Origin of the sequence: Caballeronia zhejiangensis, assembly GCF_000698575.1 — a bacterium.
Lineage (GTDB): Bacteria > Pseudomonadota > Gammaproteobacteria > Burkholderiales > Burkholderiaceae > Caballeronia > Caballeronia zhejiangensis.
On sequence record NZ_JFHD01000008.1, the window covers coordinates 1 to 57,671 of the forward strand.

The following is a 57,671-nucleotide window of genomic DNA, read 5'->3' on the forward strand; positions in this document are numbered from 1 at the left end:
AAGCGTCTGACAGCCGAGCACATGCGCGCGGCCATCGACCGTCACGCGGCATTCGTGACACACGCCCATGCCGCACAGCGCGGCGCGCGGCTCGCCGGTGACAGAGCGCCGCGTGCCACGAATGCCCCGCATCGCGATCGCGGCCGCGACGGTCGCGAACGCGGGCACGTCGAGCGATTCGCCGTCGATGATGACGCGCACGCGCTCAGCCATCGGCGTGCTCCGGCGCGAATCGTTGCGGGCAGAAAGCGTTCATGTCGGGCATATCGAATGCAAGCGGCTCGCCGAGCATCTGCGCGACGAGGAGTTTCGCGGTGCCGAGCGACGTCGTCACGCCGAGCCCTTCGTGACCCGCCGCGAGCCACAGCCGGTCGCCGGGGAAACGCGCCGGTCCGATCAGCGGCAAGCCGTCGGGCGTGGCGGCGCGAAAACCGGTCCACGCCCGAATCGCATTGAGCCCGCCGATTCCCGGCAGATAGCGCGTCGCGCGCGCGAGCATCATCGCGAGCACGTTCATTTCGACGGCGGGATCGAGCGTGCCGAATTGACGCGACGACCCGATCAGCACTTGCCCGGTCGGACGCGGCTGCGCATTGAACGCGACCGACGTGCCGCGCGCGTGATGCGCGCTCTTGATATAGCCGAGCTCCAGCACCTGATGACGAACCGTGCCCGGATAACGATCGGTGATGAGCAGATGCCCCTTCTTCGCTTCGAGCGGCAGGCCCGCGATCAGATCCGGCGCGGCGAGCCCGTTGGCGATGACCACGTGCGCAGCCGTTCGTCGTTCACCATTCGCGAGCGTGACGCGCGCGTGCGCGCCGGCGGCATCGACGGAATGCACCGCGCAGCCGGTCGATACGCGAATGCGCGTCGAACTCGCCAGCAGCCATTGCGCGGCGGCGGGCGCGTAGACGATCGCGTCGTCGTCGATGAGCAGGCCGCCTTGCATCGCGTGGCTCACCGACGGCTCGGATTCGCGCAGCGCGGCGCGGTCGACCATATGCGCGCGCACGCCCGCCGCGGCGAATGCGTCGCGCATCGCGCGCGCGGCGTCGAGTTCCTCGTCGTCTTCCGCGATCCAGAGCGTGCCGCAGCGCGAGAACGCATCGCGCTCGCGCAGTTGCGGGCCGAGCGCGAGCCACAGTTCGCGCGAAGCCCGCGCCAGCGCGAATTCGGCGGGCGAATCGTTCATCACGACGATATGGCCCATGCCCGCCGCCGTCGCGCCGCCGCCGATGCCGCCCGCGTCGAGCACATCGACCGTCATGCCGCGCGCGGCAAGCTCGGCTGCGCACGCCGCCCCGACAATCCCGCCGCCGACGACGATCACGTCCGCCGTCATATGCCTTTGATGAACGGATCGCGCGCGTCGAACACGAGCCGTCCTTCGCACATGACGTGCGCGTAACCGGTGATCGTCGGGATCAGCGCGTCGCCGTCGAGCGCGTAACTGCCCTCGAACACGCTGCCGATGATGCTCTCCTGGCGCCAGATGTCGCCCGGCGCGAGCGCGTCGTCCGCCGCGAGGCACGCGAGCTTGGCGCTCGTTCCGGTTCCGCACGGCGAACGGTCGTAGGCGCTGCCCGGACACAGCACGAAATTGCGGCTGTCGACGCCGGCGACGGGCGAATTCGCGAACAGTTCGATATGGTCGATGAACGCGCCGTCCGCGCCGGTGATGCCCTGCGCATGCAAGGCATCGCGGATCGCCTCGGTGAACGCGGTCAGCTCGGCGATGCGCGCGGGCACCAGTTCGCGACCGTGATCCGCGACGAGAAAGAACCAGTTGCCGCCCCACGCGACGTCGCCGGTGAGCGTGCCGTGGCCGGGCACATCGACCGATACCGCCCGCCGATGCCGATACGCCGGCACGTTGCGCACGCTGACACTGCCGTTTTCGTGCAGCGTCGCATCGACGGGCCCGACGGGCGTATCGATCCGATGCCGCCCCGGCGCGATCCTGCCCGCATGGGCGAGCGACGCGACGAGCCCGATCGTGCCGTGCCCGCACATGCCGAGATAGCCGACGTTGTTGAAGAAGATGACGCCCGCCGCGGCTGCGGGATCGTCCGGTTCGCAGAGCAACGCGCCGACCATCACGTCCGAGCCGCGTGGCTCCGTGACGATGGCGCGGCGCCAGTCATCGAAGCGCGTGCGAAACGCGTCGAGCCGTTGCACGAGTGTGCCGTTGCCCAGATCGGGGCCGCCCGCGATCACGAGGCGCGTCGGTTCGCCGCCCGTATGCGAGTCGATGATGTCGATGGTTTTCATGCCGCTATCGTAGAAACGCTTACGCCGGGCGTCTTGACGCGGCTGGACGGTTTGGATGACGAAATCGGCATAATCGAAGATCGTCCGGTGGGGCTTTTCGCGGTGCGAAACGGCTATGCCGAAATCGGCACGCGGCGCGCGCGAATCACGCAAGACGCCTGATTTTTCGGTGCTTACACTGCGTACCGTCCAATCAATTTCGGAGAGCCGCCGTGACGCATATCTGGGAAGGCGTGATGCCCGCCGTGACCACCAAGTTCAACGCCGATTTCAGCATAGACCGTGCGTGGACCGCGAAGAACATCGACGCGCAGATCGAAGCGGGCGTGGACGGCATCATCGTGTGCGGCTCGCTCGGCGAAGCATCGACGTTATCGCTGGACGAAAAGCTCGACGTGCTCGACATCGCCGTGGACGCCGCACGCGGCCGCGTGCCGGTGCTCCTGACGATCGCCGAGAACAGCACGCTCGACGGCTGCCGCCAGGCCGAGCGCGCCGCGCGCCACGGTGCGGCGGGCTATATGGTGCTGCCGGGTTTGCGTTATCTGTCGGACCGGCGCGAGACGCTCAATCATTTCCGCATGGTCGCCGATGCCAGTCCGCTGCCGCTGATGGTCTACAACAATCCGCTCGCTTATGGCGTCGATGTCACGCCGAAGATGTTCGCCGAACTTGCCGAAGACAAGAAGTTCGCGGCGATCAAGGAATCGAGCGGCGACGTGCGCCGCATCACCGATCTCATCAACGAAACGGGCGACCGCTATGCGATTTTTTGCGGCGTCGACAATCTCGCGATGGAAGCGATGCTGATGGGCGCGCACGGCTGGGTCGCGGGTCTCGTGTGCGCGTTCCCGCGCGAAACGGTCGCGATCAGCAAGCTGATTCGCGCGGGGCGTGTCGAGGAAGCGCGCGCGATCTATCGCTGGTTCGCGCCGCTGCTCGCGCTCGACGTGTCGCACAAGCTCGTGCAGAACATCAAGCTCGCCGAGGCGATCGTCGGTCTGGGCACGGAGCCGGTGCGTCCGCCGCGCCTGCCGCTCGCCGGCGATGAGCGCAAGGAAGTCGAAACGCTGATTCGCCGGAGCATCGAGACGCGCCCCGCATTGCCGGCGCTTTAAGACGCGCGCGAAATGAAAAATGCCGCCGGTTTGTCAACCGGCGGCATTTGCTTTTTGATCGGCTTCAGGCCGCGATCTGCGCAGGCGCGGGATCGGTGAGACCGCCATCCGAATCCGCGCCTTCATCGTAGAGATGCAGCAGACGGTAACCGCTCTTGTACACCGGCTGCAGGCGGAAGTTGTTGACCGGCTCGATTTCCAGCGCGAGACGCAGGCGCGAAACGTGGCTGTCGATCGTGCGGGTCGTTTCGCGGAACTCGCGTCCCCAGACCATCGCGAAAATATGATCGCGCGATAGCACGCGGCCGATGTTCGAGAAGAAAAGCTGCGCGAGACGGAATTGCGTGCCGCTCAACTGCACCGGCTTGCCGCGCACGGTGACGGTTTGCTGGCGTGCGTCGAAACGATACGGCCCGACTTCGAGGCATGCGCTCGACGTCGCGGGATACGCGCGGCGCAAGAGCGCTTCGACGCGCGCGCCGAACTCGCCCGGGCGGATCGGATACACGACGAAATCGTCCGCGCCGGCGGTGAGCGCGCAGACGACGTTGTGTTCGGCGCCGTCCGGCGTCGCGAACATGACCGGCACGCGTTCGCCGAAGCTCGAGCGCACGGATTTCAGCAGATCGAGGCCGCAGAGGCCCGTGGAATTCCAGTCGAGAATCAGCAGATCGACCGTGGAGCGGGACAGCGCCTTCGACAGCACGAGGCCATCGCCGAAAGTCACGCAAGTGTGGCCGAGTCGTTTGACGACATCGCTGATGAGATTTCGATAACTGGGGTCGGTTTGCAAAACGGCGACGCGCATAGTGTCTTACCTGATGAGTCCAAGGGACATGAAGCGGAGGCCGTTTTGCGGCGCCCGCCGGGCGTCTCGTCGCGGGATGAGACGGGGAATTACAAGCTGCGAATTCTGGGCAGCGATGCGACCCTTTCCCATCGGACTCATCCGAATTGTCAACGCATGTGACTGCGTAGCGCCCGGAACGGGCGGCGTCTGATGCGCGCAACCATCTCGAAATTAGAACGGCTTTTCGCTTTTGCGCGCGTTTTCATCCTGTAACATGCCGTGTTTGGCTCAAAAGTTCCCGCTTCCGCCGTTTTACCGAGACGTCGCGTAGCAAGCTGCGCCGCGACTGTCCGTCGCATCGCGCAGCGCGGATGACGGGCAGCGGCTTTCGAATCCGCGCCCGCTGGCTTCCGGCCCGGATCGTTCGCGTTCCGCGCCCGGGCCTTCGCTTCGCGTCCACCCGGCGCGTTTAGTCACTCCCGCAGGGCAAAGCCTCGTTCTACCGCGCGTCATGCGTGGCTTTTCCACTTACGGGTTCTTTTCCGATGCAGGCAACACCTCTGTCCGACGCCCCGCGCGCGGCCGGCCGTGCGCTCACGCGCGGCGATTACAAGACGCTCACGCTCGCCGCGCTCGGCGGCGCGCTCGAGTTCTACGACTTCATCATCTTCGTGTTCTTCGCGCCGGTCATCGGCCAATTGTTCTTTCCGCCGTCGATTCCTGACTGGCTGCGTCAATTGCAGACTTTCGGCATCTTCGCGGCGGGTTATCTCGCGCGCCCGCTCGGCGGGATCATCATGGCGCACTTCGGCGATCTGCTCGGACGCAAGCGCATGTTCACGCTTTCCGTGCTGCTGATGTCCGTGCCGACGCTCCTGATGGGCCTCCTGCCCACGTACGCGTCGATCGGCCTGATGGCGCCCGTCCTGCTGCTCGTGTTCCGCGTGATGCAGGGCGCGGCGGTCGGCGGCGAAGTGCCGGGCGCGTGGGTGTTCGTGTCGGAGCATGTGCCGGGGCGTCATATCGGCTATGCGTGCGGCACGCTCACGGCCGGCCTGACGGCGGGCATTCTGCTCGGCTCGCTGATCGCCACGGGCATCAACAAGGCGTTCGCGCCGGCCGAAGTCGCCGATTTCGCGTGGCGCCTGCCGTTCCTGCTCGGCGGCATCTTCGGTCTGTGCTCGGTGTATCTGCGTCGCTGGCTGCATGAAACGCCGGTGTTCGCCGAGTTGCAGAAGCGCAAGTCGCTCGCCGCGGAACTTCCGCTCAAGGCCGTGCTGCGCGATCACGGCCGCGCCGTCATCGTGTCGATGCTGCTGACGTGGATGCTTTCCGCCGCGATCGTCGTCGTGATCCTGATGACGCCGACGCTGCTGCAGAAGCAGTTCCACATCGCGCCGGCGACGGTGCTCGTCGCGAACTGCGCGGCGACGCTGTGTCTCACGATCGGCTGCGTGCTGGCGGGCGCGATCGCGGGCCGCATCGGCGCGGGCAAGACGATCTTCGTCGGCGGCGTGGCGCTCGCCGTCACGTACTGGATGATGTTCCAGCAGGTCGCGGCCGATGCCTCCGCGCTTTTGCCGTGGTACGCGCTCGCGGGCTTTTTCGTCGGCGTGATCGGCGCGATTCCGTTCGTGATGGTCAAGTCGTTCCCCGCGGCCGTGCGTTTCTCCGGCATCTCGTTTTCGTACAACGTCGCGTATGCGGTGTTCGGCGGACTCACGCCGATCGTCGTCTCGCTGATGATGAAATCGAGCCCGATGGCGCCCGCGATCTACGTCGGCGCGCTGTGCGCGGTCGGCGCGCTGACGACGTTGTTCATCAAGCAGGCGCGCTGATCCGGCGTTAGCGTTCCACACGCGAAGTGGCGCACCGTTCACGCGGTGCGCCATTTTTCATTGCGCTTTCACGTTTCGGCCCACGCCGAAACATCGGCCGCGCCGCGCGCCTACGATGGCCGGCATGAACTCGAATCTTTCTTCATCCGAAACGCGTCTGTCCGCACGGCAGACGCTCACCGTGACGGCGACCAGCGTCGGCTTCGTCGTCTCGCAACTCGATGTCTCGATCGTGAATGTCGCGCTCGCGCGCATCGGCCACGATCTGGGTGCGAGCGTCGCGAGCCTGCAATGGACCATCGACAGCTACGCGCTCGCCTTCGCCGCGCTCATGCTCTCGGCCGGTTCGCTCGGCGACCGCTTCGGCGCGCGGCGCATGTTCGTCGGCGGACTCGCGCTGTTCGCGCTGGCGTCGCTCGCGTGCGCCTTTTCCGGCGACGCGACGCAACTCATCGCCGGGCGGGCCTTGCAGGGCGTCGGCGCGGCGGCGATGCTGCCGAACTCGCTCGCGCTGCTGAACGCGGCGTGCGGCCACGACCGGCGTCTGCGCGCGCGAGCCGTCGGCTTGTGGACGGCGGCGGGCGCGGTGTCGATCGCGGCGGGACCGATCGTCGGCGGCGTGCTGATCGCGGCGTTCGGCTGGCGCAGCATTTTCTGGGTCAATCTGCCGATCTGCGCGGCGGGCATCGTCCCGACGCTCGCGTGGATAGAAAACGCGCGACCCAAAGATGCCGGTCGTGCGCGCGGCATCGACCTGCCCGGCCAGGCGCTGGCGATCGTCGCGCTCGCCTCGTTCGTCGGCGCGGTGATCGAACTGCGCCCGCTCGGACCGATGCATCCGCTCGTCATCGGCGCTTTGCTGCTCGCGCTGGCGGCGGGCGGCGCGTTCATCGCGATCGAGCGCGAAAGCCGCACGCCGATGCTGCCGCTGTCGCTCTTCGCCGAGCGCACGTTCAGCGCGGCCGTGGCCTTCGGTATCGGCGTGAATCTCACCTACTATGGAATGGTCTTCGTGCTGAGCCTGTATTTGCAGCGCGTGCTCGGTCACACGCCCTTGCAGACCGGCCTCGCGTTCCTGCCGCTGACGGGCGGATTCCTGATCTCGAACCTGGCGAGCGGTCCTGTCGTCGCGCGCTTCGGCTCGCGCGGCCCGATGATCTTCGGCGCGCTGCTCGACGCCGCCGGTTTCGCCGCGCTCGCCTTCGTCGATGCGACGACGCCCACGGCCGCGCTGCTCGTGCCGTTCCTGCTGATTCCATCGGGGATGGGACTCGCGGTCCCGGCGATGACGACCGCGCTGCTCGGCACCGTCGGCCAGCCGCGTGCGGGCACGGCGTCGGCGGTGCTCAACACGGCGCGGCAGGCGGCGGGCGCGATCGGCGTCGCGGCGTTCGGCGCGCTCGCGGCTCATGGCGACGGCGCGGCGAGCGCGCACCAGATCGTCGATGCGGTGCGCTGGTCGGCGGCGATCTCCGTCGCGCTTCTGTTGTGCGCCGCGTTGATCGCGCGTCATGTGAACAATCCGGCGAGCGCGAACGCCGAAGAACGTGTTACCTAGAGACGGACGTCGGGAACGGCCGTTGCAACGCCCAGGTAAAGCCGCGAATCTTTTGAGGACAACACCATGTCGACAATGCCCCGCTCCCCCGAGGAGCCGCTCGAACCGGACCCGGACAAGCTGCTCGATCCCGACGCCGCGCCGAACCCCGAAGATCCGGACATGCCTGACGGCCCGGATTCCGCGACGCCGATGGTGCCCGCCGATCCGAAAAACGGCGAACCGCGCATGTAGAACGCCGGGCGGCCATCGCGCGCATAAAGCAATGCCCGCGCGGCCTTGAAAGCGGCGCGGGCATTCTTACTGATGCTCGTGGACGAAGAGCGTTACAGGCTAGTGGTCTGCACCGCGCCGGTTTCCAGCGCACGCTCGATGAGCGCTTCCTGCTGCGCCTTGCGAACGGCATCGGCGACGAGCGTATCGGGCGCTTCCACTTCGGCCTTGATCGCGCCGATGATGCCGTCCGCTTCGACGATCACGAGCGATTCCGCCGAATCCGCACGGCTGATGATGACGCGCAGCGGCCCGCCGCCCTCCGCGATGCTGGCGCAAAACTGCATCGTTTGCCCGCCGATCACTTGTTCGAATGTTTGAATCATCGCTGCCTTCCGCGTTGGTTGGACAAAAGCTGACACAGGCTGCGCGCCAAGCGGCGCGCAGCCTGCTTTCTCATTGATCCGCGCATGTCGACTAGGTTCAATTCTGTAAGCATGCGCGGCGCGACGCAAGCTCAACGTCTTGCGTCGGCGAGTTCGCGAAGGATGGCGGCGGTCGAATCGTCGGCGGGAAAGAAGGCTTCGATCGCAAGCTCCGACAACGTGATGTCGACGGGCGTGCCGAAAACCGTCGTCGTGCTCAAGAACGACAGCACGCCGTGCTGCGTGCGCAAACGCAAGGGCACGACGACGGGATCGGTCTCGCCGCGCGGCTCGTGGGTCGCGTGACGCGGCGCGGGATACGCCTCCAGTTCGGCCAAGAGCGAGACGAGCGTCGCATCGCCGGACACGTCGATTTGCCGGCGCAGGCGCGCGAGCAGATGCGCGCGCCACTCGTGCCAGTTGTCGATGGCATCGGCGAGACCTTGCGGATGCATCGACAGCCGCAGCACGTTGACCGGCGGCACGAGCAATTGCGCATCCGCCGATGCGACGAGCGGCGCGAAAGCCGCGTTGGCCGCGATCATCGTCCAATGACGATCGACCGCGAGCGCGGGATACGGCTCATGCCCTTTGAGCACGAGATCGACAGCACGCCTGGCAGCGGAAAGTTGCGGATCGGCCAGCGCGCGCTCGCGATAAAGCGGCGCATAACCGGCCGCGACGAGCAGCGTGTTGCGCTCGCGCAGCGGCACGTCCAGTTGCTCGGCGAGGCGCATCAGCATGTCCCGGCTCGGCAGCGAGCGGCCCGATTCGACGAAGCTCAGGTGACGCGTGGACACGTCCGCAACGCCTGCGAGATCGAGCTGGCTCATGCGCCTGCGCTGACGCCATTCGCGCAATAGCGCGCCGACGTCCGATCGAACGGCCGGATGTACGAGGGTCGAGTTCATGCAACCGATGTTAGACGAAACATGATCACGCGATCCATTACCTGCGAAGTAAGCGGCGCCACGAACGTAACATTTACGCCGCAAACATATGCGAAGAAAAACTTGCGCGCGACACCCTAAATCTCCGGCACTTTCGCGCCGATAAGTCCAACAACAAGCGAACAATGCGTCGCGAGCCGTGCGCGTCTCAATCCCGAGCACGCACGGCCCGCGGCGCCCGGACTTTTGCGGAGAAATCATGTTTGTCATCATCGGATGGTTGTTGGTCATCGGCTCGGTGATCGGAAGCTTCGTCGGCGTCGGGGGCCACCTCGCGGCCCTCGTGCAACCGTTCGAGCTGCTGTGTATTTTCGGCGCGGCGATCGGCGCGTTCGTCGTGTCGAATCCGACCGCGACGCTCAAGAAAACGTTGCAATCGATTCCGAAGGCGTTCAAGGGCGGCGGCTACACGAAAGAGAAATATCTCGCGCTGATCGCATTGCTCTACGAACTGCTTCAGAAGGCGCGCAAGGAAGGCATGATGGCGCTCGAAGCCGATGTCGATGCGCCCGAGTCCAGCCCGGTCTTTCAGAAGTACGAGCACGTCATGGCCGATCATCATCTGCTCGACTTCATCGTCGACTATCTGCGCATGATGTCGGCGGGCAATGTCAACGCGCTCGAAATGCAGGATCTGATGGACGAAGAGCTCGACACGCACCACACCGAAAGCTCGATCGCCGCGAACGCCATTCAGAAAATGGCCGATGGCCTGCCTGCATTCGGTATCGTCGCCGCGGTGATGGGCGTCGTGCACACGATGGGCTCGGTCGGCGCCGCGCCCGCCGTGCTCGGCGAGATGATCGCGGGTGCGCTCGTCGGCACGTTCCTCGGCATTCTGCTGGCGTACGGCTTCATCGGCCCGCTCGCGGACCTGCTCAACGCGAAGGGCGCGGCCGAAGCGAAGCCGTTCCAGTGCGTGAAGTCCGTGCTGCTCGCATCGATGAACGGTTATGCGCCGACGATCGCGGTCGAGTTCGGCCGCAAGGTGCTCTTCACCGCCGATCGTCCGAGCTTCAAGGAACTCGACGACGCGGTTCGTGCCACCAAGATGCCGAAGGCGGCTTCGTGATGACATCGGGTACGCAAAGGACCAACGCACATGGCTGAGAAACCGTCACGCGATCCGCTGCAGTCCGTGCTTGCGCCGACTGTCGTCGTCAAGCGCAAGAAGAAGGCGCACGGACACGGCCATCATGGCGGCGCATGGAAGATCGCCTACGCCGACTTCGTCACCGCGATGATGGCGTTCTTTCTGTTGATGTGGCTGCTCGGATCGACATCGAAGTACGACAAGGAAGGCATCGAGCAATACTTCAATACGCCGCTTTCCGCATTGTTCGGCAACGATGGCGGCGCGTCGGCGCATACGAGCGTCATCGCGGGCGGCGGCAGGGATCTGTCGAGCACGCGTCCGGGTGAAGGCAACAAGACCCAGACGCAACCGGTGCCGCAATCGATCGCGCGCGCTGCCGTTGCGATGGACGACTTGCGCAAGCTGCAGCAACTCAAGCAGAAGCTGATGGCGCTCATCGAGCAGACGCCTGCGCTGCGCGCGTACAAGGATCAGATTCGCATCGCGATCACGAGTGAAGGCTTGCGTATCGAGATCGTCGATTCGCTCAAGCGGCCGATGTTCGCATCGGGCAGTTCGAGACTCGAAAGCTATGTGACGACGATTCTGACGAACATCGGCGCATCGCTGAACGATGTCGATAACCGCGTGTCGATCGCGGGGCATACGGATGCAGTGCCCTATTCCGGCGGTCAGGCGGGCTATTCGAACTGGGAGCTTTCGAGCGAGCGGGCGAATGCCGCGCGGCGCGCGCTCGTCGCGGGCGGCATGAAGGAAAGCAAGGTGCTGCAAGTGCGTGGACTGTCCGACGTGCTGCCGCTCAACAAGGATGTCGTCGACGAGCCGACGAATCGGCGGATCAGTATTCTCGTGCTGAACAAGGCCGCGGAACAGGCGTTCTTCCGCGATGGCGGCAGAACCACGGTCGATGAAACGCGGCCTGTCGAAGCGGCGCTTCCCGCGCCGGTCTCGGTCAAGTCGGATGCGCCGGCGGCGGTGGTGAAGTAGACAACGCTCGCGGCTTGACGAAGCGCCATGCACATCGAATCGTGCATGGCGCTTTTTCATTTCAGCCGAGCCACTCCGCGACCGTCTGCACCACGAGCCAGACGTTCGCCGCGCTGATGACCACGAACAGCGCCCACGCGACGAGCTTCATGGACGGTTTGTTCGCGAACGCTCCCATGAGGCCGCGATCGCTCGTCATCCGGATCAGCGGATAAAGCGCGAACGGCAGTTGCAGGCTCAGCACGACCTGACTCGCGACGAGCAGCTTGCCGACCGCGCCGTTGCCCATCACGTACACGCCGATCAACGCTGGCACGAGCGCAAGCGCCCGCGTGATGAATCGGCGCTGATAGCACGGGATTTTCAGTTGCAGGAACCCTTCCATGATGACCTGCCCTGCAATGGTCCCGGTGAACGTCGAACTCTGGCCCGATGCAAAGAGCGTCACCGCGAAGAGAATCGCCGCAAGCCCGGTTCCCACGATAGGCGCAAGCAGCTTGTACGCATCTTCGATCTCGGTCACTTGCGTGTGCCCCGTCGCGTGAAATGCCGATGCCGCGAGAATCAGGATCGCCGCATTGATCAGCAGCGCGAGAACGAGCGACACGATCGTATCGAGCCGCGAAAGATTGATCGCCGATGCAAGGCTCTTCGCATCGCGATTCACCACGCGCGTCTGCACGATCGAGGAATGCAGATACAGGTTATGCGGCATCACGGTCGCGCCGAGAATGCCTATCGCGAGATAAAGCGGCTCGCGATCGCTCAACGCGTGAATCGATGGCACGAGCCCGGCAGCAACCGAAGGCCAATGCGGTTTGACGAGCACGAGCTCGACGATATAACCGACGCCGATCGTCGCGATGAGCCCGAGCATGATGGCTTCGAGATCGCGAAAGTTCTTGCCTTTCAGGCCCAGCACGATGAGCGTATCGAATGCGGTGAGCACCACGCCCCACATCAGCGAAACGCCGAACAGCAAATGAAACGCGAGTGCGCCGCCGAGCACTTCCGCGAGATCGCACGCGATGATCGATAACTCCGCGAGCATCCATTGCACGTTCGCGACCGGTTTCGCGTAACGCTCACGCGATAGCTGCGCGAGATCCTTTCCCGTGACGATGCCAAGGCGCATCGAAAGACATTGCAGCACCATCGCCGCAAGACTCGACAACACGACGACAAAGAGCAGGCTATAGCCGTAGCGTGAGCCGGCTTCGATATCCGTCGCCCAGTTGCCCGGGTCCATATAGCCGATGGAAATGAGCAGGCCCGGCCCCGCGAATTGCAGAAGCTTCTTCCATAGCGGCGCGCCCGGCGAAACGGCGACGGAGCCTTTGACTTCCGATGGGCAAAACGGCGCGGTGGCCGTGGTCGGCAGATTGAACGGCAATTTATCGAGTCCTGATGGGATATCGGGGACAACATCCGCGAACGATGTTGTTCAGGTAGCTTACAAGGCGCGTCTCGCGGGCGAGTCTATCACCGGCTGCGCGCATTCACAGACAGCCCCAATCTGACCAAAGCGTCATCTCATCGCCAGCATCTCGTCACGGTACGACAAATAGAATTCAGTGGTGGCTGTAGCGAGCGTGCCGACGCTGCATATCGCGCAACCGCACGTCCCGTTCATTTTTACCCGCATGAGGAGTGCGCCATGAAACTAGTCACACGCATCGCTGTAATCGCCCTTGCTGCCGCGCCGCTCGCCGCGCTCGCACAATCCGAAGGTCTCACGCGCGCGCAGGTGAAAGCGGATCTGCAACGCGTCGAACAAGCCGGCTATAACCCGTCCGAGCGCGATGCGTTCTATCCGAACGACATCCAGGCAGCCGAAGCCAAGGTCAGCGCGCAAAGCGCATATGGCTCGTCCAGCGACGGTTCGTCGTCTTCGGGACGCACGATGTCGACGACGCCGCTCGGTCAAACCCCGCAGTAACGCACGCTCATCGAACGAGACACGCGCGGCCTTCCGCGCCGTCTCGCTCGCGTCCCTTCGAAGCGCGTAACCCGCGCTCGCGCTTCGCTATTCCCCGCTGTCCGATGCGAATGCTCCGCCCTACCATGGGCTTTCGCAAGCTTGCTTTCAAACCGCCTTATCTGACATCGGCGCCATATTCACGTCATATTGTCGTTGGCACCCGGCCACTACCATAACGACACTGATGGCGAACCGCACGCCCCGCTCCGTCATTGCGTCCCGCGCGTTGCATTCGCCTCATTCGCAGCGCCCTCTCCCAGCTTCTTCCGAACGACTCAATGTGGATAGTCAACGTTGCGCTTAAGCGGCCATACACGTTCATCGTGATGGCCATCATGATCCTGCTGGCGACGCCGTTCGTCCTCGTGACGACGCCTGTGGACGTGCTTCCCGAAATCGACATTCCGGTTGTCAGCATCATCTGGAATTACATAGGCCTTTCCGCGCAGGACATGGCCAATCGCATCACGTCGGTCAACGAGCGCAGCCTCACGACCACGGTGAACAATATCGAGCACATCGAGTCGCAATCGCTGCAAGGCATCGCGATCATCAAGCTCTTTCTGCAGCCCACCGCGAACATCCAGACCGCGATCGCGCAAACAGTGGCCGTCGAACAGGCGCAAGTGAAGCAGATGCCGCCGGGCGCGACGCCGCCCCTCGTCATCAGCTATTCGGCGTCGAGCATTCCGGTGATTCAGCTCGGGCTTTCGAGTCCGAAGCAATCCGAGCAGGACCTGAACGATACCGCGCTCAATTTCTTGCGCCCTCAACTCGTGACGATTCCGGGCGCGGCCGTGCCTTATCCGTATGGCGGCAAGACGCGCCTCATCTCCGTCGATCTCGACACGCGCGCGCTGCTCGCAAAAGGACTCACGCCGACCGATGTCGTCCAGGCCGTCAACGCGCAAAACCTGATCCTTCCGACCGGCACCGCAAAGATCGGCCCGCGCGAATATACGGTCGACATGAACGGTTCGCCCGCGACCGTCGCGGGCCTGAACGACATTCCGGTTCGCACGATCAACGGCGCGACGACCTATCTGCGCGAAGTCGCGCACGTCCGCGACGGCTTCTCGCCGCAGACCAACATCGTGCGTCAGGACGGGCATCGCGGCGTGCTGATCTCGGTGCTGAAGAACGGCAACGCGTCGACGCTGTCCATCGTAAATACGTTGCATGATCTCTTGCCGCAAGCGCGGGCGTCGCTGCCTTCCGATCTGAAGATCAGCGCGCTCTTCGATCAGTCGGTGTTCGTGAAGGCCGCCGTGCAAGGCGTCGTGCGCGAAGCGCTCATCGCCGCCGCGCTCACCGCCGCGATGATCCTGCTCTTTCTCGGCAACTGGCGCAGCACCTGCATCATCGCGATCTCGATACCGCTCTCGATTCTCTCGTCGCTGATCGTGCTGCATGCGCTCGGGCAGACGATCAACATCATGACGCTCGGCGGCCTCGCGCTCGCAGTCGGCATTCTCGTCGACGATGCCACCGTCACGATCGAGAACATCGAGCGTCATCTGCACATGGGCACGAATCTGCACGACGCGATCCTCGAAGGCGCAGGTGAAATCGCGGTGCCCGCGCTCGTCTCGACGCTGTGCATCTGCATCGTGTTCGTGCCGATGTTCTTTCTCACCGGCGTCGCCAAGTTCCTGTTCGTGCCGCTTGCGGAAGCCGTCGTGTTCGCAATGCTCGCGTCGTACATCCTTTCGCGCACGCTCGTACCGACGCTCGCGATGCTGTTGATGGGCCACGCGCACGCACCCGATGCGAAGGCAAAGCCGAATCTCTTCGTGCGTCTGCATCAGCGCTTCGATCGCGGCTTCGAGCGCATGCGCGGCGCGTATATCGTGATTCTGTCGAGCCTGCTCGTGAAGCGGCGTCTGTTCGCGACGCTCTTTCTCGGCTTCTGCCTGTTGTCGGCGGGCCTCGTGTTCGTGCTCGGCGAAGACTTCTTCCCGAGCGTCGATGCGGGCGATATTCGCCTGCACATGCGCGCGCCGACCGGCACGCGCATCGAGGAGACCGCGCGACTCGCGGATGAAGTCGAAAAGGTCGTGCGCCAGATCGTGCCGCAAGACGAACTCGCGACGATACTGGATAACCTCGGTCTGCCTTATAGCGGCATCAACCTGTCGTACAGCAATGCCGGAACGATCGGCACGCTCGACGGCGAAATTCAGGTCGCGCTCAACGCGGATCATTCGCCGACGCAAAAGTACATCGACGAATTGCGTGCGCTCCTGCCGCGCCGCTTTCCCGGCGTCGAATTCTTCTTTCAACCTGCGGACATCGTCACGCAGATTCTCAACTTCGGCTTGCCCGCCGCCATCGACGTGCAGATTCAAGGGCAGAACGGCCAGGCGAATTTCGAAGTCGCGAGCAAGCTGATGAAGCAGATCCGCATGATTCCCGGCAATGTCGATACGCACATCCAGCAGAAGCTAGACGAACCGGCCATCGATTTGCAGATGGATCGCACGCGCCTGCAGCAACTCAATCTGTCCGCAAGCAACGTCGCGCAGAACGTGCTGGTTTCGCTTTCGGGAAGCTCGCAAACCGCGCCGGGATTCTGGTTCAACCCGCGCAACGGCGTCGAATACAACCTCGCGGTGCAGACGCCGCAGTATCAGATTTCATCGATCGACGAACTGCTGCGAACGCCCGTGTCCGCATCGCTCAACGGTCCCACGCAACTGCTCGGCAATCTCGTGCGCCTCTCGCCGAAGAATCAGTTCGCGGTGGTCACGCACTACAACATCCGGCCCGTGATCGATCTCTTCGTGAGCGTCGAAGGCCGCGATCTCGGCAGCGTCGCGCGCCAGGTTAATCAACTCGTCGATGAAGCGCAGAAGACGCTTCCGCGCGGCAGCCAGATCGTCGTGCGCGGTCAGGTCGAGACGATGCGGACGTCGTTCGTCGGCCTCGGACTGGGCGTCGCGATGGCGATCGTGCTCGTGTATCTGCTGATCGTCGTGAACTTCCAGTCGTGGATCGATCCGCTCGTCATCGTAAGCGCATTGCCCGCCGCGCTCGCGGGCATCATCTGGATGCTCTTTCTCACCGGCACGCACCTGAGCGTGCCCGCGCTGACCGGCGCGATCATGACGATGGGCGTCGCCACCGCGAACAGCATCCTGATGGTCTCGTTCGCGCGACAGCGTCTGAACGCGGGCATGCCGCCGCTCACCGCCGCGCTCGAGGCGGGCGCGAGCCGCATACGCCCCGTGTTGATGACCGCGTTCGCGATGATCATCGGCATGATTCCGATGGCGCTCGGCCTCGGCGAAGGCGCCGAGCAAAACGCGCCGCTCGGCCGCGCGGTGATCGGTGGCCTGCTGTTCGCAACGGTTTCCACGCTCTTTTTCGTGCCGCTCGTCTTCGCAGGCATTCACGCACGTCTTGCACGGCGCGCCGCGCGAAGAGGTAACACGCAACATGAAGACGGCAGCGGCCAACACTGACATCAAAGCATCCCGACGAACATGACTGAAAAGAACCACGCATCGCTTGCGATTCCCGCTCGCGACCCGAACGAAGGGCCCGCGCTGCCGCCGCGCAACGTCGAATGGAAACGCGCGAAGATCGCGCTCGTGATCGTGCTCGCGTTGCTCGCGATAGGCGCGGCGCGCACGGTCGTCACCGATGTGCTGCATAGCCATTCCATCGCCGCGCGCACGCAGCAGAACGCGCAGCAATACGTGAACGTCGTCATGCCTAAAGAGACCGATGGCGGCGGCGAAACGACGTTGCCGGGGACCTTGCGCGGCTTCGTCGAATCGCCGATCTATGCGCGTGCGACGGGTTATCTGCTGCACTGGTATGTCGATATCGGATCGCGCGTGAAGCAAGGCCAGTTGCTCGCCGATCTCGACACGCCCGAGATCGATCAGGAGCTTGCGCAAGCGGTCGCGCAACGCGATCAGACTGCATCGAGCCTCGGACTCGCGAAGAGCTCGCTCGAACGCTGGCAGCAATTGCGTCAGCGCGATGCCGTGTCGCAACAGGAACTCGACGAGCGTCAGAGCACGTACAACCAGGACGTCGCGAATCTCGCGGCCGCCGATGCCAACGTGAAGCGTCTGCGTCAGCTCGAATCGTTCAAGCGCATCGTCGCGCCTTTTGCGGGCGTCGTCACGCAGCGCAATGTGGATGTCGGCGATCTGATCGATGCGGGCAGCGGCACGAGCCGCGCGCTCTTCGCGCTCGCCCAGTCGGACCCGTTGCGCGTGTTCGTGCAGTTGCCGCAGGCTTACGCGCAGAACGTATCGGTCGGACAGGACGTGACGGTCACGCAGGCGGAGCTGCCCGGCGAACAGTTCCACGGCAAGATCACCCACATCTCCGGCGCGATCGACGTGCCCACGCGCTCGTTGCAAGTCGAAGTGACGCTGCCGAATCCCGATGGGCGGCTACGGCCCGGCGCGTATGTGCAGGTCGCCGTGCCCGCGACCGCGCACGCGCGTCTGCTCGTGCCAGGCAACGCGCTGCTCTTCCGTTCCGAAGGTCCACGTCTCGCGGTCGTCGATGGCAACGGTCATGTGAGCCTGCGCAAGATCGTGATCGCGCAGGATCTCGGACAATCGCTCGAAATCGAGAGCGGAATCGACGCGACCGACAAGGTCATCATCAACCCGAGCGATTCGATCGCCGATGGCGATCACGTCGTGATCGCGCCGCAGCAAACGCAACGACAGCCCGCGTCGGGCAGCAAGGCCGCATCATGAAGACCGCGCTTGGCATCACGCTCGTCTCGCTGCTTGCCGCGTGTACGGTCGGGCCCGACTATCATCGGCCCGTCGCCGCAACGCCGCCTACGTGGAAGACGGATTCGTACTGGCGCGTGGGCGAGCCGTCGCATGCGCCGCTCGCGCCCGACTGGTGGCAAGGCTTCGGCGATGTGACGTTGAACGGTCTCGAAACGCAGGCGCTCGCACAGAATCAGACGCTCGCCGCGGCGAGCGCGCACTACGCACAGGCTCGCGCGACGCTCGCGCAAACATCCGCGCTGGCGCTGCCTGAAGTCAATCTCGGTGCAAACGCGTCGCGCTCGCGCATTTCGAAGAACCGGCCCGTCACCAACTACGCGACGCCGAGCAATGCTACCGTTCAAAGCGATCTGAAGCTCGCGCCGACGGTCAACTACGACGTCGATCTGTTCGGCCGCATCCGTCGCGAAGTGGAGGCCGCGCATGCATCGGCGGATCAGTCGCGCGACGATCTCGCGAATGCGCGTCTCGTGCTGACCACCGATCTCGCCAGCGACTACTTCTCGATGCGCGAGCTCGATGCGGAGATCGACGTGCTGAATCGTTCTGTCGTGCTGCAAAAGAAAGCGCTCGATTACGTGCAGGCGCAACACGATCTCGGCGCGGTGTCAGGCCTCGATGTATTGCAGCAGCAAGCGCAACTCGATCAGACGCGCGTGCAGGCGCAACTGCTGCTCAATCAGCGCGCGCAATTCGAACATGCGATCGCCGCGCTCGTCGGGACGCCCGCGCCGCAATTCTCGATCGCGCCTGAATTGAACGAACGCCCGCTTCCGCCGATTCCACTCGGCGTGCCGAGCGATGTACTGCAACGCCGGCCCGATGTCGCATCCGCCGAGCGTGCGATGGCCGCGGCCAATGCGCAGATCGGCGTCGCGAAAGCGGCGTTCTTTCCGAGCCTCACGTTGAACGGCACGGTCGGCTGGGAAAGCACGGCGTTCTCAAGTCTGATTTCCGCGCCGAGCCTTTTGTGGACCATCGGGACGATGGCAAGCCAGGTCATCTTCGATGGCGGACGGCGCTCGGCAGCCGTCGATTTCGCGAACGAAGGCTATGTCGCGGCCGTCGCGAATTATCGGCAGACGGTGCTCGGCGCGTTTCAGCAAGTGCAGGACGGCATCGTCGGATTGTCGGTGCTGGACGGCGCGGCGAAACAGTCGCACGCCGCGGTCGTCGATGCGCAACGCTTGCTGTCGCTCGCGAACGATCGTTATTCGGGCGGGCTCGTCGCCTATCTCGACGTCATCACCGCACAGCAGCAATTGCTCACGAGCGAACGACAGGACGTGCAGATTCGCGGACAGCAGCGCACCGTATCGGTGGCGCTCGTGAAGGCATTGGGCGGCGGATGGGACACTGCATCGAACGACGATCAGAAGCTTGCGAACGCAACTACTTCGGGCGAGTAGAAAGAAAACGTAAGCACGATGCCCGCGAGGCTCGTATAGTTAGCAGTTGAACAATGCGGTAAACACACACTGAACGCGCACAGGTGCCAGGCATGAAAGTCCTGATAGTCGAAGACGAACACAAAGTGGTGGATTACCTGCGCTCGGGGTTGACCGAGCAAGGCTGGGTCGTCGATGTCGCGATGGACGGCGAGGAAGGCACGCATCTCGCCATCGAATACGACTACGACGTGATCGTGCTCGACGTGATGCTGCCAAGACGCGACGGCTTCGCGGTATTGAAGGCGCTGCGCCTCCAGAAGTCGACGCCGGTCATCATGCTGACCGCGCGCGATCACATCAACGATCGTGTGCGCGGGCTGCGCGAAGGCGCGGACGATTACCTCACGAAGCCGTTCTCGTTTCTCGAACTCGTCGAGCGTCTGCATGCGCTCGCCCGCCGCACGCGCGCGCAGGAATCGACATTGATATCGGTCGGCGATCTGTATGTCGATCTGATCGGCCGCCGCGCAACACGCGACGGCGTGCGGCTCGACCTCACCGCGAAGGAATTTCAGTTGCTCTCGGTGCTCGCGCGCCGTCACGGCGACATTCTCTCGAAGACCGCGATCACCGAGCTCGTCTGGGAAGTCGATTTCGAAAGTCACACGAACGTCGTCGAAACGGCGATCAAGCGGCTGCGCGCGAAACTGGACGGACCGTTCCGCACCAAACTGCTTCATACCGTGCGTGGCATGGGCTATGTGCTCGAAGTGCGCGAAGTTCGCGACACGCGCGAAGCAAGGGAAGACGCGAGACCATCATGAACACGCAGTGGATATCGTCGACGCCACGCGAGGCACGCGACGCGCGCGAGCCGCGCACGCAACGCTCCATTTCGCGGCGGCTCGCCGTCATGTTCGCGCTCGTCGCGCTGTTCGTGTTCGCGCTCGTCGGCTCGGGACTCTTTCTCGTGCTGCGCGTGCAATTGGAGCAGCATTTGCGCGACTCGCTCGACAATCGCGCGGAGATTGCGCGGCTCATCGTCACGCATGTATCGACGCCGGAGAAATGGAAGATCGCGAAGGAGAAGCTCGCCGACATCACCCCGCGCGACGGCTCCACGCTCTTTGCCGTGTCCAGCAACGATCCGCGCTATGAATACGGCTCGCCGCCCGCGGGCCGCGTCGTCAAGCGCGTGATGGGCGGTTACGTTCACTTCCGTCCGGAAGATCGCGCCTACGACATGCTGATGACCACGCTCACGATTCCGCCCAACGGGGATCGTCCGCCGCTGCAGCTCTTCGTCGCGATCGATTGCTCGCCGAACGTTCATACGATGCGCGCGTTCGGTCTCGCGCTCGCCGCGCTGATGGCGCTCGCCACGGTCGCGGTCCTGCTGCTGAGTTATTCGGTCGCGCGGCTCGGCCTCGCACCGCTCACGCGCCTCACGCGCGATGCATCGAAGCTGAGTCCGACCAATCGATCGCAACGCCTGAACACGCGCGCGCTGCCGATGGAACTCGAAGATCTCGCGAAGTCCTTCAATGGCGCGCTCGAACGGCTCGATCACGCATATGGCCGGCTCGAATCCTTCAACGCCGATGTCGCGCACGAATTGCGCACGCCGGTCACGATTCTCATCGGTCAGACGGAAGTCGCCTTGACGCGCGATCGTTCGATCGACGAGCTGCGTCACACGCTGCAATCGAATCTCGAGGAGTTCGAACGCGTGCGCGCGATCATCAACGACATGCTGTTTCTCGCGCGCGCCGATCAAGGCGAACGCGCGACGGGACTCGTCGAAGTGTCGCTCGCGGCGGAGGTCAATCGCACACTGGAGTTTCTCGAGATTCCGCTGGAAGAAGCGCGAGTGCGCGCCGTCGCGAACGGCGATGCGCGCGCGTTCGTCAATACGTCGCTATTCGGCCGTGCGCTGTCCAATCTCGTGATGAACGCAATTCAGCATTGCGCGCCCGGCGCGACGATTTCCGTGGCCATCACGCGGGAACATGGGCGCATTCGCATCGCCGTGGCCAATCCCGGCGAATCGATCCAGCCGCATGTGATGGCGCATCTCTTCGACCGCTTCTATCGCGCGGAAAGTTCGCGCACGAATAGCCGCGAGAATCACGGCCTCGGGCTTGCCATCGTGAAGGCGGTGGCCGAGATGCATCGCGGCACCGTGTCGGCGACGAGCGAGAACGGCGTCAACACGTTCTCGTTCTCGGTCGCGCGTTTCGGCACTGAATCGCGACCCGTCGAAGACGTCGCCTTGCCCGTGCCGCCGGTCGTGGAACGGAAGTCCGCCACGACATGAAGCGCGTGCATCACTGACAGAAGTATTCATCCGATGCGGCCATCGGCGCTTCGGTTGTCGCCGGCCTGAAGTGGCTGTACTTGCGATACGTCTTGCCGTTCACCGTCACCGATTCGGCGGCTTCGGTCTCGCCCGTTGCCGACGCGATCGCGCTGCTATGCGCTTCGACGTTGCCATTGCCCCAACTGCTCGCGCGCGCATACGATCCGCCTTTCGACGTATCCGTCTTGTTCGCTTCCGAGATCGTGCTCGTGACGGGATTGCCGAAGCTCTTCGTATCGATCGACGATTGCGGCGGCACGTAGCCCCACTTCGACGTGACCGTGCTCATGTCGATCTGCTGCGGCTTCCAGCCGATCACCTTCGCGCCGATCGCGAGCGGCGACAACTCCACTGCGACGATCTGCGTTCCGCGCCGCGCGACGAGCAGGCACTTGCCGCCCGACGTCTGCAAGGGCACGTAGCCGCTCGAAGGCAAGAGCGCGAGCGCCTGCGCATCGGGCATCGACTGCACGCCGACCGGGTTCGCGGCCCAGATCACGCCGGCGCTTGCATCGGCGCGCGCGCTCATCGGCATCATCGAGACCGTCGCACTCGCCGCGAGCGCGATGGCCGCCATTTTCTTGTGACTCTTCATCGCATGCCTCAGCGGGAAAACGAGGGTTGACTCTCCGGGACCAGTCTTTCAAAAGCCAACCCTTCAAAGGTAGAGACGGCCCGATTGCTCAGGCGCGTCTCTCTCGCTCCATGGCGTCACCCTGCCATTGGACCTGTTGCTTCCTCACTTCACCAGCGAGACTTCGATCTTTTCGCCGATGGGCGTGCTCGCCACTTCGACGCCATTCGTATCAGCCTGATCGTACACGCGAGCGGCGACCGGCGTCGGCTGCGCGACCTGCTTCGCGGGCGCCGGCTGAGCCTGCTTGGCCTCGTTCTGCGTCTTCATGCTGACTTCCGGATTGTTGGCGGCGGTCACCGGCAGGCCGAGGCGCGCGCGCACCAGCGGATCGCGATACTTCTCGTCATCCGACAGCACCGCGTCCTCGCCCGATTTCGCGAGCGGCGTGGTCGTGCCCGGGCACAGATGACCCGTCGCCTCGACGGCGCGGCGGTTCGCTTCGCTCTGGCAGAGGAGCGCGAGCGCGACATCGGTCAGGCCCATTGCGCGGAATTCGCGTGCATCGAGGCGGCGTACGCAAGCCTGATCGACGAGCGTCGTGCCGCCGGTCGCGCCGAAGCCGGTGATCGACAGGCCGAAGCTGGCCGAGCCCATGCAGGTGTCGGAGAGCGTCGTGGTGAGCGAGGGTGCGGCGATCGACGGCGTCGTGCGGACCGAGTACGAGCTCTGGTTGTAGTCGACCGTCGTGCGCGTGTCGAAGGCGCTCGTGCCGGGGCCGCTCGTGGCCGCCTTGCCGGTCGCATCGGCGCCGCTTGCATCCGTGCCGGATGTCGTCAGTTGCGGCATCGTCAGCGAGATGTTCACATTCGATGAGCCGCCCTGCGCGGTCGAACGGCCGCCGCTCGCCGTCGCGACGCCGAGGCCGCCGACCGACGACGAATTGGAACTGGTGTTGGCCGTCGAATTCGCCGACGTGCCGATGTTGTTGAGGCTCGATCCGCCGCCCTGGCCGATGCCCGTCGACGTCGAACCCGAAACCGAGCCCGACGAGGAATTGGCGGTGGTGTCGGCGTGGGCGAGTTGCGCGGCGCAAAACAGCACCGCGCATGCCAATTGCAGAGTGGTCTTGTTCATTTTGGTTCTCCGGAAGAAAAGGGGAACGCCACAGCGCATGACGGTCCCGGACGACTTAGAGTTTTTTTATGAGTTCGGCAAAGGCGGTATCCCGCAAGCGCACGCTCGTCATGACGCCGCCCCTGCCTTGAGTCGCCGACCAGCTTAGCGCCAGCCGCCGCCCAGCTTGCTCCATGCATTGGCCGCTGCGTCCGCGCCCGAGGTGCCGCCCGCTTGTGCGTTGCCGTGGCCGAAGCCGCTCACCGTCGACGTATTCGTGTGGCTCGTCGTTGCGTTGGTGGCGTTGCCCGTCACGCCGAACTTGTTGCCGGCGATCGATTGCGCATTGCCGTTGGCCGTGCCCGAGTTCGTCGCCGTGAAGCGGCCGAAGCCCGAGACCGAAGCGGACGTCGTGCCGCCCGAGGTCGAGGACGAGCTGGAGTTCGTGGTCGTGGCCATCGCGGCGACGGAGACGAGCGAGAGCAGTGCAGCAGCGATCAGAGTGCGTTTCATGATTTGCATTCCTTATCGAATCGGTAAGATTGGATTTCGTTTTTTGTTGTTCGAACCGGGATCACATCGGTTGCGGGAAAGCGAACCCCGTTGCGGCGAAGTTCGCCGTCCGTCGCCGTGTGCTTAGCGCCAGCCGCCGCCCAGCTTGCTCCAGGCATTCGCGGCAGCGTCGGCGCCCGAGACGCCCGTCGCCGTCGAGCCGCCGAAGCCCTTGCCGCCCACCGACGACGTGTTGATGTGGCTCGTCGTCGCGTTCGTCGTGTTGCCCGTCACGCCGTAGCCCTGGCCGGCGATCGACGAAGCGTGGCCGTTGGCGGCGCCCGCGTTGGTTGCGGTGAACGAGCCGAAGCCGAACACGGCTGCGCTGGTCGTGCCGCCCGAGGTCGAGCTCGAGCTGGAGTTCGTGCCCGTTGCGAAGGCAGCGGCGGAAACGAGCGAGAGGACGGCGGCTGCTGCGATCAGTTTGCGTTGCATGGTGAGGTCTCCAAGTGTAGGCGCACAGTCAATTCCAGCTACATCGACGCCGGTATGTAGCGGATACAGCAAATATCGTTTCGTTAGTATCCCTATCTCCGACGTCTGATCGAATCTGGCTTCGATGGATCAGCGAGCGTTTGAGAAAGGACGCCCCTTTGGGGCGGCTTGACGAATCAGACTGGGAATGAGGCTCGCACGTCGATCAGAAGTCGTCGTTCGTGCAACAGGTCGATGCTGGCCTGGGATGAGCGGATCGTGGCGCGCTGGCCTTCCGCTTGTTCGAATAGTTTTGCGTTCTTCATCGCAATCCCCGTATTACCTTTTGGTGTTGTTTTCAGGCATCCGTTTGTTTAGTGCCTGTGTTTTGAGGTGACTGTACGGAAGATGAACCGGCGAATGCGTTGGCAATCCAACACACCATTTCACGTGGTAATAAATCGTAAGGAGTTTGGTTGGCGAGCGCTCATTCGAGCATACCAATAGCCCGGAAACGCCCTGTTTTCGAGGGTTTTTCCGGAGATCTCCGCAGGAATCGGAAGGCTTGAAAACGCGAAACGCGGGCGACATGCGCCCGCGTTCGTTCGTTAGACCACGGACGAATCAGACCGTGGAGAGACGCGCCATTTCCGTCTCAACGATGAGCTTCTTCAACTCCGGCACGCACGATCCGCAGTTGCCGCCCGCCTTCACGCACGAGGTGATTTCGGCGGCTGTCTTCAATCCCTTGTCGCGGATCGCGTTGCAGATCGTATTGCGTCCGACGCCGAAGCACGAGCACACGGTCGGCCCGGTGTCCTCGCCCTTGCCTATCGGCTGACCGAGCAGGAGGCTCGCGCGGTCCTCGTCATCGAGGCGTCCCTTTTCGAACAGCGTCGCGAGCCACGCACGCGCGGGCAGATCGGGCCGCTCGGAGATGAACACGCAACTCTCGATACGCTCATTGACCACATGCGCCGCGCGATACACGCCCGCGCTCTTGTCCTCGTATTCGATCCAGTCAGCGTGCTCATCGTCGATATGAAAGAGCGCACGCGCCCAATCGTGATGATCGCCATGGGATGCATCGAAACGATTACGGCCCGCCATTTCGTAACGGACGAAGCCCGTGCCATGCACGCGCGTCCAGTGCGTGACCATGTCGAGGTGCGGCGCGGCGCGAGAGAGCGAAAAGCCGTGCCATGTCACGTGAAACTTCTCGATTGCGACAGGCGTGTGCTTGAACTCCGGTTCGCCCGAAACCGGATCGACGACGGGATTCACTACCGCACCGACGCGCGCGTCGGAGGCGGTCTGATCGTTCCAGTGGATCGGCACGAACACGCTGCCGCGCGGCATGCCACCGCCATGCTGCACGCGCGCGATCATCGAGCCCCAGCGACTCGACACGCGCGCGATTTCGCCTTCGCGCACGCCGCATGCGAGCGCGTCTTGCGGATGCATGTCGATGAACGATTCGCTGATATGGCCCGCGAGTTTCGAGGAGCGGCCCGTTCGCGTCATTGTGTGCCATTGGTCGCGCACGCGTCCGGTGTTGAGCACGAGCGGATAGTCGTCATCGGGCGCATTCACGGGCGCGCGTGCAACGGTTGCTACGAAGCGCGCACGGCCATCTGCATGACTGAAGCGGTGATCTTCGAAGAGCCGCTCCGTTCCTCCCTCTGCCGATTCGCGCAACGGCCATTGTGTCGGCTGCAGCGCATCGTATTGCGCGCGATCGAGCCCGGCCAGCCCACCGATATGAAACGCGCGATGCACGCCCGCCGACGCATCGTTGCGATACGCGCTCAACCGTGCGTGCTCGTCGAAAATCTCATGCGGACCCGCAAAATCGAAGCCTTCGAAGCCCATGCGCCGCGCGACATCGCAGATGATGCGCCAGTCCGCGCGCGCCTTGCCCGGCGCCGGAATGAACGCGCGTTGACGCGAGATGCGCCGCTCCGAGTTCGTCACGGTGCCATCCTTCTCGCCCCAGCCGAGCGCGGGCAGCAGCACATCGGCGAACGCGTTCGTATCCGTCTTTTCGATGATGTCCGATGCAACCACGAGCTCGCACTTCTCGAGCGCGCGCTTCACGCGATCGCCATCGGGCAGGCTGACGACAGGATTGGTGCCCATCACCCATACGGCTTTCACGCGGCCCGCTTCGATTGCATCGAACAACTCGACGGCCTTCAATCCGGCGCGCTCTGCAATCGCAGGCGAATTCCAGAACGTCCGCACCATCTCGCCATGCAGCGGATCGCCGAACTCGAGATGCGCGGCGAGCGTATTCGCGAGGCCGCCGACTTCGCGTCCGCCCATCGCGTTGGGCTGGCCGGTGAACGAGAACGGTCCCATGCCAGGCTTGCCGATTCGCCCCGTCAGCAGATGGCAATTGATGATGCAGTTGACCTTGTCCGTGCCGGCGCTCGACTGATTCACGCCTTGCGAATAGACCGTCACCACGCGCTCCGTGCGCGCGAAAAGACGATAAAACTCCATCAGATCGTGTTGATCGAGCTTGCAGTCTTTCGCGGTTTGCGCGAGATCCGAAGAACCCGCCGCTGCGAGCGCGTCGTCGGAACCGCTGGTATGTGCATCGACGAAAGCCGCATCGATTGCGCCGTGCTCCGCGAGGAACGCGAGCAGGCCGTTGAACAGCGCCACATCGCTGCCAGGCTTGAGCGGCAGATGCAGATCGGCCATTTCGCAAGTCGCGGTATAGCGCGGATCGATGACGACGATCTTCATCTCCGGCCGCTTCTCCTTCATCTTCACGATGCGCTGAAAGAGAATCGGATGACACCATGCCGTGTTCGATCCCACGAGCACGACGAGGTCCGCGAGTTCGAGGTCCTCATAACTCATCGGCACGAGGTCTTCGCCGAACGCGCGCTTGTGTCCCGCCACCGACGACGACATGCACAGCCGCGAGTTCGTATCGATGTTTGCGCTGCCGATGTAGCCCTTCATCAGCTTGTTGGCGACGTAGTAGTCCTCGGTGAGCAACTGACCCGATACATAGAACGCGACCGCGTCGGGACCATGCTCCGCGATGATGCGCGAAAAGCCGCTCGCAACCGTGCCGATGGCATCGGCCCACGATGCATCGGTAAGCGCGCCGCTGCGGCGGTCGCGCAGTTTCGGATTGAGCAGACGCCCTTCGAGTCCAATCGTTTCGCCGAGCGCCGAGCCCTTCACGCACAGACGGCCGAAGTTCGATGGATGCGTTTCATCGCCGGCGATCGACACTTCGGTCGCGCTCTTCGGCGATGCGTTCACACCGCAGCCGACGCCGCAATACGGGCAAGTCGTTTTAACAGAAGCCGTTTGAATGGGGATGATGGACATGCTCACGTTTCTCTATCCTTGGCCGTATTCAGGCTTCACAAAGCGTCTTGCCGAAAAGAAGCTTGCCGCGCAGATGCGATACGTCCGCGCGGCTCTGAATCAGATCGAAATACCAGCCGCCGTCCTTCACGTCGCCGTACAGCACCGCGCCGATCACGCGTCCCGCCTGCAGCACGACACGCTTGTACACGCCGCGGCGCGGATCGCGCAGCACGAGATCCTCGCTGTCCTCGCCGCCGATGAAATCGCCTGCCGAATACAGATCGACGCCCGTCACCTTGAGCTTCGTCGCCGTCGCGCGCTGCACGTAACGGCGATGCCCCGCGCCCGCGAGATGCGCGCCCGCCACGCGCGCCTGATCCCAGATCGGCGCGACGAGACCGAAGGTCGCCGAGCGATGCTGCACGCATTCGCCCACCGCATACACGCGCGGATCGAAAGTCTGCAAGGTGTCGTCGACGACGATGGCGCGCTCGCAATGCAGCCCCGCCTCTTTCGCGAGCGCGATGTTGGGCCGCACGCCCGCCGTCATCACGACGAGATCAGCGTCGATCTGCGTGCCGTCCGCGAAACGCACGGCGCGCACGCGGTCGTCGCCGACGATCTCCGTCGTCTGCGCGGCCATCGCGAAGTTGAGGCCTTTCGCTTCGAGCGAACGCTTGAGCAACGCGGACGCGGTGGCATCGAGCTGACGATCCATCAGGCTGCCGCTCGCATGCACGACCGTTACCGACATGCCCTGCCGCTGCAAGCCGTTGGCCGCTTCGAGCCCGAGCAGACCGCCGCCGATGATCACCGCGTGCCGATGATCGCGTGCCGCTTCGAGCATCGTTTCGACATCCTGAATGTCGCGAAATGCGATCACACCGGAAAGCTCGCAACCCGGCACCGGAATGATGAATGGCTTCGAGCCGGTCGCGATCAGCAGACGGTCGTAGTGCGCTTCCACGCCCTTCTCCGAACGCACGACGCGCCGCGCACGATCGATTTCGATCACGGCATCGCCCGCATGCAGCGTGATGCCGTTCGCGTCGTACCATTCGCGCGTGTTGAGAATGATGTCGTCGACGCTCTTCTCGCCCGCGAGCACCGGCGACAACAGAATGCGGTTGTAGTTGCCGTACGGCTCGGCGCCGAATACGGTGATGTCGTACAGCTCGGGCGCGATCTTCAGCAGTTCTTCGACCGTACGCATACCGGCCATGCCGTTGCCGATCACCACGAGCCGCTGGCGCGATGCGGCGTGCTTCAACGCCGCCATGCCCGCAACCGCATATTCGGTCTTCATGCCGCGACCCACACCTTGCCGCCCGCGACCTTCACGCGATACGCGCTCACCGAAAGCTCCGGCGCTTCCAGGCATTCGCCCGTGCGCAGATCGAAGTGCTGCTTGTAGATCGGCGATGCAACGACGATACGCTCGCCCAGACTTCCCACGATGCCGCGCGAGAGCACCGCGGCTTGCGAATGCGGGTCGTAGTTGTCGATCGCGTACACGGCTGCCTCTTCGCCCGCGACATGAAACACCGCGACTTGCGTGCCCTTCACGAGCGCGCACACGCCCGTATCCGGCACGATGTCGTCGAGTTCACAAACGGCGGTCCAGTCCTGTTCGATACGGTCGTTCATGATGTTTCTCCTCACGCGTTAAACGGTTTCGGCAAGCTTCGACTTGCGCTCTTCGAGCGTGGCGGGGCGAATCTGGCCGCGCTCTTCCACGAAGGTCACGTTCGCATCGCCCTGTTCGCTGTTGACGAAGTGACGGAAGCGCTTGCGCGTATGCGGATCGGTGACGGCCTTTTTCCATTCGTCCTCGTAGGTATCGACGACGAGTTGCATCTCCGCTTCGAGCTCGGCGGCGATGTCGAGCTTGTCGTTGATGACGACGTCGATCAGATACTCGAGTCCGCCTTCGAGGTTGTCGCGCCATACGCTCGTGCGTTGCAGGCGATCCGCCGTACGCACGTAGAACATCAGGAAGCGGTCGATGTACCGCACGAGCGTGTCGTGATCGAGATCGGACGCGATAAGCTCGGCGTGACGCGGCTTCATGCCGCCGTTACCGCATACGTAGAGATTCCAGCCCTTCTCCGTCGCGATCACGCCGACGTCCTTGCCTTGCGCTTCGGCGCACTCGCGCGTGCAGCCCGACACGCCGAACTTGATCTTGTGCGGCGTGCGCAGACCCTTGTAGCGATTCTCCAGTTCGATCGCGAGTCCGACCGAATCGCCGACGCCATAACGGCACCACGTCGAGCCGACGCACGACTTCACGGTGCGCAGGGCCTTGCCATACGCATGACCCGATTCGAAGCCCGCCGCGATGAGCTCTTCCCAGATGAACGGCAATTGCTCTACGCGCGCGCCGAACATGTCGACACGCTGGCCGCCCGTAATCTTCGTATAGAGGCCGTACTTCTTCGCGACCTGGCCGACCGCGATCAAGCCATCGGGCGTCACTTCGCCGCCCGGCATGCGCGGCACGACGCTGTACGTGCCATCGCGCTGGATGTTCGCGAGGTAGTAATCGTTCGAATCCTGCAGGCTCGCGTGCTCTTTCTTCAGCACGAACTCGTTCCAGCACGAAGCAAGAATGCTCGCGACGGCAGGCTTGCAGACATCGCAGCCGCGTCCCTTGCCGTGCTTCGCGAGCAGCGTGCCGAACGTGCGATGTCCTTCCACGCGCGCGATGTGATAAAGCTCCTGACGCGAATACGGGAAGTGCTCGCACAGATGATTGTTCACCGCGAGACCCTGCCGCTTCATCTCCGACTTCATCACTTGCGTGACGAGCGGCACGCAGCCGCCGCACGATGCGCCCGCCTTGCACGACGACTTGATCGCGCCAATGCTCGTTGCGCCCGCGCAGACAGCCGCGCAGATTTCAGCCTTGCTTACGTTGTTGCACGAACAGATCTGCGCCGCATCGGGCAAGGCTTCGACGCCGAGCGCGGGCTTCGCTTTTCCATCGCTCGACGGCAGGATCAGGAACTCGGGCGCTTCGGGCAACTCGATCTTGTTCAACATCATCTGCAGCAGCGTGCCGTATTCCGCTGCATCGCCGACCATCACGCCGCCGAGAAGAAACTTGCCGCAGTCGGACACGACGATCTTCTTGTAGACCTGCTTGCGCTCGTCGCTGTACTGATACGTCCGGCTGCCGGGCGTCTTGCCGTGTGCATCGCCGATGCTCGCCACATCGACGCCCATCAGCTTGAGTTTGGTGCTCATGTCCGCGCCCGCGAACGCCGCCTCCTCGCCGATGATCTGCTTCGCGACGATGCGCGCCATGTCGTAACCCGGCGCGACGAGGCCGAACAACTGGCCCTTCCACAACGCACATTCGCCGATGGCATAGATCGCTTCGTCGCTCGTGCGGCAGGCGTCGTCGATCACGATGCCGCCGCGCGCGCCGATGTCGAGACCCGCTGCACGCGCGATGTCGTCGCGCGGACGAATGCCTGCCGAGAACACGATCATGTCAGTGTCGAGATGCGTCTCATCGGCGAAATTCATGCGGTTGGCCGCGCCTTCGCCATCGACGATCGCAAGCGTGTTCTTACCCGTATGAACCGTGACGCCGAGCTCCTCGATCTTCGCGCGCAGCACGCGTCCGCCGCCGTCATCGACCTGCACGGCCATCAGGCGCGGCGCGAATTCGATCACATGCGTTTCGAGTCCCATGTCGCGCAGCGCCTTCGCTGCTTCGAGACCGAGCAGACCGCCGCCGACGACCGTGCCCGTCTTCGAGCGCGCGCCGCATGCCTGCATCGCTTCGAGATCTTCGATCGTGCGATACACGAAGCAGCCGTCGCGATCACGGCCTTCGATGGGCGGCACGAACGGATAGGAGCCGGTCGCGAGCACGAGCTTGTCGTACGCGAGCACTTCGCCCGTCGAAGCCGTCACCGTGCGCGCCGCGCGATCGATCGACACCGCGCGCGCATTCAGTTTCAGCGCATAACCCGAACGTTCGAAGAAGCCCTCTTCGACGAGCGAGAGATCATCCGCGCTCTTGCCCGTGAAGAATTCGGTCAGATGCACGCGGTCGTACGCGGCGCGCGGTTCTTCGCACAGGACCGTCACGTCGAGCGCTTCGTTGCCGCTCTCGGCGAGACATTCGAGGAACTTGTGGCCGACCATGCCGTGGCCGATGACGACGATTTTCATGACGGGGCCTTCTCAGTTTGCAATGACGTTATTGGCTGCGAGCGCGCTTTCGCGCAGTGCCGCTTCGCGTGCCTTGTGTTCGGGGGAGAAGCGCACGGCGAGCGCGCAGAGCGCCGTCGTCGCGACGATCACGCCGAGCATCGAGAGCGTGGCTTGCGCGTTGCCGAGGCCTTTCATCAGGAAGCCCGCTGCGACCGCGCCGACGTTGCCGCCGGCGCCGATCACGCCAGCCACGCCGCCGAGCGCCTTGCGATCGATGAACGGCACGAGCGCGTAAGTCGCGCCGCATGCCATGTGCGTGAAGAGGCCGAACGCAAGCATCGCGACGATGGCGAGCACGACGCTCGGCGCATGCGCGAACGCATAGAGGCCGATGCCTTCGCCCGCGATCAGCGCGAACAACAAGGTCGCGCGGATATCGAGGCCTTTCTTCGCGGCGGCTTTATCGGAGAGCCAGCCGCCGAGCGCGCGGGCGAAGAGCGCGAGCAGACCGAAGCTGCCCGCCGCCATGCCGGCTTGCGCGAGCGAGAGGCCGAAGTGATCGACGTAATAGATCGCCGCCATGTTGTGGATGAACACTTCGACGCCGAAGCACGCGCCGTACGTGACGAAGAGCATCCACACGCGATAGTTCGAGCACGCGGTCAGGAAGCTCTGCCAGCCGCCCTTCTTGCCGCCGTCGATCGCGACGCCGGCACGGCGCAGCGCGACGAAGTCGCCTTGCGGGCAATCCTGCGTATAGCGCCAGTAGAAGAAGGCCATCACCGGCATCGCGATGCCCGGCACGATCAAAGCGACGCGCCATGCCGATGCTTCGCCCACGCCGAGCGCGATCGCTGCCGCGACGAGAAGCGGAATGATCGCCTGCGCCGCGCCCGCGCCCGCGTTGCCCCAGCCGGCAGTCGTTGCGTTCGCGGTGCCGACGACGTTCGGCGCGAACATCACCGACGTGTGGTACTGCGTGATGACGAAGCTCGCGCCGATCGCGCCGATCGCGAGACGGCACCACAGGAAGCTGTCGTAGCCCGTAGAGAGCGCCGCGCCGATGACAGGCACCGAACCCGCGAGCAGCAGCGCGCCATACACGCGGCGCGGGCCGAAGCGATCGCACATCGGTCCGACGACGAGGCGCACCAGAATCGTCACGGCGACGGCCGCGATATTGATGTTCGCAACTTGATCCGCCGTGAGTCCGTATTCGCGCTTGATGAGCGGCATCAGCGGCGCGCAGGCGAACCACGCGAAGAAGCATACGAAGAAGGCCATCCACGTGAGATGGAAGGCGCGCATCGGCGCGCTGCGCATGCTGAAGAGATCGATCCGGGTGGCTTTGTCCATCGTCTTTCCGCAAAAAAAGAAAGGCGTCCCGCGCATGGGCCGGGAAGCCGATGCGGGGGACGCCGTTGTCCGATGCCCGCATGTTCTTCACTTGCCGGGCGCTGTATTCAGGACGGATCGCCGTTGATCCGATGGCGAGACATAAGGCAAGGCCTATGCCATGCGCGCCGCATCGACTTCGGACGCTTGTCGCGCAAGGCTTTGCGCGTTATATGCACGGACTGCGCGCATGAGCTTCACGTCATGTTTCGATGCAGGCGGGCACAGGGATGGTGCGACGCAGCACTGATGCCGTGCGAACGTGCAAGCGATCGCTTCGTACGCTCCTCGACTTTGTACTGCACGGTTAACGCACGCATTCACATCGAGCAAGCGCCCATGCGCCCTCGCGGTGCCACCCGCGCACAACGACAGTGCGGATAACGTGCTCGAAGCCCTATTCGACCAATGGCCCGCTTATTGCATTGTCGAAAGCGCTGCGAGCAACGGCGTTCGCGGCGCCCCGATACATGAAAGCAAGGACAAAGGCGTCCCCATCGTGCAGCGACACGAGCGGACGCTATCTGCGTTTGCCGCGCCGATGCCTCACACACGAAGCACGCAGACTCAGGAAGCAACGATGAGCACCATCAAAGGCAAAGTCACTCTGTTGAGCGCGGGCCCCGGCGATCTGGACTTGCTGACCTTGCGCGCCGCGAAGGCGCTCGCCGCCGCCGACGTCCTTCTCGTCGACGATCTCGCCAACGCCGACATCGTCACGCTTGCGCCGAACGCGCGCGTGATTCGCGTCGGCAAGCGCGGCGGATGCAAGTCCACGCCGCAAGCCTTCATTCAGCGCCTCATGCAGCGATACGCGAAGAAAGGACTGCATGTGGTGCGCGTGAAAGGCGGCGACGCGTTGCTCTTCGGACGCGCGGGCGAAGAGATCGCCGCATTGCGCGGGGCGGATATTCCGGTCGATATCGTCAATGGCGTGTCATCGGGATTCGCGGCGGCGGCTGGACTCGGCATCTCGCTCACGCATCGCGATCATTGTCAGGGCGTGACGTTCGTCACCGCGCACATGCAGGATCACAGTCAGCCGGATTGGGCCGCGCTCGCCGCAACGGGCACCACGCTCGCGATCTATATGGGCATGAGCCGCATCGCGAGTCTGACGGCATCGTTGCTCGATGCGTTGCCCGCGAGCACCCCTGCGGCCGTCGTGCAGCACGCGGGATCGTCGCAGGAAAAGCGGCTCGTGACGACGCTCGATCGTCTTGCCGATGATGCCAACGCTGCCGGCCTCGGCAGTCCGGCGGTGATTCTGATCGGCGGTGCGATCGGCGAAGCGGCGGAATTCGCGGCGCATGTGCAAAGCGCCAAAGGCTTCGCTCATGCCGCGTAAAGCGGGTTCTCAAAGCGCGGACGGCGCGTTAAAGTCTCAAGCGTCCCTCGCATGACCGCTTCCGCTTCCCGCATGCTTCGCGTTCTTCTCGTCACCGACACCGACAAGCCCATAGGCGATTTGCGCGAGCAACTCGCGCGCATGGGCTATGACATGCTCGCCGAAGCGGCCGCGCCTTCGGCGCTGCACAAGGCCGTCGAGAGCCAGAAGCCCGATGTCGTCATCATCGATACCGAGTCGCCCTCGCGCGACACGCTCGAACAGCTCGCGGTGATGAACAAGGCCGCGCCGCGTCCCGTGCTGATGTTCAGCAACGACGCGGATCAGCAGTTCATTCGCGCGGCAGTGGGCGCGGGCGTCACCGCGTATTCCGTCGAAGGACTCGCGCCCGAGCGTCTCGCGCCGATCATCGAAGTCGCGCTCGCGCGTTTCGCGCATGAAGCGCAGTTGCGTCAGCGGCTCGCGAAGGTCGAGGACGAACTGGAGCAGCGCAAGGTCATCGACCGCGCGAAACGTCTTCTGATGGACAGGCGCGGCATGTCCGAAAACGAAGCCTATGCGGCGCTTCGCAAGCGCGCGATGGATCAGGGCGTGAAGGTCGCCGAGATCGCGCGCCAATTGCTTTCGATGGCCGATCTGCTCTAGCTTTATCGACATCTCATGAACATCACTTCCTCCCAACCCGAACGCACGCATCTGCGGCTCGGCTTCGTCGCCCTTTCCGATGCCGCGCCGCTCGCCGTCGCCGCGTTGCGCGATCTCGGCGCGCGTCATGGCATCTCGATCGAGCTGTGCCGTCAGCCGTCGTGGGCGGCCGTGCGCGACAAGCTGCTGTCCGGCGAGATCGACGCGGCGCACGCGCTCTATGGCCTCGTGTACGGCGTGCAACTCGGTATCGGCGGGCCGCAGGCGGACATGGCCGTGCTGATGGTCCTCAATCGCAACGGTCAGGCGATCACGCTGTCGCGTCCGTTGGCCGATGCGATCCGGAACGGCGCCAGCGTGAAGGAAGCGTTGCATTCGCTCGGGCGGCCGCCGGTCATCGCGCAGACTTTTCCGACCGGCACGCACGCGATGTGGCTGTATTACTGGCTCGCGGCGCACGGCGTGCATCCGTTGCGCGATGTGCAGAGCATCGTGATTCCGCCGCCGCGCATGGCCGATGCGCTCGTCGAGGGCGCGCTCGACGGCTTCTGCGCGGGCGAGCCGTGGCACGCCGTCGCCGAGGCGCGCGACGCGGGCAGGACGGTCGCGTACACGAGCGAGATCTGGCCGGATCATCCGGAGAAGGTGCTCGCGTGCCGGCGCGATTTCGCGGCGCTCTATCCCGCGACGGCGCGCGCGCTCGTTCGCACGATGCTCGATGCGTGCGCCTGGCTCGATACGCGGGCGCATCGCGAGGAGATCGCCGAGGCGCTGTCGTCGTCCGCGCTGCTCGGCGTGCCGCGCGCGCTGATCGAGCCGCGCCTCGCCACATCCGATGGCGGCGATGCGCGCGCGCTGCCCGTGCGTTTCTTCGATGAAGGCGCGGTGAACTATCCGCGCGTATCGGACGGCGTCTGGTTCATTACGCAATACCGGCGCTGGGGCATGCTCGGCGCCGATATCGACGATGCGGCCATCGCGGCGAGCGTGAATCAGACCGCGCTTTATCGGGAGGCAGCGCAGGCGGCGGGCATTGCGATTCCCGGCGAACGGCGCGCGGCGACGTTCTGCGATGGCCGCGTCTGGGACGGCGGCGATGCGGCGGCGTATCTCGCGGGGTTCGAAATACGCGCGTAGAAAAGCGCCTACCATGGAATTTCCAGCGCGCACCGGAGATCCGCCATGGAACTGCTCGCCATCGCCATCGACAAGCCCGAGGACACCAACTTCATCCTCGGTCAGTCGCATTTCATCAAGACGGTCGAGGATCTGCACGAGGCGCTCGTCGGCGCGGTGCCCGGCATCCGCTTCGGACTCGCGTTCTGCGAGGCGTCGGGCAAGCGGCTCGTACGCACGTCGGGCACGGACGAGCATGGCGTCGAGCTGGCCGCGCGCAACGCGCAGAACATCGGCGCGGGACACAGCTTCATCATCGTGCTCGGCGACGGCTTCTTTCCCGTCAACGTGCTCAATACCGTGAAGGCCGTGCCGGAGGTGTGCCGCATCTTCTGCGCGACCGCCAATCCGACGCAGGTGCTTGTCGCGCAGACGGATCAGGGACGCGGGATCGTCGGCGTGGTGGACGGGTTCCCGCCGCTTGGCGTCGAAAGCGAAGACGACGTGAAGTGGCGCCACGACCTGCTGCGCAAGATCGGCTACAAGGCCTGAAGCGCGCCGCGAAGCCTGCCGCGCCTTGACTTGACGGCGCAAATCGCGAGAATGAGGCCCGCCGCCGCGCGCCCATCCGGAGCGATTTTCCCGGCCGGGGCGCGACATCATGGAAAATATCGGGATACGGTATAAAGGCCGTTGGCGTTTTTCGTGCCTTTTCTGAAAAGCCGCACGGGCAGACATTCCCGGCATCACCCCGCCGATACGGCACCGAACACCGGCCACCCGCGCCGCCCGAGGATAGGGTCGTCCTCGCGCGGCCTACAGGAGCATCACATGACCGACATGAATCCAGGCTTTTTCGGCAGGATAGGCATTGCCTTCGGCGCCTTCTTCGGCATTCTCGGCAATGCATCGTTCGCGGGCCGCGTGCAGCGCCTGCGCGAAGCGCCCGAAGCGCCTGAAGCCCCCGCAGCCGCGCCCGATTTCAAAGCCGAAGCGCCGAAGCCTGCCGCCGCGCCGGTTCAACCCGCGCCGTCCGCGCTGAAGGAGGCGAGCCCGGTCGCCGCGTTGCAACTGCTCGGCCTTTTGCAGCGCGACGCGCGTTTCATCGATTTCGTGGAAGAAGACATCGTCAATTACAGCGACGCCGATATCGGCGCGGCCGCCCGCCTCGTGCACGACGGCTGCCGTAACGTGCTGCGCGAGCATTTCACGGTCAAGCCCGTGCGCACCGAAGCGGAAGGCACGCGCATCACGCTGCAGGAGGGTTTCGATGCCGCCGCCATCCGGCTGACGGGCAACGTCGTCGGCAAGCCGCCCTTTTCGGGCAGCATCAGCCATCGTGGATGGAAGGTCGAGGAGACGCGCCTGCCGAAGCTCGCGCCGTCCCATGATGCGAGCATCGTCGCGCCCGCGGAGGTGGAACTGTGAGCGACATTCAAGCGAACGATAACCCGGCGCGCTACTCGATCGGCGTCGATCTCGGCACGACGCATTGCGCGCTCTCCTACGTCGACATGGGCGCGAGCGACGGCGAAAAGACCGCGCAAGGCGTGCTGCCCATCTCGCAACTGACCGCGCCCGGCGCCGCCGAAGAACGCGACCTTTTGCCCTCGTTTCTCTATCTGCCGCACGAGAACGAGCTCGCGCCCGGCGATCTCACGCTGCCGTGGACGCAGGAGCGCAGGTTCATCGTCGGCGAACTCGCGCGCAGCCGGGGCGCGGGCACGCCGATCCGCCTCGTTTCCAGCGCGAAAAGCTGGCTGTGCCATCCGGGCGTCGATCGCCGCGCGTCAATCCTGCCGTCCGATGCGCCCGAGGAAGTCGAGCGCGTGTCGCCGCTGGAAAGCTCGGTGCGCTATCTGACGCATTTGCGCGAAGCGTGGAACCACGCGCATCCCGATGCGCCTTTCGATCAGCAGGACGTCACCGTGACGATTCCCGCGTCCTTCGATCCCGCCGCGCGCGAACTCACCGCCGAAGCCGCCGCCGCAGCCGGCTACACGCGCATGACGCTGCTCGAAGAGCCGCAGGCCGCGCTCTATAGCTGGATTCAAAAATCGTCGGGCGGCTGGCGCAAGCAGGTCAAAGTGGGCGATGTGATTCTCGTCGTCGATGTCGGCGGCGGCACGACCGACTTGTCGCTGATCGCGGTCGTCGAGCGCGAAGGCAATCTGGAACTGCATCGCGTGGCCGTTGGCGAGCACATCCTGCTCGGCGGCGACAACATGGACCTCGCGCTCGCGCATACCGTCGCGCGCAAGCTCGCGCAATCGGGCACGCAGCCCGATCCGTGGCAGTTGCGCGCCCTCACCTACGCGTGCCGCTCGGCGAAGGAAACGCTGCTTTCCGATCCGTCCGTCGATGCGGTGCCGCTCGTCGTCCCGAGCCGCGGCTCGAAGCTGATCGGCGGGTCGCTGCGCACCGAACTCACGCGCGCCGAACTCACGCAGATCCTGCTCGAAGGCTTTTTCCCGCAAGTCGATGCCGCGGCTCGCCCCGTTTCGCGCGCGCGCGTCGGTCTCACGCAACTCGGTCTGCCGTACGCGCAGGACGCCGCCGTCACGCGCCATCTCGCCGCGTTCCTCGGCCGTCAGGTCAACGCGCTCGCGGAAGTCGAAGGCTTGCAGCATCAGGCGCCGCAGGGCGCGACGCTGCTGCATCCGACCGTCGTGCTGTTCAACGGCGGCGTGTTCAAGTCGCCGCTGCTCGTCGAGCGCGTGATGACGACGCTGAATTCATGGCTCGCCTCCGAAAACGCGCCCGCCGCGCGTCTGCTCGAAGGCGCGGACCTCGATCTCGCGGTGGCGCGCGGCGCGGCCTATTACGGCTATGTGCGGCGCGGCAAGGGCGTGCGCATCCGTGGCGGCACGGCGCGCGCGTACTACGTCGCGGTCGAATCGGCGATGCCGGCCGTTCCCGGACTGGAGCCGCCCGTGCAGGCGCTGTGCGTCGCGCCGTTCGGCATGGAGGAAGGCACGGACGCCGAATTGCCCGCGCAGGAATTCGGGCTCGTCGTCGGCGAGCCGGTGCATTTCCGCTTCTTCGGCTCCTCGGTGCGTCGTCAGGATCAGGTCGGCACGCTGCTCGATTACTGGCAACCGGACGAATTGCAGGAACTCGAAGAGATCGAAGCGTCGCTGCCGCCCGAAGGCCGCACGCCGGGCGAGGTCGTGCCCGTCAAGCTGCACGCACGCGTGACCGAAGCGGGCACGCTCGAACTCGAAGCGATTCCGCGCGGCTCGTCCGAGCGCTGGAAGGTCGAGTTCGACGTGCGCGGCGGCGCGAACGCGGGCGCGGATCAGGGCATGGGCCTGTAAGTGTCCGGGCGCAAGAAAAAGGTGTCCGGCGCGCGGTACAGCGTCGGCATCGATCTCGGGACGAGCAATACGGTCGTCGCGTACGCGGAAATCGGCTCGAACGATATCCGCGTGTTCGACATCGACCAGCTCGTCGGCGCGGGCGAAGTCGCGGCGCTGCCGCTTCTGCCGTCGCTGCGCTATCACTTCGCGTCAGGCGAACTCAAGTCCGAGGATCTGCAATTGCCGTGGGGCGAGATGGAAGCGCCCGCCGTCATCGGCAGATTCGCCCGGATGCTCGGCGCGCAGGTGCCGGGACGGCTCGTGTCGAGCGCGAAAAGCTGGCTGTCGCACGCGGCGGTCGATCGCCTCGCGGCCATCTTGCCGTGGGGCGCGGGCGACGACGTCGAAAAAATCTCGCCGGTCATGGCGAGCGCGAGCTATCTCGCGCACGTCCACGCGGCGTGGAACGAGCGCTTTCCGGATGCACCGCTCGACACGCAGGACGTCGTGCTGACCGTGCCCGCCTCGTTCGATGAAGGCGCCCGCGCGCTGACGCTCGAAGCCGCGCGCATGGCGGGACTCGAAAAGCTGCGGCTGCTGGAAGAGCCGCAGGCCGCGTTTTACGACTGGCTGTTTCATCATCGCGCGACGCTCGCGGATGATTTGAAGGCGACGCGGCTCGTGATGATCGTCGACGTCGGCGGCGGCACGACCGACCTCACGCTCATCCAGGTCGCGATGGAGAACGGCGAGCCGGTGTTGACGCGCATCGGCGTGGGCAACCATCTGATGCTCGGCGGCGACAACATGGATCTCGCGCTCGCGCATCTCGTCGAGAAGCGTCTCGCGGGCAGCGATGCGCGTCTTTCCGCCGGACGCCTGTCGCAACTCGTCGAGCGCTGCCGCGCGGCGAAAGAGCAATTGCTAGGCGACAACGCGCCCGCATCCACGTCGATCACGCTGCTCGGCGCGGGCTCGAAGCTGATCGGCGGCGCGCGTTCGGCCGATGTCACGCGCGACGAGATCGAGCGGATCATCGTCGAAGGATTCTTTCCGATGGTCGCGCCGAGCGATCGCCCCGGCCGTTCGCGCGGCGGCATCGTCGAATTCGGGCTGCCGTATGCGAGCGACGCGGCCATCACGCGGCATATCGCGGCGTTTCTCGGCCAGCATGCCGGCGAGGCGAAGAAGGCGCTCGGCCTCGTCGATGCGCCCGCCGAAACGCTCGCCATTCCGGACACCTTGCTGTTGAACGGCGGCGTGTTTCGCGCCGCTCCGCTCGCGCGCCGCATCGCCGATACGCTTTCCGGCTGGCGCGGCGAAGCCGTCAACGTGCTCGCGAACGGCAATCCCGATGTCGCGGTCGCGCGCGGCGCGGTCGCCTACGCGCTCGCGCGCGCGGGCAATGCGCCCAAGATCGGCGGTGGCTCGGCGCGCAGCTTCTTTCTGCTGCTCGAAGACGATGCCAACGCGATGCGTGGCGTCTGCGTCCTGCCGCGCGGCACCGAAGAAGGCCAGGCGATCCATCTCGCCGATCGCACCTTCGCGCTCACGCTCGGCGCGCCGGTGCGCTTTCACCTGGCGTCGTCGGTGTCGGAGACGGCTTACGAAGCGGGCGCGCTCGCAGACCTCGCGGCCGCATCGGGCGATTTCATCCGTCTGCCGCCGATCGCGACCGTCGTCGATCCGCATGCCGCCGGCAAGGGCCGAGCGCGCGAAACGGCGGTTCAGCTGACGACCTCGCTTACCGAAGTCGGCACGCTGGAGATGCACTGCATCGCCGTCGACGATCCCGCGCAACGCTGGCTGCTCGAATTCCAGTTGCGCCGCGAGGCGCCGCAGACCGACGAGACCGTGAGCGAATCGCATCCGGCGCTGCCGAAAGCCATCGAACTGATAGACCGCACGTTCGGCGCGAAGTCGCACGATGTCGGGCCGAAGGAAGTCAAACGCCTGCGCGCGCAGCTCGAACAGACGCTCGGCCCGCGCGACACCTGGGACATCGCACTCTTGCGCGAGGTCTTCGGCGCGCTGTTCGAGCGCGCGAAAAAGCGCCGCCGCACCGCCGATCACGAGCGTCTGTGGCTCAATCTCGCGGGCTACTGCATGCGTCCGGGCTTCGGGCATCCGCTCGACGAATGGCGTGTCGAGCAACTCTGGACGCTTTTCGATCAGGGCATTCAGTACAGCAACGAAAGCCAGATCTGGTCCGAATGGTGGACGCTCTGGCGCCGCGCGGCCGGTGGCCTGCCCGAAGCGGCGCAACTCAAGCTGCTCGACGACATGGCCTTCGTGCTGCAACCGCCAGGCACGAGCCGCTATCGCAAGGCGGCGGGCGCTGCGCGCGCGGGCTACGAGGACATGGTGCGGCTCGCGGCGTCGCTGGAACGCGTGCCGGTCGAGCGCAAGATCGAGGTCGGCGAATGGCTGCTCACGCGCCTGAAAAAGCCTTCGGAGAGCGTGCAAAGCTGGTGGGCGCTGGGCCGCATCGGCGCCCGCGCGCCCTTTTACGGCAGCGCGCACGGTGTCGTGCCGCCCGAGGTCGCCGTCGTCTGGCTCGATGCGATCCTCGCGCTCGACTGGAAGAAGGTCGATCCTGCCGCGTTCGCCGCCGTGCAGATCGCGCGCATGACCGGCGACCGCTCGCGCGATCTGCCCGACGATGCGCGCGCGGCTGTCGTGCAGCGTCTCGAAACGATGGGCGCGGCGCAGGCGTGGATCGCGATGGTCCGCGAGACCGTCGAGCTCGATCGCGCCGACGTCGGACGCGTGTTCGGCGAAACGCTGCCGGCGGGGCTGAAGCTCATCCACTGATCGCGCTCGTCGCGCTCGTTGCGGGCATCGGGCGAAATGCTTCGCTCTCAGAAGTTTTTTGGCCGATGCGCCGCGCGAGAAGCCCGCCGAGTCTTGAATACCGGCTGACCGCATCCTATGGTTATCAATGTGTCGATATGGACACATACTGAAGGAGGTCAACATGCCATCCCCACGCAAGGCTCAAGCGAGCCAACCCGCAGAAACGGAAATGTCGAGCCGCAAGAAAACGGCCGGCAGCAAGGCATCGCCCGCGAAGGCCGCAGGCGCGAAGGAAACGCAGGTCACGAAGCGCACCACCAAGGCCAAACCGAAAAGCTGAACGGTTCTCCTCGAGACCGCCCTCGTCATCGTGCGGGGGGCATTCGTTGTGGCTGTCCTTCGAATCGGCGGGCAAACGATCAAACGCCCGCCGATCGGCTCCCTTCCTCCTTCCTTCCGTCTCGCCGCGTGCCCTCGCAACTCGCCAAAAAAGCGCAATAATTGCCGGAGATAATGGCCGATTGCTAAAAAAAGGCGTATTTGTCTGACCGCGTTGGCCTAAAGTAGATATCCCGATTCCCTGAGCGAGCATGAAGATGGCCGTACCGCAACGCGCCGCCGGCGTGCGCAATCCAGGCATTCTTCTCTCGGCGGCCCGCGAGGCCGGCGCGAGCCTGGTGCGCAATCTCTCGATTCCGGCGCCGTTTTCCGATCCCGTCCTCGAAGCGCAGTTTCTCGAAGACCACAGCCAGCGCTTCTGCGCATTCCGGCGCGCGTCGACGCTGCTCGCGCTTGCCATCTGGACGTGCTTCCTCTGGTGGGACTTCAGCTTCGCGCGGGGCAACCGCGCGCTCGATTCGCGCCTGCCCGACATCCTCGCGCTGCGCTTCGCGGGCATCGCGCTGCTGTTTTTTGTCGGCGTGCTGGTGCTGCGGCCGTCGTTCCGCTCGCACGCCACCGCGCAACGCATCATTCTGACGGGCATTTACGGGCTCTTGTGCCTGATCCTCGCAATGGTCGCGATCACGCCCGCGCCCTATAACTACACGCAGCATTTCATCGGGCTGTGCCTTGCGCTGTTCTTCCAGTTCAGTTTCTTTTATCTGCGCTCTCGCGTCGCGCTGACAGCGGGCATCATCACGCTGGCGTCGATCGTGGTGTTGCAGGTGACGATTCATCTGCTCAACCCCGAGGATTTCTTCGCGGGGCTCTTCTATATGTTCAACGTCGTGGTCGTGGGGCACGGCGTCTGCACGCACGCCGAGCGCGTCTCGCGCGAGCGCTATAGTTCGGAGCGCGCGCTGGCTTCCCTCAACGACGAATTGCGCACCGCGAATGTTTCGCTCGGCCGCAAGAATCGCGAGCTCGAAGTCTCCAAGAAGGATCAGGAGAACAAGACCAACGCGCTGCTCGCGCTGCGCGAACAGCAGATGATCGCCGCGCAGACCGCGAGCCGCGAGAAATCCAACTTTCTCGCCGCGGCGACGCACGATCTGCGTCAGCCGATGCACGCGCTCAATCTGTTCCTGCAGGCGGCGGCCGAGGCCATCCGCAACGGCGAATTCGATCAGGCCGAACGGCTCATCAACGAGTGCGGGCGTTCGTCCGTGATCCTCGCGCGGCTGCTGAACGCGGTGCTCGATCTCTCGCGGCTGGAATCGGGGCGCGTCGTGCCGCGCTATCACGTATTCGACGTGCGACAGATCGTCGAGGAAGCCGCCGAGCAGTTGCGTCCGTTCGCGATGAGCCGCGGCGTCGAATTGCGCCTGCGGCTCCCGAAGGACGATGTCGTCTGCGTGCGCAGCGACGCGCACTGGCTCGGGCGCGCCGTGGCCAATCTGGTGTCCAACGGGATCAAGTATGCAGATCAGAGCAAGACTTCGAAGCCGACCGTGATCGTCGGCGTGGTGCGTTCGCCGACGCGCGCGCGTATCGACGTGCTGGATAACGGCATCGGCATTCCGGCCGATTATTTCGATGCGATTTTTCAGCCGTTCTTTCAGGTCGACAATCCCGAGCAGGATCGCGACAAGGGGCTGGGGCTCGGGCTGTCGATCGTCAATGCGGTGATGTCGATGCTCGATCAGCATCGCATCGAACTGAAGTCCACCGAAGGGCGCGGCTCGCGCTTTTCGCTCGAAATGCCGCTGTGCGGACCGTCGCCCGACACGCCGTCGGCGCGTGCGCCGGCGCGTTCCGAGGCGGCGGAAATGGCGCAGCTCAAGGGGCGTTATGTGTTGCTCGTCGAGGACGATGGGCTCGTGCGGGCGTCGACCGAAGCGCTGCTGTCGCAATGGGGCGTGCTTTATGACTCGGCGGCGAGCTTCGAGGAGTTCGAGACGATTCTCGGCGATATCGAGCGGTTTCCGGATCTCATCATTACCGACTTTCGACTGCGTGATGCCAAGACCGCGCGGGAAGTGGCGATGCTCGGTGCGACGCGGCTTGGGCGGCCTTGTCCTTGTCTCGTCGTTACCGGTGAACCGGCCGCGTGTATCGTGCCGCTCGCGTGTGAGCAGGACGTGCTTTCCAAGCCCGTTAGTCCTGGGGAATTGCGGCGTGGGATGCTTGCCTTGATTGCTGGTTTTTGTGACTCGGGTGCGTGAGTCTTTTTTTCGCCGGATCCCGGTTTCGCGTCGTTCTATTAGCACTGCCCCTGTGCGGGGCGGCACTCACTTTCTTTGCTGCTGCAAAGAAAGTAAGCAAAGAAAGCAGCTACTGATACGCCCGCGGTCACACGCAATTTGGGTAGTCCTCTCGTCCATCGTGGGCTGCCTAAAGAGTGCCCCCAAACACCCCATCGGGCTTGGTTCGCGCACGGTCTGTCACATCGCACCACACAACAAACTGGTTCAGCACCAAATAGCTCCGGCCCGCTTCGCGGCCGACCGGTCAAGCGGGTCCGCGCGTGCTTCTCTACTAACGTCTCCATCTCACTGCAATCGCCGCCCTTTGGTTTCCCTTGCATACCCGGCGGCAGCGCGTAGCGCTGTGCCGAAGCTCTTTCGTGCTGAACCAGCGCGCTCAACGTATTCGGGCGGCGGACCGTGCGCGATCCAAGTCCCGTTATTGTGATGAGGGCACTCTTTAGGCGAGTGCCATCGAGGACGAGAGGACTACCCAAATTGCGTGTGACCGCGGGCCTGAAAAGCTGCTTTCTTTGCTTACTTTCTTTGCAGCAGCAAAGAAAGTGAGTGCCGCCCCGCACAGGGGCAACGCTAATAGACCGACACGAAAACGGGATCCGGCGAAAAAAAACCTCACCCTCGCAACCGCCCCCCCAACCAAGCCCGCAACGCCTCAACCTCCTCCATACAAACCGAATGCGCCATAGGATAGGCATGCCATTCGACCTCACACCCTTGCCCGCGAGCGAATTCGCACGCCTGCTCACCGAGAGCCACATTGAGCACATCATCGAAGCTCCCATGCGCGGCAAAGATGGGAACCGATCGGTTCGCTTCGGAAAGCGATTCATCGATCAGCCCTTCGGAAGGAATGTAGCCCGACAGCACGATCAACCCAGCGAGCTTCTCGGGATGAGTGAGCCCCGCCTGATAGGTCATCGCACCGCCCTGCGAAAATCCCGCGATAAAAATGCGCTCACTGGGAATTCCCCGCGCGTTCTGCGCCTCGATAAGCGCCCGCACGCGCCCGACCGAAGCGACGATGCCCGCCTCGTCCACGCGCCGGTTGATGCCCTCGAACGACAGAATGTCGTACCACGCGCGCATCACATAGCCGTTATTCGCCGTCACGGCGATCTCCGGCGCGTTCGGAAACACGAAGCGGATCGCGGGCGCATCGGCGAGACGCAATTCGGGCACGAGCGGCACGAAGTCGTTGGCATCGGCGCCGAGGCCGTGCATCAGGATCACGGCGAATTCGGGATTCGGCGCGGTTTCGATCTCGATGGTCGAAGCTTGATCGGTCATTGCCCTTCACTCCTCGTCAGATGATGGGAACGAGAATCTGCACGATGCCCACGACCGACACCAGCCACACCAGCGAGCGCACGAACGGCACGCCGGCAGCGTAGAGCGGCACGTAGACCAGACGCGCGACGAAATACGCGAGCGCGCCATAGTGCGTGAGCGTGTTCTCGCGCCCCGTGACGTGCACGATCAGCACCGCAATGGCGAAAATCGGCAGCGTCTCGAACAGATTCGACTGCGCCCGCATCAGCCGTCCGGAAAGCTTGCTGGGCGGCGGCGTGGCGGCATCGCGCGGGCCGGCCTGGTATCTGATGCCGACTTCGCGGTTGCGCACGACCGCAGGGAGCAACACTTGCACCAGCGCGAGCACGAGCGTCCAGGCAAGCATCGTCAGTTCGAAACTCATGGCGTCTCCACAGTAAGAAATAGCCACGGCGGACCGCGCCCATGATGCCACCGCGATCCGCCAGCGTGTAGTCTTGAACGTGATCCCCTACGAGTCCTTCATCCATGCATGCGATGACCCTTCGTCTGTCGCCCGGCGACGATCTGCGCGCCGCGCTCGATCATGCCTTCCGCGCGCACGCGCTCTCCGCCGCGTTCGTCCTTCAGGGCATCGGCAGCCTGAACGTCGCGCGTCTGCGCTACGCGGGCCGCGACGAAGCCGTTGAATTGCGCGGCGATCTCGAAATCGTCACGCTCGCCGGCACGCTGTCAGCGCAAGGCCCGCACCTGCACATGAGCATCGCCGATGCCGATGGCCGCGTCTCCGGCGGCCACGTCACGCCGGGCTGCATCGTGCGGACGACGGCGGAGATCATCGTCGCGCATCTGCCCGGCGAACGTTACACGCGTGAGCACGATGCCGCGACGGGCTTCGCCGAACTCGTCATCCGGGCGACGTGACAGCATCCGTCGGTTGCGCGACGCCGAGCGCGAGATCGTGGCGCGCGATCATCTCGAATGCTTCGGTCGTCTCCGAATAGTCCCAGCGTTCGACCGTCGCGCGACGCCCGTCGCCATTGCCAACGCTTGCGTCGTGGCGGATCACGTTCACCGAATTGTCGATCGTGCCGCGCGTGCGCGACGACAGCGCCGTGCCCGCCTGCACCGCCCACATGCGGCGCGTGAGTCCCGCGAAGGTATCGTGCAGCGGCAACACGTAGGGCAGATGAATATGCCCGCCGAGAATCAGGTCCGCGCCCGCACGCGCCCAGCGCGGCACCGCGCGCTCGCGTCCGTGCAGCAGATTCTTTTCGTCCTGAGTGCGCGTGACGGCCACCGGCTGATGCGTGACCACGACGCGCAACTGCGCCGCGCTCGCCGCCTCCAGCCGCGCGGCGACGCGCCTCACCTGCTGCATCGACACTTCGCCGTCCTTGTGACGATACGCCCGCGTCGTGTTCACGCCGAGCACGAGCAACCCCGCCGAATCGAACGCCGGTTCGAGATCGGCGCCGAACGCGCGCTGATGATTCGCGTACGGATAACACAGCCGCGCGAGCGGATCGAAAAGCGGAATGTCGTGATTGCCGGGGATGACGAGCGTCGGCGTCGCGCCGAGCGCATCGACGAACGCGCGCGCCGACGCGAACTGCCGCTTGCGCGCGCGCTGGGTGATATCGCCGGACAGCACGACGAGATCGGGAGCGAGCGCATCGGCGAGCCGCAGGAGCGCTGCGACCACCGGCGGCCGCTCGGTGCCGAAATGCGTATCGGAAATCTGCAACAGCAAGGTCATGAGCGATTGGCTTCGGCCACTGTCGGCTCAGGCTTGAGCAGGAAAAGCGGTTTGTCGGACACGCGAAATTCCAGCGGCATCTGCAGTTTCGCGACCTCGCCATCCGTCGCGATCTTGACGAGTCTGCGCTTCTTCGACGGATGCGTCACCGTGATGCGCTCGAACGTGAAGCTCACGACGTGATCGGAATCCGACAGACGCCCCGCCGCGCCGTGCAGCGACAGCCACAGATGCATGAGCCGTCCGACCGGCCGCGGCGCAATCGCGACGAGCAAGCCCTGTTCCAGCGCGCGCGCTTCGTCCGGCATGCCGATCTGCTCCATCTGCAGGCGGTTGTTGCCGACGAAGAGCGTCGACGAGCGAATTTCGGTCGTGCTGCCATCGTGATCGATATGCAAACGCAAATGGCGATGCGGCTTGAGCATCGTGGAAAGCGCCGACCAGAGCGCGACGAGCCGGCTGCGCCCGAATTGCCGCTTGTAGATTTCGCGATCTTCGAGCAAGCGCGGATAAAGCCCGAGGCTCGCGTTGACGAGAAACATGCGCGCGTTCACGAAGCCGACCTGCACCGGATAGGCGCGCGCGTCGAGCAGAAGTTTCGTCGATTGCTCGAGATCGGCGGGAATGCCGTGGTCGCGGCTGAAGTAGTTGAACGTGCCGCGCGGCAGCACGGCGAACGGGCAGCCGGCGTCGTGCGCCGCGTGCGCGACCGTGCAAAGCGTGCCGTCGCCGCCCGCGCCGACGAGCACGCCGCCCGCTTGGCACGCCGCCGCCGCGGTTTCGCGCGCGACGTCCGCGAGACCGCGCGGATCGTCGACGACGCGCAATTCGAAACGTCGCCCGGCCGCGCCGAGTTCGCTTTCGAGCAGGCTGCGGGTCGCGTCGGACTGACGGCGTCCCGAGCCCGCGTTCATCACGATGAAGAACGGCGCGTCGGCGGCGAGCGTTTTTGCGGTGTCGGCGGATGGAGATGCGGATGCGGCAGTCGGTGTCATCGGCGGCGCTCCCTCGATGCTCCGCGCGCGCGGATCGCGCACGACGAGCGTGGCTCCGCGCTCATAGGCGAAGCCTGCCGATTATAACGAAATGCTTACAGCCGGATCGCCGGCAATCAAGTGTGCTCGCCGCGAATGTAGTACTCGAGCTGCTGGATGGTGTACTGCTGCTCGGCCATGATGTTCTTCACCAGATCGCCGATGGAGATCATGCCGATGAGCCTGCCGTTGTCGATCACCGGCAAGTGACGCATGCGCTTGTCGGTCATGAGCGCCATGCAGTCGTCGGTGGTCTGGTCGGGGCGCACGTAGCGCACGTGCGACGTCATGATGTCGCGCACCGGCGTGTGCTTCGAGACGCGGTCCATCAGGACGACTTTGCGCGCATAGTCGCGCTCGGTCATGATGCCCACGATCTCGTCGCCTTCGGTGACGATCACCGCACCGATGTGCTTGTCGGCCATCAGCTTGATTGCATCGAAGACCGACGCCGTGGCTGGAACGGTAAAGACCGTCTGGTCGGGTTTCGAATTCAGAACCTGTGCGACTGTTGCCATCGAGCGCCTCCGTTATGAGCGGGGAACGTTGTTGCGCCTGGGCGACGGGTTATCTTGCGCCTGTATGCAGCGTAAAGCCTCGCGCGCGATGCCTTCATCGGCATTAACCCGACCATTCGAAAAAAGTATAGATCACCGGCGCCGCGCGAGACGTGCGCCGCGCGTTTCATCTCGCGCGTCGTCACGCATGCCTTCAGTTTCGCCGATTAATGCCGCTAATCAGGCATCTGGTGGAAAGTGAAGCCACCGGCAAACACACGAAGGCATCGCTTAGAGGGAGAACGAGGTGAGCAGTTCACAACAGGATATCGAGCAGCGCGTGCGGCTCGCGGGCAGCAACATGTTCGAATTGCTTCTGTTCAGGCTCGGCGAGTCGCCGGGCTCGGAGCAACGGGAGCTGTACGGCATCAACGTGTTCAAGGTGCGCGAGATTCTCGCGATGCCGACGATCACCGCCGTCGCCGGTTCGAGCGAGGAGATTCTCGGCGTCGCGGATATCCGCGGCCAGATCATTCCCGTGATCGATCTCGCGCGCATCACCGGCTGCCGGCCGAAAAACGGTCCGAAAATTCTGCTCGTCACCGAATTCGCGCGCACGACGCAAGGCTTCGCGGTCGAGGAAGTCGACGATATCGTGCGGCTCGAGTGGAATCAGGTGCTGTCGGCGGAATCGCACTCGGGCGGCAAGACCGTGACGAGTTTCGCGCGGCTCGATGGCAACGTCGACGGCTCGCGGCTCGCGCAGGTGCTCGACGTCGAGCGCATCGTGCGTGATGTGCTGCCGTCGCAGGAAACGGATATCACCGAGGCCAACACCGGTCGGCTGCAGCTCAAGCCGGGCGCGCGCGTGCTTGCGGCAGACGATTCGGGCGTCGCGCGGGCGCTCATCGAGCAAAGTCTCACGGCGATGGGCGTGCCCTTCGTGATGACCAAAACCGGCCAGGAAGCGTGGGACGTACTGGAAGCGGCGCTCAGAAAGGCGGAGAAGGACGGCACCGAGGTCGCGGATCACATCGCGCTCGTGCTCACCGATCTGGAAATGCCCGAAATGGACGGTTTCACCCTCACGCGCCGCATCAAGGCGGAGACGGGGCTGATGCACATTCCGGTGGTGATTCACTCGTCGCTGTCGGGATCGGCGAACGAGCAGCACGTGCGCAAGGTCGGTGCGAACGCGTATGTGTCGAAGTTCGAGGCGTCGGAGCTCGCGAACGTGATGCGCGGCGCGCTCGCGGCCTGAAACGCGTTCGGCGCGCGCAACGCAGACCTTTTGAGCCTGCGCGGCGCGCGCCGAATCAGTCTTTCAGCCTGTCGGCCCGGCGGATGAGCCGGGCTGGCCGAACCGGTTATTGACCGAAGAAGACGGACTGAGCCTTGTTGGCCGATTGCGTGCGGGTGCCCGACTGAGCCAGCGCGTCGCGCGAGCCGCCGAAAGCGGTCGTGCTCGTGCCGTTCGCGTTTTCTTCGGCGGCGATCGCTTGTGCGCTCGGACCTTGTTGCGACGTCGGCGCGCCGACAGCCGGACGGTAGAACGGAGCCGGACCGTAGCCGCTTGCAAAAGCGGGAGCGGCGAGCGTGGCGGTAGCGGCGATCAGAAGGGTAGCGAGAAGATTGCGTTTCATGGTGTGAGCTCCAAAGACGGTTGACGTTCAATCAGAAAGCGCCGCAGCGGTCTTGCGAGAAACTGTCTGCTACGTCGATGGAATGCAGTGTATACCCCTACTATCGCTTTTTTATCTCCATAAATTTCAATTCAGTTTTCGGTATGGACCAACAATAGTTGGCCGCACGATCGTTCAAAATCGTCCTAAACGTCCGCCTGGCGGGCGATTGCGCGTGTTGACAAGCGGCGCGCTCGGCTGCTTCGTTTAGCGGGGAACGAACAATTATCTAGCGCACGGGCGTGCGAATTTGCCGCTAGCGCGAACGACATCCCGCGTTATCTCAGTGAACGAGCCGTCCGATCAGGCGGAGCAGTTCCGTGGGCGGGTTGCCCTTCTGGCAATAACCGTCGAATCCGGAATGCATGCCCTCCGCCCGCACGATGTCCTCACCGAGCGCCGTGAACGCGATGATCACCGCGTCGCGCGTGCGGGCGATACGGCGAAGCACGCGCGCGGTTGCGAAACCGTCGTGTTCCGGCATCGTGATATCGAGAATGACGATGTGCGGCACCCAGTTGTCGATCGTATGGAGTGCATCGACGCCGGACAACGCAAAACGCGTGTCGAAGCCCTCCGCTTCGAGCGCGGCGCAAAGCGCTTCGGCGCTATGGGCGTTGTCGTCGACGATGAGGATGCGCCACGAATCGCGGTCGACATCGACGCTGCGATTCGTCCAAAGCGCGCAATGAGGAGAATGCAAGTACAGGGGCATGGGCGTTCGACGGAAACATACGACTGCCCAACAGCATGTTTCGCGCCCGCCCGCCGCCAAGCTCAGGCGTCGCCGCTCTTCCGGCTTTTGCGACGCTTTCCCGACGCGCTTTCGCTCTCGCGCAGCCGCGCATTCGCCTCGACGAGCGATGCCGCGTCGCGCTGGCGCAACGCGACATCCAGTTCTCCGAGCGCCCCGAACAGCGCGGACTGCTCCGTCTCGTCGAGCGGCGCGCCGCCGGGTTCGGATACGCGCCGCGCTTCCTTGTCGAGCCGCTTGAGGAGCTTCGCGCCGAAGCGCGTATCGATCGCGCCTTCGCGCGCCAGTCCCGCAATCACCGACGCCAGGCGAACCAGCCCGTTCGCGGTGGTTTGCGTCGCCCCGTCCATGTCGTCATGGTCTTCCACTGCCTTCTCCCCAGTTTCGCGCGCGGCGCCTCGCGTGCGCCCGTCTTGCGTGGCGCGATGATACGCCGACAAAATGACAGTCATATTTGCACGGCGCACCGCGTTCGTGGCCATCGTTTCGCTCGCTTTCACGCGATACGATCGCGATCCGGGGCGCGACCGATGGCACACTAGCGCGTGGCGACGCGCATGCCAGAAGCGTCGGGGCCGCGTCATCCGCCGACACGCCGACATACTCAGAATGTAACCGAACGCCCGCATGAATCCCGCTACCCTGCAAAGACCGCCTTACGGCTCCGACTTTTCCGGCCTCGTCTGCGGTTTCCGATTTCATGCCGATCTGCCCGGCGTGCCGATCGATGCCGAAGCCGCAAGCGAATGGCTCGCCCGCGACGACACGCCCAAGGAATTCGTCTGGCTGCACTTCGATCTCGCGAACAGTTCGTGCGAACGGTGGATGCGCGGCCGCCTCGGCCTGCCCGACGCGTTCTTCGACACGCTCAACGAAGGCTCGCATTCGACGCGCATCGAGCATCAGGAAGGCGCGCTCCTCGCCGTCATCAACGATGTGATGTTCAACTTCGAGCTGACGCCCTCGGAGATCGCGACGCTGTGGGTCTACACGCATCAGAAGCTGATCGTGACGGCGCGGCTCAAGCCCTTGCGATCGGTCGATTCGCTGCGCGAGTCGGTTAGACGCGGCGAAATCTTCCGTTCGCCCGCCGAGTTGCTCGCGCATCTGTTGCGCGATCAGGCGGATCTGCTCGTGCATATCGTGCGGCGCACGAGCGTCGAGGTCGACGGCATCGAAGACCGTTTCCTGTCGATGCGCGGCGCCGCGACCCGCACCGATCTCGGCGGACTGCGGCGCGTGCTCGTCCGGCTGCAGCGCCTGCTCGCGCCCGAACCCGGCTCCGTGTTCCGGCTGCTCGCGCGGCCGCCGCGCTGGCTGCATTCGCAGGACATTCAGGACCTTCGCGACGCGACCGAAGAGTTCTCGCTCGTGCTCAACGATCTCGCCGGGCTCGTCGAGCGCATCAAGCTCCTGCAGGAAGAAGTCGCGACGCGCATGGACGAACAAAGCAACCGCACGCTCTTCACGCTGACGCTCGTGACCGTGCTCGCGCTGCCGATCAATATCGTCGCGGGTTTCTTCGGCATGAACGTCGGCGGCATTCCGCTCGCGGAAAATCACCACGGCTTCTGGCTGCTCGTGGCGATCGTCGCGACCTTCACCGCGCTCGCCGGATGGTGGGCGTTCCGGCGACGACGCGATATGTAGCCGGCCCCGAAGTCAGAAGCCCAGGTCGCTCAGGCCCGGATGATCGTCGGGCCGGCGACCGAGCGGCCAATGATATTTGCGGTCCGCTTCCTTGATCGGCAGATCGTTGATCGAGGCGTGACGGTGCGTCATCAATCCCGCTTCGTTGAATTCCCAGTTTTCATTGCCGTAGCTGCGATACCAGTTGTTCGCGTCGTCGTGCCATTCGTACGCGAAACGCACCGCGATGCGATTGCCCGTGTACGCCCACAATTCCTTGATAAGCCGATAGTCGAGTTCGCGCGCCCATTTGCGACGCAGAAACGCGACGACTTCCTCACGCCCGTTCGCGAATTCGGCGCGATTGCGCCAGCGCGTGTCCACGCTATACGCGAGCGATACGCGCTCCGGATCGCGCGTGTTCCAGCCGTCTTCGGCGAGACGGACTTTCAGCTTGGCGGATGCTTCATCGAACGGCGGAAACGGCGGCTTGGATTCCATGGCGAGTCCTCTTTGCTCTAAGCGATGAGATGAGTAGACAGGTCTGTCTACCCGACGCACTCTAGCGCAGGTAGACGAACCTGTCTACAATCGATTGCATGAATACTTCCGCAATCTCCAGCGATTTCTCCGAGCTCGCGCCGGACGCGCGCATCCTGTACACCGCGCACGATCTCTTCTATCGCGATGGCATTCGCGCAACGGGCATCGATCGCGTGATCGCCGAATCGGGCGTCGCGAAAAAGACGTTCTATCGCTATTTCCCGAGCAAGGACGATCTGATCGTCGCGTTCCTCACGTTTCGTCACGATAACTGGATGGCATGGTTCCGCGACGCGCTCGCGCGCCACGGCGGAACGCTCAACGCGCTCGTGCCCGCGCTCGCCGAATGGTTCGGCAGCGAGAATTATCGTGGCTGCGCGTTCATCAATTCGGTCGTCGAAGTCGGCGCGACGCTGCCGCAGGCCATCGATATTTCACGTCGCCACAAGCGTGACATGACCGCGGCGATCCGCGCGCTGATGCCGGCTTCGCGCACCGCCAAAGCCGATGCACAAGCGCTCGCGCTCGCCGTGGATGGCGCGATCGTCGCCGCGCAATTCGCCGATTCGCCCGCCGATGCATTGAAGGCGCTCGCACGCGTCGTCCGCGCGGTCCGGCGCGGCGCAGCCGAGTAGCGCGATGAACGGCTTCATGCCTGCGCGACCTGCATGGGCGCCATTGCGTGCTCGATCACATCGGCGAGCTTCGCGAAATTCGGCGCGATGTCATGATTCGGCACGCACGCGTAGCCAAGCATCAAACCGCGCAACGCCTCGTCGCGGTTCATGAAGTAATTGACCAGTGGGCGCGTGACGACGCCGGCCGCCAGCGCATCGGCGGCGACCGCGCGATCGTCGACGAACTGCGGCAGTTCGAGCACGAAATGCAGTCCGGCTTCGTCGCCGCGCACGGCGAGCGTATCGCCGAAACGCGCGCGGATCGCGTTGATCAGCAATTCGCGACGCTCGCCGTACAGTCCGCGCATGCGCCGCACATGCGACGTCAGGTGCCCGTCGAGAATGAACTCGGTCAGCACCGCCTGCTGCATCAGTTGCCCTTCGCGATACAGTTCCGCCACGCCGATGCGAAACGTTTCGACAAGCTCCTCCGGCACGACCATGTAACCCATGCGCAAGCCGGGATAAAGCATCTTGCCGAGACTGCCGACATAGATCACCTGCCCCGCGTCGTCGAGTCCCTGCAACGACGAAAGCGGCCGGCTGCCGTAGCGGAACTCGCTGTCGTAATCGTCCTCGATGATCCACACCTTGTGCTGGCGCGCGAACTCGAGCAGCGCGCGACGCCGCGCGAGACTCATCACCATGCCGAGCGGATATTGATGCGACGGCGTCACGAGCGCGATGCGCGGCGGCTCGGTCATGTCGCGCGCGGCCGGATTGAGCCCTTCCTCGTCGACGGGAATCGGCACGAGCGTCAGCCCCGACGATTGCAGCACGCTGCGCGCGCCCCAGTAGCACGGCTCCTCGACCCACGCGCGATCGCCGAAGTCGGTGAGCAGGCGCACGGCGAGATCGATCGACTGATGAATGCCGGTCGTGATGATGATCTGGTCTGGCTGACACTTCACGGAGCGCGCGACGCGCAAATAATCCGACAACGCACGCCGCAGCGGACGATAGCCGCCGCCCGGCGCATACGTCAGCAGATCGGGGTTCGCGCGCTTCCATAGACGCGCCTGCAAGCGGCTCCATGTGCGTGCCGGAAACTCGGCGACGTCCGGCACGCCGGGCATGAACGCGCCCCACTGTTTCGGCGACACGCCCGCCTGCGCGATCAGGCGCTCGCCGCGCCGCGAGATCGTGCACGACGCCTTCGTTTCCTCGGCTTTCGCTTTCTTCGCGACGCCATCGCGCGGCGCGGTGTCGGCGACATACGTGCCGCTGCCGGTCGTCGAATTCACATAGCCTTCGGCCGTGAGCTGATCGTAGACATGCAGGACGGTATTGCGCGCGATGCCGAGATCGATCGCGAGCGTGCGCGAACTCGGCAACTTCGTGCCCGGCGCGAGCTGGCTCGTGAGAATGGCCTGCTGCATCAGTTCGAGCACTTGCCGGTACATCGGCTCGGCGGCCGTGCGATCGAGCCGCGCGCTCAGCCAGTCGGCCAGGATGATCGTATCCACGGTATCTCCCATCGCATGAAAACCACTATTCCGGTCACCCTCAAGTGGTTCTATTTTGAATATTGAAATGGCTCCACATTGTAGAACCGTGGCGGGCTATAGTTATCGCAGGTAGTGGAAATAATTTCCGCACGTCGGCAGCCGTCCGGCAGTCAGCAACAGGGTTTTTCCGAAGGAGACACGGACAGATGAAATCCGATCAGGTGATCGTCAGTTTTCGCGGCGTTCGAAAGACGTACGACGGCGAAACGCTCGTCGTCAAATCGCTCGATCTCGACATCTATCAGGGCGAATTTCTCACGCTGCTCGGGCCATCCGGCTCGGGCAAGACGACCTGTCTCATGATGCTCGCCGGCTTCGAGTTCCCGACCGGCGGCGAGATCTGGCTCGACGGCAAGTTGCTCAACAAAGTGCCGCCGCACAAGCGCGACATCGGCATGGTGTTTCAGAACTACGCGCTCTTTCCGCATCTTTCGGTGCAGCAGAACGTCGAATATCCGCTGACCGTTCGGAAGATGTCCGCCGAAGAGCGCGCGCATCGCGTGAACAACGCGCTCAAGATGGTTCGCATGGAGAGCTTCGCGAAGCGTTATCCGGCGCAGCTTTCCGGCGGGCAGCAGCAGCGTATCGCGCTCGCCCGCGCGCTCGTGTTCGAACCCAAGCTCGTGCTGATGGACGAACCCCTCGGCGCGCTCGACAAGCAGTTGCGCGAGCACATGCAGATCGAACTCAAGGCGCTGCACGAGAAGCTCGGCGTCACGTTCGTCTACGTCACGCACGATCAGGGCGAAGCGCTCACCATGTCCGACCGCGTCGCCGTATTCGACAAGGGCATCGTGCAGCAGCTCGACACCGTCGATCATCTGTATGAAGCGCCGTGCAACGAGTTCGTCGCGAACTTCATCGGCGACAGTAACCGGCTGCGCGGGACCATCGAACAGATTCAGGGCGAATTCTGCGAGATCCGTTTAGCCGACGGCACGCGCGTGTCCGGGCTCAATGTCGCGAACGCGAAGCCCGGCGCGGAAGCGATTGCGTGCATCCGGCCCGAACGCATGAAGCTCACGGATCTCACGCAAGGCAACGGCCATGCGAACGGCAACATCAACGCGCTGTCCGGCGAAGCGAAAAGCCTCATCTATTTCGGCGACCACGTTCGCATGCGCTGCGGCGTGCGCGAACAGGACGAATGCTTCGTCAAGG

General features: G+C 64.3%; 52 protein-coding genes (1 of these 52 running past the window's edge). 26 read left to right on the forward strand and 26 right to left on the reverse strand.

Annotation, left to right across the window (positions count from 1 at the left end; translation table 11 throughout):
* From BG60_RS13125 to BG60_RS13135, 3 genes are all read right to left on the reverse strand, one after another.
* Positions 1-213 (reverse strand): 2Fe-2S iron-sulfur cluster-binding protein (locus BG60_RS13125; RefSeq protein WP_034471824.1); only part of this gene is annotated, 213 nt, incomplete at its 3' end.
* On the reverse strand, positions 206-1,345 hold the full coding sequence (locus tag BG60_RS13130; RefSeq protein ID WP_008353564.1) for an NAD(P)/FAD-dependent oxidoreductase: 1,140 nt from the start codon (positions 1,343-1,345) through the stop codon (positions 206-208). The genes BG60_RS13125 and BG60_RS13130, both read right to left, overlap by 8 nt.
* Positions 1,342-2,274, reverse strand: a complete 933-nt coding sequence (locus BG60_RS13135) for a 4-hydroxyproline epimerase (protein WP_034471826.1) — start codon at positions 2,272-2,274, stop codon at positions 1,342-1,344. Before BG60_RS13135 ends, BG60_RS13130 begins: the two co-directional genes overlap by 4 nt.
* A 212-nt stretch (positions 2,275-2,486) precedes the next feature.
* On the opposite strand from BG60_RS13135, the gene BG60_RS13140 reads away from it, so the two are divergent.
* On the forward strand, positions 2,487-3,392 hold the full coding sequence (locus BG60_RS13140; protein ID WP_008353567.1) for a dihydrodipicolinate synthase family protein: 906 nt from the start codon (positions 2,487-2,489) through the stop codon (positions 3,390-3,392).
* Positions 3,393-3,456: 64 nt separating this feature from the next.
* On the opposite strand, the gene BG60_RS13145 is transcribed toward BG60_RS13140, so the two are convergent.
* Positions 3,457-4,200, reverse strand: a complete 744-nt coding sequence (locus BG60_RS13145) for a response regulator transcription factor (protein WP_008353569.1) — start codon at positions 4,198-4,200, stop codon at positions 3,457-3,459.
* A gap of 527 nt (positions 4,201-4,727) precedes the next feature.
* On the opposite strand from BG60_RS13145, the gene BG60_RS13150 reads away from it, so the two are divergent.
* The 3 genes from BG60_RS13150 to BG60_RS38715 all read left to right on the forward strand — a co-directional run bounded on the left by BG60_RS13150 (position 4,728) and on the right by BG60_RS38715 (position 7,812).
* Positions 4,728-6,020: an MFS transporter gene (locus BG60_RS13150; RefSeq protein WP_033536124.1), complete on the forward strand. Its 1,293-nt coding sequence runs from the start codon at positions 4,728-4,730 to the stop codon at positions 6,018-6,020.
* A gap of 115 nt (positions 6,021-6,135) precedes the next feature.
* Positions 6,136-7,578: an MFS transporter gene (locus BG60_RS13155; protein WP_034471829.1), complete on the forward strand. Its 1,443-nt coding sequence runs from the start codon at positions 6,136-6,138 to the stop codon at positions 7,576-7,578.
* Between the two features lie 66 nt (positions 7,579-7,644).
* Positions 7,645-7,812, forward strand: a complete 168-nt coding sequence (locus tag BG60_RS38715) for a hypothetical protein (protein WP_008353574.1) — start codon at positions 7,645-7,647, stop codon at positions 7,810-7,812.
* Between the two features lie 92 nt (positions 7,813-7,904).
* Here the strand turns inward: BG60_RS38715 and BG60_RS13160 are convergent, their stop codons facing one another.
* Both BG60_RS13160 and BG60_RS13165 read right to left on the reverse strand, forming a co-directional pair.
* Complete coding sequence (locus BG60_RS13160; protein WP_008353575.1) at positions 7,905-8,177, reverse strand: hypothetical protein; 273 nt, start codon at positions 8,175-8,177, stop codon at positions 7,905-7,907.
* 131 nt (positions 8,178-8,308) lie between these two features.
* Complete coding sequence (locus BG60_RS13165) at positions 8,309-9,127, reverse strand: helix-turn-helix domain-containing protein (RefSeq protein ID WP_008353576.1); 819 nt, start codon at positions 9,125-9,127, stop codon at positions 8,309-8,311.
* 238 nt (positions 9,128-9,365) lie between these two features.
* On the opposite strand from BG60_RS13165, the gene motA reads away from it, so the two are divergent.
* The gene (gene motA, locus BG60_RS13170; RefSeq protein ID WP_008353577.1) at positions 9,366-10,238 is read left to right on the forward strand and encodes a flagellar motor stator protein MotA; all 873 of its coding nucleotides are present in this window, start codon (positions 9,366-9,368) and stop codon (positions 10,236-10,238) included.
* 30 nt (positions 10,239-10,268) lie between these two features.
* Entirely contained in the window at positions 10,269-11,249 is a 981-nt protein-coding gene (motB, locus tag BG60_RS13175) for a flagellar motor protein MotB (protein ID WP_008353578.1), read from the forward strand.
* Positions 11,250-11,310: 61 nt separating this feature from the next.
* On the opposite strand, the gene BG60_RS13180 is transcribed toward motB, so the two are convergent.
* Positions 11,311-12,642 (reverse strand): Nramp family divalent metal transporter, encoded by a 1,332-nt coding sequence (locus tag BG60_RS13180; RefSeq protein ID WP_008353579.1) that lies wholly within the window; start codon positions 12,640-12,642, stop codon positions 11,311-11,313.
* 264 nt (positions 12,643-12,906) lie between these two features.
* On the opposite strand from BG60_RS13180, the gene BG60_RS13185 reads away from it, so the two are divergent.
* The 6 genes from BG60_RS13185 (at position 12,907) to BG60_RS13210 (ending at position 21,707) form a co-directional block, all read left to right on the forward strand.
* Positions 12,907-13,188 (forward strand): DUF4148 domain-containing protein, encoded by a 282-nt coding sequence (locus BG60_RS13185; protein ID WP_008353580.1) that lies wholly within the window; start codon positions 12,907-12,909, stop codon positions 13,186-13,188.
* A gap of 320 nt (positions 13,189-13,508) precedes the next feature.
* On the forward strand, positions 13,509-16,694 hold the full coding sequence (locus tag BG60_RS13190) for an efflux RND transporter permease subunit (RefSeq protein ID WP_034471832.1): 3,186 nt from the start codon (positions 13,509-13,511) through the stop codon (positions 16,692-16,694).
* 21 nt (positions 16,695-16,715) lie between these two features.
* On the forward strand, positions 16,716-17,957 hold the full coding sequence (locus BG60_RS13195; protein WP_008353583.1) for an efflux RND transporter periplasmic adaptor subunit: 1,242 nt from the start codon (positions 16,716-16,718) through the stop codon (positions 17,955-17,957).
* Positions 17,954-19,408, forward strand: a complete 1,455-nt coding sequence (locus BG60_RS13200) for an efflux transporter outer membrane subunit (protein WP_008353585.1) — start codon at positions 17,954-17,956, stop codon at positions 19,406-19,408. The genes BG60_RS13195 and BG60_RS13200 overlap by 4 nt, the downstream gene beginning before the upstream one ends.
* 92 nt (positions 19,409-19,500) lie before the next feature.
* Positions 19,501-20,214 carry a heavy metal response regulator transcription factor gene (locus BG60_RS13205; RefSeq protein WP_008353587.1) on the forward strand — a complete coding sequence of 238 codons (714 nt, stop codon included), beginning with the start codon at positions 19,501-19,503 and terminating at the stop codon, positions 20,212-20,214.
* The gene (locus tag BG60_RS13210) at positions 20,211-21,707 is read left to right on the forward strand and encodes a heavy metal sensor histidine kinase (protein WP_008353588.1); all 1,497 of its coding nucleotides are present in this window, start codon (positions 20,211-20,213) and stop codon (positions 21,705-21,707) included. The genes BG60_RS13205 and BG60_RS13210 overlap by 4 nt, the downstream gene beginning before the upstream one ends.
* Before the next feature lie 10 nt (positions 21,708-21,717).
* Here BG60_RS13210 and BG60_RS13215 read toward each other — a convergent pair whose 3' ends face one another.
* From BG60_RS13215 to BG60_RS13255, 9 genes are all read right to left on the reverse strand, one after another.
* Positions 21,718-22,344 (reverse strand): hypothetical protein, encoded by a 627-nt coding sequence (locus BG60_RS13215; RefSeq protein ID WP_008353589.1) that lies wholly within the window; start codon positions 22,342-22,344, stop codon positions 21,718-21,720.
* A gap of 144 nt (positions 22,345-22,488) precedes the next feature.
* On the reverse strand, positions 22,489-23,460 hold the full coding sequence (locus BG60_RS13220) for a hypothetical protein (RefSeq protein ID WP_008353590.1): 972 nt from the start codon (positions 23,458-23,460) through the stop codon (positions 22,489-22,491).
* A gap of 144 nt (positions 23,461-23,604) precedes the next feature.
* Positions 23,605-23,952 (reverse strand): hypothetical protein, encoded by a 348-nt coding sequence (locus tag BG60_RS13225; RefSeq protein ID WP_008353591.1) that lies wholly within the window; start codon positions 23,950-23,952, stop codon positions 23,605-23,607.
* A 123-nt stretch (positions 23,953-24,075) separates the two neighbouring features.
* On the reverse strand, positions 24,076-24,426 hold the full coding sequence (locus tag BG60_RS13230; protein ID WP_008353592.1) for a hypothetical protein: 351 nt from the start codon (positions 24,424-24,426) through the stop codon (positions 24,076-24,078).
* Between the two features lie 603 nt (positions 24,427-25,029).
* On the reverse strand, positions 25,030-27,759 hold the full coding sequence (locus tag BG60_RS13235; protein WP_034471868.1) for a nitrate reductase: 2,730 nt from the start codon (positions 27,757-27,759) through the stop codon (positions 25,030-25,032).
* A gap of 28 nt (positions 27,760-27,787) precedes the next feature.
* Positions 27,788-29,047, reverse strand: a complete 1,260-nt coding sequence (locus tag BG60_RS13240) for an NAD(P)/FAD-dependent oxidoreductase (protein ID WP_008353594.1) — start codon at positions 29,045-29,047, stop codon at positions 27,788-27,790.
* Complete coding sequence (gene nirD, locus BG60_RS13245; protein WP_008353596.1) at positions 29,044-29,388, reverse strand: nitrite reductase small subunit NirD; 345 nt, start codon at positions 29,386-29,388, stop codon at positions 29,044-29,046. The genes BG60_RS13240 and nirD overlap by 4 nt, the downstream gene beginning before the upstream one ends.
* An 18-nt stretch (positions 29,389-29,406) precedes the next feature.
* Positions 29,407-31,929, reverse strand: a complete 2,523-nt coding sequence (nirB, locus tag BG60_RS13250) for a nitrite reductase large subunit NirB (RefSeq protein ID WP_008353598.1) — start codon at positions 31,927-31,929, stop codon at positions 29,407-29,409.
* Positions 31,930-31,941: 12 nt separating this feature from the next.
* A complete protein-coding gene (locus BG60_RS13255) occupies positions 31,942-33,267 on the reverse strand; it encodes an MFS transporter (protein ID WP_008353599.1) in 1,326 nt (441 codons plus the stop codon).
* Between the two features lie 619 nt (positions 33,268-33,886).
* Between BG60_RS13255 and cobA the strand changes: the two genes are divergently transcribed.
* The 9 genes from cobA (at position 33,887) to BG60_RS13295 (ending at position 45,116) form a co-directional block, all read left to right on the forward strand.
* Positions 33,887-34,654, forward strand: a complete 768-nt coding sequence (cobA, locus tag BG60_RS13260) for a uroporphyrinogen-III C-methyltransferase (protein ID WP_008353600.1) — start codon at positions 33,887-33,889, stop codon at positions 34,652-34,654.
* 72 nt (positions 34,655-34,726) lie between these two features.
* Positions 34,727-35,299 (forward strand): ANTAR domain-containing response regulator, encoded by a 573-nt coding sequence (locus tag BG60_RS13265; RefSeq protein ID WP_034471835.1) that lies wholly within the window; start codon positions 34,727-34,729, stop codon positions 35,297-35,299.
* 15 nt (positions 35,300-35,314) lie between these two features.
* Complete coding sequence (locus tag BG60_RS13270) at positions 35,315-36,436, forward strand: CmpA/NrtA family ABC transporter substrate-binding protein (protein WP_008353602.1); 1,122 nt, start codon at positions 35,315-35,317, stop codon at positions 36,434-36,436.
* Positions 36,437-36,481: 45 nt separating this feature from the next.
* Positions 36,482-36,967, forward strand: a complete 486-nt coding sequence (locus BG60_RS13275) for an adenosine-specific kinase (RefSeq protein WP_008353603.1) — start codon at positions 36,482-36,484, stop codon at positions 36,965-36,967.
* A gap of 279 nt (positions 36,968-37,246) precedes the next feature.
* Complete coding sequence (locus BG60_RS13280; protein WP_008353605.1) at positions 37,247-37,843, forward strand: DUF2760 domain-containing protein; 597 nt, start codon at positions 37,247-37,249, stop codon at positions 37,841-37,843.
* The gene (locus BG60_RS13285; protein WP_008353607.1) at positions 37,840-39,732 is read left to right on the forward strand and encodes an Hsp70 family protein; all 1,893 of its coding nucleotides are present in this window, start codon (positions 37,840-37,842) and stop codon (positions 39,730-39,732) included. Before BG60_RS13280 ends, BG60_RS13285 begins: the two co-directional genes overlap by 4 nt.
* Positions 39,733-42,528 (forward strand): Hsp70 family protein, encoded by a 2,796-nt coding sequence (locus BG60_RS13290; protein WP_008353609.1) that lies wholly within the window; start codon positions 39,733-39,735, stop codon positions 42,526-42,528.
* A gap of 163 nt (positions 42,529-42,691) precedes the next feature.
* Entirely contained in the window at positions 42,692-42,850 is a 159-nt protein-coding gene (locus tag BG60_RS38720) for a hypothetical protein (protein ID WP_160172890.1), read from the forward strand.
* A gap of 250 nt (positions 42,851-43,100) precedes the next feature.
* Positions 43,101-45,116 carry an ATP-binding response regulator gene (locus BG60_RS13295; protein WP_241484858.1) on the forward strand — a complete coding sequence of 672 codons (2,016 nt, stop codon included), beginning with the start codon at positions 43,101-43,103 and terminating at the stop codon, positions 45,114-45,116.
* 654 nt (positions 45,117-45,770) lie between these two features.
* Here the strand turns inward: BG60_RS13295 and BG60_RS13300 are convergent.
* Positions 45,771-46,445 (reverse strand): alpha/beta hydrolase, encoded by a 675-nt coding sequence (locus BG60_RS13300; protein ID WP_008353612.1) that lies wholly within the window; start codon positions 46,443-46,445, stop codon positions 45,771-45,773.
* A 16-nt stretch (positions 46,446-46,461) separates the two neighbouring features.
* Positions 46,462-46,851 (reverse strand): MAPEG family protein, encoded by a 390-nt coding sequence (locus BG60_RS13305; protein ID WP_008353613.1) that lies wholly within the window; start codon positions 46,849-46,851, stop codon positions 46,462-46,464.
* A gap of 104 nt (positions 46,852-46,955) precedes the next feature.
* On the opposite strand from BG60_RS13305, the gene BG60_RS13310 reads away from it, so the two are divergent.
* Positions 46,956-47,351 (forward strand): PPC domain-containing DNA-binding protein, encoded by a 396-nt coding sequence (locus BG60_RS13310; RefSeq protein ID WP_008353614.1) that lies wholly within the window; start codon positions 46,956-46,958, stop codon positions 47,349-47,351.
* Here the strand turns inward: BG60_RS13310 and BG60_RS13315 are convergent.
* The 3 genes from BG60_RS13315 to BG60_RS13325 form a co-directional block, all read right to left on the reverse strand.
* Positions 47,335-48,186, reverse strand: coding sequence for a metallophosphoesterase family protein (locus BG60_RS13315; RefSeq protein ID WP_008353615.1), 852 nt, complete (start codon positions 48,184-48,186; stop codon positions 47,335-47,337). The genes BG60_RS13310 and BG60_RS13315 overlap by 17 nt on opposite strands.
* Positions 48,183-49,181, reverse strand: a complete 999-nt coding sequence (locus BG60_RS13320) for a diacylglycerol/lipid kinase family protein (RefSeq protein ID WP_033537147.1) — start codon at positions 49,179-49,181, stop codon at positions 48,183-48,185. Before BG60_RS13320 ends, BG60_RS13315 begins: the two co-directional genes overlap by 4 nt.
* A 116-nt stretch (positions 49,182-49,297) precedes the next feature.
* Positions 49,298-49,738 carry a CBS domain-containing protein gene (locus BG60_RS13325; RefSeq protein WP_008353617.1) on the reverse strand — a complete coding sequence of 147 codons (441 nt, stop codon included), beginning with the start codon at positions 49,736-49,738 and terminating at the stop codon, positions 49,298-49,300.
* 286 nt (positions 49,739-50,024) lie between these two features.
* On the opposite strand from BG60_RS13325, the gene BG60_RS13330 reads away from it, so the two are divergent.
* A complete protein-coding gene (locus BG60_RS13330; RefSeq protein WP_008353618.1) occupies positions 50,025-50,978 on the forward strand; it encodes a chemotaxis protein in 954 nt (317 codons plus the stop codon).
* A gap of 106 nt (positions 50,979-51,084) precedes the next feature.
* Here BG60_RS13330 and BG60_RS13335 read toward each other — a convergent pair whose 3' ends face one another.
* From BG60_RS13335 to BG60_RS13345, 3 genes are all read right to left on the reverse strand, one after another.
* Entirely contained in the window at positions 51,085-51,360 is a 276-nt protein-coding gene (locus BG60_RS13335; protein ID WP_008353619.1) for a hypothetical protein, read from the reverse strand.
* Positions 51,361-51,682: 322 nt separating this feature from the next.
* Complete coding sequence (locus BG60_RS13340; RefSeq protein WP_008353620.1) at positions 51,683-52,114, reverse strand: response regulator; 432 nt, start codon at positions 52,112-52,114, stop codon at positions 51,683-51,685.
* 62 nt (positions 52,115-52,176) lie between these two features.
* On the reverse strand, positions 52,177-52,521 hold the full coding sequence (locus BG60_RS13345; RefSeq protein ID WP_033537148.1) for a hypothetical protein: 345 nt from the start codon (positions 52,519-52,521) through the stop codon (positions 52,177-52,179).
* A gap of 259 nt (positions 52,522-52,780) precedes the next feature.
* Between BG60_RS13345 and BG60_RS13350 the strand changes: the two genes are divergently transcribed.
* A complete protein-coding gene (locus BG60_RS13350) occupies positions 52,781-53,803 on the forward strand; it encodes a transporter (RefSeq protein WP_008353624.1) in 1,023 nt (340 codons plus the stop codon).
* Between the two features lie 12 nt (positions 53,804-53,815).
* Here BG60_RS13350 and BG60_RS13355 read toward each other — a convergent pair whose 3' ends face one another.
* Positions 53,816-54,283, reverse strand: coding sequence for a nuclear transport factor 2 family protein (locus BG60_RS13355; protein WP_008353625.1), 468 nt, complete (start codon positions 54,281-54,283; stop codon positions 53,816-53,818).
* Between the two features lie 98 nt (positions 54,284-54,381).
* Between BG60_RS13355 and BG60_RS13360 the strand changes: the two genes are divergently transcribed.
* Positions 54,382-54,960 (forward strand): TetR/AcrR family transcriptional regulator, encoded by a 579-nt coding sequence (locus tag BG60_RS13360; RefSeq protein WP_008353626.1) that lies wholly within the window; start codon positions 54,382-54,384, stop codon positions 54,958-54,960.
* 14 nt (positions 54,961-54,974) lie between these two features.
* Here BG60_RS13360 and pdxR read toward each other — a convergent pair whose 3' ends face one another.
* On the reverse strand, positions 54,975-56,468 hold the full coding sequence (pdxR, locus tag BG60_RS13365; RefSeq protein ID WP_034471872.1) for a MocR-like pyridoxine biosynthesis transcription factor PdxR: 1,494 nt from the start codon (positions 56,466-56,468) through the stop codon (positions 54,975-54,977).
* 188 nt (positions 56,469-56,656) lie between these two features.
* Here pdxR and BG60_RS13370 point away from each other — a divergent pair, with 188 nt between their 5' ends.
* Positions 56,657-57,671, forward strand: the 5' portion of a protein-coding gene (locus BG60_RS13370) for an ABC transporter ATP-binding protein (protein ID WP_008353628.1). The gene runs 92 nt beyond the window's last position; the window shows 1,015 of its 1,107 coding nt (coding positions 1-1,015); the start codon lies at positions 56,657-56,659; the stop codon falls past the right edge of the window.

What these genes read in the sequence shown, in the direction of transcription:
- BG60_RS13130 (WP_008353564.1), bottom strand. Translation starts at nt 1,345, where the DNA reads ATGACGGCGGACGTGATCGTCGTCGGCGGCGGGATTGTCGGGGCGGCG.
- BG60_RS13135 (WP_034471826.1), bottom strand. Translation starts at nt 2,274, where the DNA reads ATGAAAACCATCGACATCATCGACTCGCATACGGGCGGCGAACCGACG.
- BG60_RS13145 (WP_008353569.1), bottom strand. Translation starts at nt 4,200, where the DNA reads ATGCGCGTCGCCGTTTTGCAAACCGACCCCAGTTATCGAAATCTCATC.
- BG60_RS13150 (WP_033536124.1), top strand. Translation starts at nt 4,728, where the DNA reads ATGCAGGCAACACCTCTGTCCGACGCCCCGCGCGCGGCCGGCCGTGCG.
- BG60_RS13155 (WP_034471829.1), top strand. Translation starts at nt 6,136, where the DNA reads ATGGCCGGCATGAACTCGAATCTTTCTTCATCCGAAACGCGTCTGTCC.
- BG60_RS38715 (WP_008353574.1), top strand. Translation starts at nt 7,645, where the DNA reads ATGTCGACAATGCCCCGCTCCCCCGAGGAGCCGCTCGAACCGGACCCG.
- BG60_RS13160 (WP_008353575.1), bottom strand. Translation starts at nt 8,177, where the DNA reads ATGATTCAAACATTCGAACAAGTGATCGGCGGGCAAACGATGCAGTTT.
- BG60_RS13165 (WP_008353576.1), bottom strand. Translation starts at nt 9,127, where the DNA reads ATGAACTCGACCCTCGTACATCCGGCCGTTCGATCGGACGTCGGCGCG.
- motA (WP_008353577.1), top strand. Translation starts at nt 9,366, where the DNA reads ATGTTTGTCATCATCGGATGGTTGTTGGTCATCGGCTCGGTGATCGGA.
- motB (WP_008353578.1), top strand. Translation starts at nt 10,269, where the DNA reads ATGGCTGAGAAACCGTCACGCGATCCGCTGCAGTCCGTGCTTGCGCCG.
- BG60_RS13185 (WP_008353580.1), top strand. Translation starts at nt 12,907, where the DNA reads ATGAAACTAGTCACACGCATCGCTGTAATCGCCCTTGCTGCCGCGCCG.
- BG60_RS13190 (WP_034471832.1), top strand. Translation starts at nt 13,509, where the DNA reads ATGTGGATAGTCAACGTTGCGCTTAAGCGGCCATACACGTTCATCGTG.
- BG60_RS13195 (WP_008353583.1), top strand. Translation starts at nt 16,716, where the DNA reads ATGACTGAAAAGAACCACGCATCGCTTGCGATTCCCGCTCGCGACCCG.
- BG60_RS13200 (WP_008353585.1), top strand. Translation starts at nt 17,954, where the DNA reads ATGAAGACCGCGCTTGGCATCACGCTCGTCTCGCTGCTTGCCGCGTGT.
- BG60_RS13205 (WP_008353587.1), top strand. Translation starts at nt 19,501, where the DNA reads ATGAAAGTCCTGATAGTCGAAGACGAACACAAAGTGGTGGATTACCTG.
- BG60_RS13210 (WP_008353588.1), top strand. Translation starts at nt 20,211, where the DNA reads ATGAACACGCAGTGGATATCGTCGACGCCACGCGAGGCACGCGACGCG.
- BG60_RS13215 (WP_008353589.1), bottom strand. Translation starts at nt 22,344, where the DNA reads ATGAAGAGTCACAAGAAAATGGCGGCCATCGCGCTCGCGGCGAGTGCG.
- BG60_RS13220 (WP_008353590.1), bottom strand. Translation starts at nt 23,460, where the DNA reads ATGAACAAGACCACTCTGCAATTGGCATGCGCGGTGCTGTTTTGCGCC.
- BG60_RS13225 (WP_008353591.1), bottom strand. Translation starts at nt 23,952, where the DNA reads ATGAAACGCACTCTGATCGCTGCTGCACTGCTCTCGCTCGTCTCCGTC.
- BG60_RS13230 (WP_008353592.1), bottom strand. Translation starts at nt 24,426, where the DNA reads ATGCAACGCAAACTGATCGCAGCAGCCGCCGTCCTCTCGCTCGTTTCC.
- BG60_RS13235 (WP_034471868.1), bottom strand. Translation starts at nt 27,759, where the DNA reads ATGTCCATCATCCCCATTCAAACGGCTTCTGTTAAAACGACTTGCCCG.
- BG60_RS13240 (WP_008353594.1), bottom strand. Translation starts at nt 29,047, where the DNA reads ATGAAGACCGAATATGCGGTTGCGGGCATGGCGGCGTTGAAGCACGCC.
- nirD (WP_008353596.1), bottom strand. Translation starts at nt 29,388, where the DNA reads ATGAACGACCGTATCGAACAGGACTGGACCGCCGTTTGTGAACTCGAC.
- nirB (WP_008353598.1), bottom strand. Translation starts at nt 31,929, where the DNA reads ATGAAAATCGTCGTCATCGGCCACGGCATGGTCGGCCACAAGTTCCTC.
- BG60_RS13255 (WP_008353599.1), bottom strand. Translation starts at nt 33,267, where the DNA reads ATGGACAAAGCCACCCGGATCGATCTCTTCAGCATGCGCAGCGCGCCG.
- cobA (WP_008353600.1), top strand. Translation starts at nt 33,887, where the DNA reads ATGAGCACCATCAAAGGCAAAGTCACTCTGTTGAGCGCGGGCCCCGGC.
- BG60_RS13265 (WP_034471835.1), top strand. Translation starts at nt 34,727, where the DNA reads ATGCTTCGCGTTCTTCTCGTCACCGACACCGACAAGCCCATAGGCGAT.
- BG60_RS13270 (WP_008353602.1), top strand. Translation starts at nt 35,315, where the DNA reads ATGAACATCACTTCCTCCCAACCCGAACGCACGCATCTGCGGCTCGGC.
- BG60_RS13275 (WP_008353603.1), top strand. Translation starts at nt 36,482, where the DNA reads ATGGAACTGCTCGCCATCGCCATCGACAAGCCCGAGGACACCAACTTC.
- BG60_RS13280 (WP_008353605.1), top strand. Translation starts at nt 37,247, where the DNA reads ATGACCGACATGAATCCAGGCTTTTTCGGCAGGATAGGCATTGCCTTC.
- BG60_RS38720 (WP_160172890.1), top strand. Translation starts at nt 42,692, where the DNA reads ATGCCATCCCCACGCAAGGCTCAAGCGAGCCAACCCGCAGAAACGGAA.
- BG60_RS13295 (WP_241484858.1), top strand. Translation starts at nt 43,101, where the DNA reads ATGAAGATGGCCGTACCGCAACGCGCCGCCGGCGTGCGCAATCCAGGC.
- BG60_RS13300 (WP_008353612.1), bottom strand. Translation starts at nt 46,445, where the DNA reads ATGACCGATCAAGCTTCGACCATCGAGATCGAAACCGCGCCGAATCCC.
- BG60_RS13305 (WP_008353613.1), bottom strand. Translation starts at nt 46,851, where the DNA reads ATGAGTTTCGAACTGACGATGCTTGCCTGGACGCTCGTGCTCGCGCTG.
- BG60_RS13310 (WP_008353614.1), top strand. Translation starts at nt 46,956, where the DNA reads ATGCATGCGATGACCCTTCGTCTGTCGCCCGGCGACGATCTGCGCGCC.
- BG60_RS13315 (WP_008353615.1), bottom strand. Translation starts at nt 48,186, where the DNA reads ATGACCTTGCTGTTGCAGATTTCCGATACGCATTTCGGCACCGAGCGG.
- BG60_RS13320 (WP_033537147.1), bottom strand. Translation starts at nt 49,181, where the DNA reads ATGACACCGACTGCCGCATCCGCATCTCCATCCGCCGACACCGCAAAA.
- BG60_RS13325 (WP_008353617.1), bottom strand. Translation starts at nt 49,738, where the DNA reads ATGGCAACAGTCGCACAGGTTCTGAATTCGAAACCCGACCAGACGGTC.
- BG60_RS13335 (WP_008353619.1), bottom strand. Translation starts at nt 51,360, where the DNA reads ATGAAACGCAATCTTCTCGCTACCCTTCTGATCGCCGCTACCGCCACG.
- BG60_RS13340 (WP_008353620.1), bottom strand. Translation starts at nt 52,114, where the DNA reads ATGCCCCTGTACTTGCATTCTCCTCATTGCGCGCTTTGGACGAATCGC.
- BG60_RS13350 (WP_008353624.1), top strand. Translation starts at nt 52,781, where the DNA reads ATGAATCCCGCTACCCTGCAAAGACCGCCTTACGGCTCCGACTTTTCC.
- BG60_RS13355 (WP_008353625.1), bottom strand. Translation starts at nt 54,283, where the DNA reads ATGGAATCCAAGCCGCCGTTTCCGCCGTTCGATGAAGCATCCGCCAAG.
- BG60_RS13360 (WP_008353626.1), top strand. Translation starts at nt 54,382, where the DNA reads ATGAATACTTCCGCAATCTCCAGCGATTTCTCCGAGCTCGCGCCGGAC.